The sequence below is a fragment of the Polaromonas sp. 39-63-25 genome, from assembly GCF_002278925.1.
Taxonomy (GTDB): domain Bacteria; phylum Pseudomonadota; class Gammaproteobacteria; order Burkholderiales; family Burkholderiaceae_C; genus Polaromonas.
Genome location: NZ_NCJH01000022.1, coordinates 1 through 52,567, shown reverse-complemented (window position 1 = coordinate 52,567; position 52,567 = coordinate 1). Strand labels below are relative to the sequence as shown.

The window sequence follows — 52,567 nt, the reverse complement described above, 5'->3', positions numbered from 1 at the left end:
ATCCTTGAGCGGCCGCAGGCCGCGCACCTCTTCGTGGGCCTGGTGCAGATCGCCCTGGGCGCGAGACAAATCGCCCAGCAGGCGCGCGTTGTCCTGAAGCGTGTGGACGGCCTCCTGCTGCTTGGTAGCCAAGGTCTCGTTCACGGCGCGCAACTCGGCCTGCAGGTACTGCACCTGCTGCTCATGCTTGCGCTGGTCCTGGTCGCGCTGCTCCTTGGTGGATTGCCGGAAATGCTCCAGCGCTTGGCGCGCATGCTGGTGTTTTTCTTCCAGGGACTGGCGATGGCGTTCTTCGGCCGCGATGCGCTCCTGCAGATCCGCCACCTGCTGAGCGAGCTGCGTGTTTTCCAGGGTTTTAGTGCTGAGCGCCTCGCTGGTTTTGCCGTGAGCGGTCTTTTCATCGGCCAGGGTGCGCTGGGTTTGCTCCAGCTGCCCGCGGATGGACTGTGCCTCGGTTTTCAGGGCCGCGGCGGCTTGCTGCTGCTGGCTGAGCTGCTCGGCGTGCCTGGCCTGCGCCGCGGTGACCCGCGCTTCCGCTTCCTCGTTGACGCGGGCCGCCAGGCGGCCCACCAGGTCCTGGATGGCCTCGCTGACGGCCACGCGGCTGCCGGTGGCCCCGCCTTCCTCTTCCTCGATCTCCTTCAGGTAACGATGGATGGTGGTTTTGGAGCCGCTGCCTAGCTCTTCGCGCACCGCATCGATGGACGGATTGCGCCCCGTGGCCCGCAATTTATCGCGGGCACGCAGCACTTCCGACTTGTAGATTCCGGCTCTGGCCATGGCTCACCTCTTTATTTCGTACCGTGGTATGTACCATGATATTACATACCATTTATGAGGTCAATAAGTTGAGCTTTTCGATAAAGCTAACGTTGGGTAATGCTGGATTATCGAATGTGAAGGCAAATTTTGGGCTGGTTGAGCCGGGGCGCTGGTATGGGGCGGACGTAATCACCCATTCGGCGCCATTGGCTTGCGTGATGCGCCCAGGCGGAAACAGCGGCCGCCAAAATTTGGTCCCCGCAAAGTTTGACGGGGTTATGCCTAAACAGGCATAATTTAGGCGATGTCGAAGCAAGCCCGCAAGCCCATCAAATGGGTCAGTTCCGCCAAGCGCGACCTCGATGGGATGCCGGAGGATGTCAAAGACGTTTTTGGACATGCCATCGACCTAGCCCAAGCCGGCGGCAAACACCAGGATGCCAAGGTCATGACGGGTTTCGGTTCGGCCGGCGTGCTGGAGGTGGTCGAGGACCACCAGGGCGATACCTACCGGGCCGTCTACACCGTCAAGTTCGCCGGCTGGGTCTATGTGCTGCACTGCTTTCAGAAGAAGTCCAAAAGCGGCATCGCCACGCCGAAGCCGGATCTGGACTTGATCAATACTCGCCTGAAAGCCGCGAAGCAGGATTTTGAGGTTTGGCAGGCACAGCAAGGAGCACGCAAATGAATGAGCACAGCGAAATCACCATCGAAGAAGGCAGCACCAACGTCTACGCCGACCTGGGTTACACCGACGCGGCCGAGATGCAGCGCAAGTCCCAGCTGGCCGGCGAGATAGCTCGTGCAATCAAGGCGCGCCGCCTGACGCAAGAGGATGCGGCGACGCTGCTGGGCATTGATCAGTCCAAAGTTTCGCGCATCACGCGCGGCCAGTTCCGCGGCGTCAGTGAAGCCAAGCTGCTGGAGCTGGTGGCCAGGCTGGGCCACGACGTGAAGATCGTGGTCGGCCCGATACGGCGCCGCGCCGGCAAGATTGAACTTCAGTTCGCCTGATCGGGTCCATCCTTGCGCTCCGGTTGCCCCTAATAGCCCTATCTATGGCTGTTGGGCATTGAATCGGGGAACTATCAAGTGTGCGGCCAGCATCAGTTGATGAAGCTCCTGCAGGTTCTTCAGCCCGAGTCGCCGCATGGCCTCGTCGCTGCTCAGGCGGTCCGTCGCGTAATGGTCCAAGATTTCGAGACGCTCACAGTCAGGGCTGCCAAATTCCCGGCCCACCGGAGCCACATCGAGCCAAGCCTGTTCCTCTCGCGATCTCCAGAGGGTTTTGGTGTGAGGCATCCGCAGGGATCGGGGTCAGGCCGATGGACGCTGGGACACCTTGGTTGGCCGCAGATTCACAATGAAGCCTCCAACGGCAATGATCAGAACAGCGAGTTGGGCAAACACAGTTTGCCAAGAAGGATAGATCCCAAGAAGTTCAACGCGTGGTATGGGAGCCGGATAGAAGCTCAGGAGGCCGGCTTCTTGGAGCCCGGCCACACCTTTGCCAGCCAGCACGATTGCCAATACTGCGATGAGCAAAGAACTTATCGCAAAGAACTTTCCAATTGGCAGGCGTGCACTGGTACGCAGAAGGACCACGGAGAGCAATGCCAGTAAAGCCGAACCGATCCCGAGTCCCGCCAACAGTGGCAGTCCGTTGTCCTCTGTCCATAACGCGGCGAAGAACAGCACGGTCTCGAAGACCTCGCGGTAGACCGCAATGAATGCTAGTGAAAAAAGGAACCACGCTGTTCGCTGGTTCAGCGCGTGCGACAGCTTTTCATTGAGGTAGATTTGCCAGCGCCCTGCAACGCTCTTCTGGTGCATCCAGATGCCGACGCCGAGCAGCACGACGGCGGCAAACAATGAAGAGAATCCCTCGGTGAGTTCACGGCTCGCGCCGCTTACGCTGACAAGGTAGGTTGCAGCGAACCAGGTGAGACCGCCAGCCGCGAGGGCCAGTGTCCAACCGGCGTGCACGTAGCGCAAGACATCGGGACGCTTGGCCTTTCGCAGGAATGCGATCATCGCGACCACGATAAGCAGTGCCTCTAGGCCCTCGCGCAGAAGAATCGTCAACGCCGCCAAAAAGGTCGTGAGCGCATCGTTGTCACTGGGCTGCAGGGCCGTCTCCGCTTGGTCCAGCAGCGACTGAAGCGATTGTTCGGCTTCCTCGCCCTTGGCTCGGTCCCCGGCGCCGAGGGCGTTCCGGTACGCCCCCATAGCGGTCTCGATCTGGGTCAACAAGGCTGCATCGCGAGCCCTGAGCGACGGTTCCAACGGTTCGAAGCCGTCCAGATACGCCGACAAGGCCAATTTACTTGCCCGTTGGCGATCACCCTGCGTGAAGGCTGCCAGGCTTTCTTGAAGCTTGGCCTTGGTCGCCGCCGTACCCTGCTGCGAAGCTGCGGCGTCCCCTGGATGGGCGCGCAGATGGGCGACGATCAACGGTGCGGTTCCCGGATCCAATTTGACAGCCAAGGAACTCTCAGAAAGCTGGGAGACCGCCTCCAGACCGGCCACGGCCTGTCTGGCACGCCGGTCGTTTTTCCACTGCGTCGCACCCGCCGAGCGATCGGCATCGGAGTAAGAAAGCCCACCCACGAAGAAGGCCAGGGCCCAACGATCGTCGTCGGACAAACTTTCCCTGAAGCTCGCCATGGCCGTACCTTGAACGCCTTGGGTCATGACTTGGTACAGCGCGAACGGCGATCGATTGCGGGCCCGATCCCGGTCCGTGAAGGCCGTAGGCGCTGGCTCGAGCCGTGCTCCAAGGGGACCATTGCCCGCGCCACGTTCGCCGTGGCATGCCGCGCAGTTGGACTGAAAAAGCATAGCGCCGCGCGTAAGATCCGGCGCCTTAGTGGGAGAAACCGGAAATGGATAAGCCTTTAGCAATGCCGCGGCCATCGCATGGGCGGCCTCTGCCACCGCTTTCGGGTCGGCCTTGCTCGCAATGAGCTCGATCAGCTTCGATGCTTGGCGCTGAAGCTCGGGAAGCATTGGCGTGCCTGGAAGCCCAGTGAGCTGCTGCGCTGCGGTCGCAGCGAATTCCTTCATCTCTTCGTATTCTGCGGCTTGCTCGACCTTGCCATCGCGCACTGCGTTTCCGTAGTCGACGGCAACATAGTCGAGTAACTGCCAAGTCTGCTTCGCTTTATCGCTTACAGGCGAGCCTGCGGCCCAAGCTGGCGATAACGACGCCATAACGAGCACCGTCGCGATCGCCAGGGATCTTCCACCGAGGAGAGTAAGCAATTTCATTTTTTTGTAGTGAGAATATGAATCATTATCATTTTAGCTACAGTCGGACTAATTAGTTTGTGTGCCAGCCTGACATCGGTCCTGCGACTAGCCTGCCAATACCTATCACTACCCAGAGCGACACAAAAATGTCCACACGCATGGTGAAGATCAGCGCCTGAATTCAATCCTCGGGAAAGGAAAGGAGGTGCGGTCCCCAGCTGTGGAATCAGTCATCTTGTTGACCAAGGCGGTCGATCTTTCGGTTGCATCGTTTCAAACAGCCGCTTTAACCTCCACGCCCTCAAGGAGAATCGTTCATGTGTTCCGGTTCTGCCCGTCCGGCCGTGCCCAAGAAGGCAGCGGTTATCAGCGCCAGGGCGCCGACACAAATAGCCACGTCGGCCAAGTTGAAGGCGGGCCAGTGCCAGTTACGCCAATGGAAATCCAGGAAATCAGTGACCACGCCATACATGATCCGATCTGCGGCATTACCGATCGCGCCACCCAGTACCAGGCTGTACGCTAGAGCCTCAATGCGAGTCAGTGCCGAACTGAGCATCCATACCAGCCAGGCAGAAATGACTACGGCAATAACGGTGAAGAAATACCGTTGCCATCCGCCAGCGCCCGCCAGTATGCTGAAAGCGGCGCCAGCATTGCTGGCATGCACCAGGTTGAAGAAACCAGTGAGCGGTATCTGATCCCCCTGTGGCATGGTCATGCGCACCAGTTGCTTGGTGGCGAAGTCCCCCAGCGCAATCGCCCCGCCCAGACACCACCAGATCCAGCCGGTGACCAAACGCTCCTTGAAGGTGTAGCGCGTTTTTGTAGCAGTCATGAGGTCTTCTCGAAGGTTGAAAATGTTTTTGTTCTGCCCGTGAATGCGGCGGCAACCGCGAAACAGAGCAGTCCCACCAGCCAGCCGCCCAGGACGTCGGCGGGGAAATGGGCTCCCATGGCAATACGTCCCCAACCCGCCCAGAGCAGCGCAGCGATCAGCACAGGCCGAGCGAATTTGTTCGAGATTGGCCAAAGAGCCGCCAGGACCAGTGCGGCATACACAGCATGGCCGCTGGGGAAACTGTGCCTCGGCTCGACGGGCGCTAAAACCCGAGCGACGGCTCCCAAATCGGTGGCTGGCCGAGCCCAATCAACCCCCCACTTCAGCAGGCTTGCGACTGCCAAGGCCAGAAGGCAAGCCCAGCCGAAGCGCTGCGCCTGGGCGGAGATCCGTTTGGCAAACACGTGCTGACCCTGGGTACCGGCCCACAGCGCCCAGACCACCAGGGCGGCGAACATCAGGGGCGCAGCCCAATAGCTGCCCAGCGCGCTGCCCATGTGCGCCAGAAACGCGGCTGATTCGGGCAGGCTGCCGTTGATCGCCTGGAACAAGTCGCGGTTCCAGCCATACCAGTCGTAGAGGGCGAGCTTCAGGTCCATGACCGACCGCAGCACGCAGAACTGAGTTCAATCACGCTGCATCTTTCTTTCCCAGCAAGCGCAAGCCGTTGAAGACGACCAGCAGACTCGCTCCCATGTCGGCAAATACCGCCATCCACATGGTGGCTTGACCAGTGAATGTCAACGCCACAAAGACCACCTTGATCCCCAGAGCCAAGACGATGTTCTGCGTGAGCACCTGCGCGGTCTTCTGCGAGAGCCGGATGAACGCGGGGATCTTGCGCAGGTCGTCATCCATCAGGGCGACGTCGGCCGTCTCGATGGCGGTGTCGGTGCCGGCGGCGCCCATGGCGAAACCGATGTCTGCGCGCGCCAGCGCCGGCGAATCGTTGATGCCGTCGCCGACCATGCCGACCTGGCCCTGGCCGCCCGCCAGGCCTTCAATGGTGCGCAGCTTGTCCTCGGGAAGCTGGTCACCCCGGGCCTCATCGATGCCGACCTGGGCGGCGATCGCGTTGGCTGTGTGCTGGTTGTCGCCGGTCAGCATCACGGTGCGCACGCCCATGGCGTGAAGGTCCGCGATAGCCTTCTTGCTGCTGTCCTTGACCGTGTCCGCCACGGCAAAAATCCCCAGCACCACCGACTCGTTCATCAGCATGACCGCTGTCTTGCCTTGGCGCTCCAATCCCTCCAGCGTCGACTGCAACGCTGGCGTGCTCAAGCCGCGCTCCTGGGTCAGTCGATGGTTGCCCAGGTGTAGCAAAGTGCCTGCGATCTGCCCGCTGACGCCCCGCCCGGGCAGCGCCTTGAAGTCTTGCACCTCCAGGGCCTGCGTTGCGGCTTGCTTGGCATGCCTGGCAATGGCCTGGGACACGGGATGGTCCGAGCGCGCGGCCAGGCTGGCCGCCCAGCGCTGCACCATTGGCTGGTCGCCGCTCAGCGTAACGAAATCGGTCTGCTCGGGCTTGCCGTGGGTCAGGGTTCCTGTCTTGTCCAGGGCCAACACCTTGAGCTTGCGCCCCCCCTCCAGGTAAACACCGCCCTTGATCAGGATGCCGCGCCGCGCTGCGGCGGCTAGGCCGCTGACGATGGTGACCGGGGTGGAAATGACCAGGGCGCAGGGACAGGCGATCACCAGCAGCACAAGCGCCTTGTAGATCCAGTCAAGCCAGAGTCCGTCCATGGCCAAGGGCGGGACCACCGCCACCAGCAGCGCCACCGCGAAAACGGCGGGTGTGTAGACCTTGGCGAATTGGTCGACGAAACGCTGGGTCGGCGCGCGGCTACCTTGGGCCGACTCGACGGCGTGGATGATGCGTGCCAGCGTCGAGTTATTGGCGGCAGCGGTAACCTTGTACTCGAAGGAGCCAGTCTCATTGATGGTGCCGGCAAAGACCTGGTCGCCCTCGGCTTTCTCGACTGGCAGGCTCTCACCAGTGATGGGGGCCTGGTTGATCGCGGAACTGCCCGAGGCGATGATGCCGTCCAAGGCAATGCGCTCTCCGGGCTTGACCCGTACCACAGCCTGCAGGGCAACCTCCTTGGCCGGCACTTCCAACCAGGCGCCGTCGGCCTGGCGGACGGTGGCGGTGGCCGGTGTCAGCTCCATGAGGCCGCGGATCGCATTGCGGGCGCGGTCCAGTGACTTGGCTTCGATCACCTCCGCCAGCGCGAACAGGAACATTACCATCGCTGCTTCGGGCCAGTGTCCGATTGCCATGGCGCCGGTCACCGCAATGGACATGAGCGCGTTCATGTTCAGGTTGAGATTTTTCAGCGCAATCCAGCCCTTTTTGTAGGTGCTGAGCCCGCCGGTGGCGATGGACACCAGAGCGAGCGCGACCACCACCCAGTGGTTGCCGCCGTTGGCCCAGTAGACGACTTCGGCCAGTACAGCCGCCACCCCAGAAAAAATCATCGGCAGCCAGTTGGTCTTCGGCGCCGGCGAGTACGCATCACGTGGTTCATCCGTGGTTTGCACCACCGTCTCATATCCCAGCGACTCGATGGCTTTGACGGCTTGGGCAATGGCCTCAGGTGAATGCTGGACCGTCAAGGTGCGCTGCATCAGATTGAACTGCAAGCCGGCGATCCCTGTCATGCCCTCCAACTTGCCTCGGATGAGTCCTTCTTCGGTCGGGCAATCCATCTTGGCGATCTGCAGTACTGTCGTGGTGCCGCCGGCCGCACCTTGGCGCTGCGCCTTCATGCCGATCGCGGCCAGAGCCTGCTCTATGGGTTCGGAGGAAGGGAGGGTGTGGTCAACAGTCAGCACGCGTTGCATCAGGTTGAACTCGAGCTTGGCAACGCCGCTGACCTTGCCCAGGCGATCACGAATCAAGGCCTCCTCGGTGGGGCAGTCCATGTTTTCGATACGGTAGCTGACTGTGACCCCATTGCCGGCCTTGGCGGCCTGGGCCACCGGCGCGCGGTCAGGCGCTACCGTCACAGCAGGGGCAACCTGTGCTTGCACGGACTCCGCCCGCTTGGCGCGCATGCCGATCGACGCCAAAGCGGCCTCCATCGACGCCGGTGCTGCAGCGTTCAAGGTCACGGCCAGCTTGCGTTCCGGGAGGTCAAATTCCAGTGTTTTTACGCCGTCCAGCTGCCCCAAACGCTCCCGGATCATGGCTTCTTCAGAGCGGGAATCCATGTTGTCAATCTGAAACACCACTCGGTCGTCAGAGGATGGAGCGCCGTCGGCCTGAGCCTTGGCCTTCATACCGATGGCAGCCAACACCGATTCCATTTTGGAGCGGGCTTGCTCATCATGGGTCACCACGAGCGTGCGTTGGTTGAGATCGAATTCGAGCGCTTCTATGCCGTCAAGTTTTCCGAGGTGGGAGCGAATCAAAGCCTCTTCGCTTGGGCAGTCCATGTTCTCGATGCTGTAGAGCGTCTTGGTCAGGCCAGCGGCTCGCCTCTGCGGTCGCATGCCGATGCTCCGCAAGGCATCTTCAACGGCGCTGAGAGAGGGCAAGGTGTGCGTAATCGCCAGCGTCCGTTGTTTAAGGTCGAATGCCAGGGCGCTCACACCGTCAAGCGCGCCCAGGCTCTTGCGGATCATCGCCTCCTCGTTTTTGCAGTCCATGTTGTCGATGTAATAAGTAGCCGTGTCGGACTTCGACGATGTACTGCATCCGCAGGATGAAGTTGCCGTTTGACTCATGGGGATTCCTGTTTGTGAGGCGGGGTTTCTAGTAGATTTGATATTAAGCAACCTAAAGTTGCTATAGAGTCAAGCTTTTTAGCGGGGATTCAAGATGCTGCGAATTGGAGAACTCGCAAAACGCGCCGACTGCCAAGTGCAGACCATCCGCTTTTACGAGGCAGAAGGCCTGCTTTTGGAACCTGCGCGCAGTGAAGGCAATTTCCGTCTTTACGACGAAAATCACCTGGAGCGCCTGCTTTTCATTCGCCGGTGCCGATCACGTGACATGACATTGGACGAGATCCGCAACTTGCTCATTTTCCGCGATCGACCCGAGCTGGACTGTGGCGAGGTCAACGAGCTGGTCGACGCCCATATTGTTCAGGTGAGGTCCAAGATTCGTGAGCTCAAGGCGCTGGAGCAACAGCTGATCGAGCTGCGTCACTCCTGCGATACCGTTCGTTCGGCCAGGGAATGCGGCATTCTCAATGGCTTGGCGCAGGCGCTTTAGCGTCATAAAGCCGGTGCACCTCTGCCGTTATGCCTACGGTGCAGCGGGTAACGCGCGCTTGTGCGCTGTGCGGCGGAAAGTTGTCGCGATCAGCTGAGAGGGCCCCAAGTCAACTGGCAGGCCTTCCAGAAAGTCATCGATGACCTCGTAACTGACTCCCAAGGCTGCTTCATCGGGACGTTGAGGTCGAAGGGTTTCCAAGTCCGCAGTGGGAATTTTCCCCGCAAGGCCTGCATCGGCGCCCAGAGCCGATGCAATGGCCCTGACCTGACGCTTGGTCAATCCGAATAGAGGCGCAATATCGTAGCCACCGTCGCCAAACTTGGTGAAGAAGCCCATCAAGGCTTCCGCGGCGTGGTCTGTCCCTACCACCAGGCCTCCGGTCGCCCCGGCCACAGCGTATTGGGCGATCATGCGCTGTCGGGCCTTAATGTTGCCCAATACGAAATCCTCTTGGAACGCATCCGTGTAGCGCAGTCCCCCCGCATGCAGCGCCGCCAGGGCAGCATCCGAAGCTGGCTTGACATCGACGCTTAAGTTCTCGTCCGGATCGATGAAGGTTATCGCGCGTTGCGCGTCCGCTTCATCGGCCTGGATACCATAGGGGAGCCGCATGGCGATGAAGCGCACCTGCAGACCCTCGCTGCGCAGCTGCTCGGCGGCCAGCTGGCACAGCCGGCCGGTCACCGTGGAATCGACGCCGCCGCTGATACCAAGCACCAGGGTGTGCGCTGCGGCGGATCGAACGTACCCTGCAACAAAGGCAGTGCGACGGGCGATTTCAGCGGCCGCGTCGAAATGGCGCGCCACGCCCAGCTCTGCGGCGATACGGACTTGGTCGACAGTGGCTGCCATGCACATCCTTATCTGTTTACATACGTTCTAGGGTTCCGCGATCCAGTTCCGGTGGCCAGCTGGTGCTATCGAGCAACCCATGCGGCCGGTGCCAGCGTTGGGGGGCGGTATGCGTCCCGTCAGGTGCGCCAGCGGCGTCAATCTTAGTCTCACGGCCTTTGCCAGCGACTCCAGCCAAGTCCCAGGCCGTAGGGCGGATAAGCTTTCCCACGAAGTCACTGCAAAGCCAAACTTGTCCATGAGCGCTGACGAACGACGCGCCCAGGAACGCTCGCGCGGATTCTGAACCGGATATGGCAGGCGGGGAATAGAAAGCCGTCGTCCATTTGTAGTCAATTGAAAACTCGGAGAATCCGACGAAGCTAAACAGCTGGTTGCGGATTTTCTCTTGGCGGCGGCTCATACGCGGTGAAGTTGCAGCCGTCCTCCGTATGAGCGCACCCCACAAGTTCGCACTGAAAAGTGGTGTGAAACACGTCAAAGCGCGTAGCAACGACGGTTTTTAACGCCTTAATTACCTTGCCGGCCGGAACTTCAGGAGAATGCACGATATGCGCTGTCAGGCTGTTTTTTCCACTGGTGAGAACCCATATGTGAATGTCATGCACACCGGTTACGCCGTTGACTGCAAGCATTGATCTCTTCAAGTCATCGAGATCCAGTCCTTTGGGCGTGCCTTCCAAAAGAATATTGAGACTCTCTTTGAGCAGTATCCAAGTTCGCGGCAACACCCACAAGCCGATTCCTACGGCAATCACGGTGTCAACCCATGCCCAGCCGGTGAAACGAATGATCAGAGCTGCGGCAATCACACCGATAGAGCCGAGCATGTCGCTCCAGACTTCCAAGTATGCGCCTTTGATATTCAGGCTGGAGTCCTTGCCCCCGCTAAGCATTTTTATACTAATGATGTTGATGATGAGTCCCAGTGTGGCTACCACAATCATTCCGGTGGTCTGAACATCCGTTGGGCTTCGAAAGCGCTGGTACGCTTCATAAAGAATATAGATGGCCACTGCAAAGAGCAGCAAGGCATTGAAGGTGGCAGCGAGAATTTCAAATCTGTAATAGCCAAAGCTGCGGCGTGCATCTGCGGGACGCCTCGCCACGCGCATGGCTACCAAGGCGATTCCCAATGCCGCAGCGTCCGTAAACATATGAGCGGCGTCGGCGAGAAGAGCCAAGCTGTTTAGCAAAACCCCGGCTACCGCCTCTGCGATTAAAAAAGTGGAAGTCAAACCAAAAGCTATCCACAATGTGGTTTCCTTTTTGTTCTCCGGGACGGCATGTGAATGACCTTCGCTCATATATAAGTCCTTCTAAAAACGGTCGTTAGCGAAACCTCAGCCAATGGCAATTTACGACTGTGGTTTTCCGCAGTTGGGGCAGAACTTTGCGCCCGCCGTAATGCTTGCGTTACATGTCATGCAGCTTCCTGGCATCATTGATTTGCCGCACTGACTGCAAAATCGTGCTCCAGGCACGTTGAGTCCTGAGCACGATGAACACGCTACGCCCCCACCTCCAGACGGTGGTGCCGGCACGGGCGGTGGCGGTGGATTGCGATACTCGTCCTCTCGGTATCCATGCCTGCCGCCTCCGTGACCGCCACGGTTCCCGCCATGATGGCTTCCGCTCATATTTGAGAATAATTTGCCAAGAAAGCTCATACGCTTCTCCTAAAAGTTAACTCAATCTGCTCAAAATTAGTCGTGGTCGCTGGGCGGGACTTGTCCATTACTCTCCCGCCCTGCACGCTTTTCTGTAAATTGCCCCGCAGCAGAGAACTGCCAATACATACATACCGAATGCGCTCGCCATTCCGACTGCTGCTGTAGCCCAAAGCGTTGCTGCAGTAGTGAGGCCAGGATTTCCTGTTTTCCCTTTGAAAATCACCCCGGCACCGATAAACCCAATGCCAGAGACGACCTGCGCCGCGATTCGGGGCGGATCGCCTCCGCCATGGGTCGATATGAGGCTGAAGGCACATGCACCAATAGAGGTCGCCATGTAAGTCCTTATGCCTGCATCACTATCACTTCGTTCGCGCTCCCAGCCGTTGATTCCCCCGAGCACGGCTGCCAGGAAGACCCGGAAGGCATAGAGAAGCTCGTTAGCAACGTCCATTTGCGTCATAGCCCATTGATTTTCTGGTGAACGCTCAGACGACGGGAACTGCTGACACCACGTCCATGACGTACACCCAACCAGAATTGGGGCGTCCTGTTCGAGCGGAAGCAACGATGATTTTTACCAACTCATCGACATGGTCTTCCGAACAATGAAGCTCAAGCTTGTATTCATTGATGACTTCATCTCCAAGCTCGACCGAGAAACGTCGTTCGCCCTCGTCTAGGGGAACCAACGAACCCTTGACCATATAAGCTGTCAAGTTGTGTTCGTCGTCTCCAACGCTCGTCCACGCAACTGAACTTTTGAGTGCGCTGATGACCTCGGCTACTCGATTGCTGTGTATGTATGCCTTGATTTCTTTCATGATGTGCCTTCCTCATTTTCGGATTGGTTTTGGCTACGACGCTCAGCGCGCAGTTCGGCCCACTCATAGAAGAGTGGCAGCAACAGTAAAGTCAATGCGGTCGAAGTAAAGAGGCCCCCTACCACTACGGTTGCAAGTGGCCGCTGAGTTTCTGCGCCGACGCCTGTAGACAGAAGCATTGGGACGAGACCCAAAATGGCCACGGAAGCGGTCATCAAGACTGGTCTCAAGCGTAGTTCTGCCCCCCGACGCACGGCATCCCTAATAGACAGACCTTGCCCGCGCTGATCATTTAGGAATGTCACCATCACAATGCCGTTGAGCATGGCCACCCCGAAGACAGCGATGAAGCCAATAGCAGAAGGAACCGACAGGTATTGCCCTGTGATAAACAGTCCGACTATCCCGCCAATGATGGCAAACGGAACGTTCGCAATGATGAGCGTCGCATGCCTTACGGAATTAAATGCCGTATACAGCAACATGAAGATCAGCCCGATGGTCAAAGGCACGATCACAGCCAGGCGAGCCATGGCGCGCTGCTGGTTCTCAAACGCACCGCCCCACTGGTAGTAGTAGCCTGTCGGCAATTTGACCTGCTCTGCAATCTTGGCGTCAGCCTCCTTCACAAAGCTGTCAACGTCACGGCCCTTGACGTCCATCTGAAGAACTGAATATCGCTGCAAAGACTCCCGGCGAACAAACGAATACCCCTCGTCCAGCTCAATCGCCGCTACCTGCGAGAACGGAACCAGTGCGCCGCCAGTGGTGCGGATAGGAATTGCCGCAATCGATGCCGGGTCAGCGCGGAAGCCATCAGAAAGCCGAACCGAAATATCAAACCGTTTGGTTCCATCAATCAGCGTGGAAACCGCTTCCCCCCCGATGCCTGCTTTGACAATCTCCAGAATTTCATCAGCATTGATGCCATAACGGGCGGCCGCTTCGCGATTGACTTTGATTACCAACTGAGGCTTTCCCTTATTGGCCTCGGCTGACAAATCGGCCACCCCGGACACTTCGCCCAGCACCCCTTGCAACTGCGCGGTAAGCCGATCCAGCGTCGCCAGGTCGGGGCCGTAAAGCTTAAGAGCGAGAGTCGCTCTGACACCTGATATCAATTCTTCAACACGCGACTGAATGGGCTGTGTCGCAGCGATAACAGCCGTGGGAATAACTTTTTCCAAGGCCTCCTGCATCTCATGGGCAAGCGTTGGGTACGAGATTTTTTCCGGCCACTCGGACTGATTCTTGGTCGCCACAAGTACCTCCATGGAATTCACGTCGGTGGTCTCGCCTCCCTCCGCGCGCCCAATCGTTGAGAGCACCGAGTCGACTTGCGGAAACTGTTTCTTCAGTTCAACGCTAATGACATTCGAGACCCTGATAGATTCATCGAGCGAAGCCGATGGAATGCCGGTCACGCGCAAAAGAATGGTTCCCTCCTGCAGTTGTGGCATGAATTCCTTGCCCAGAAATGGGAACAGTGCCAGAGATGCCACAAGCAGTGCCAACGCAATGGAGATAACGAGCTTCTTTCGTTCAAGCGCCCAGTCGAGCAAGGGCAGGTAGGACTTTTTGGCCCAACGTACGACGAACGTATCTTTCTCTTCCTTCGGCTTGAGAATCAGCGCGGCCAGGACAGGCACCAGCGTCATTGACAGCAACAAGGAGCCGGCCATCGCAAAAGTAATAGTGAAGGCCATGGGCTTGAAAAGTTTTCCCTCCAGGCCCGTTAGGGAAAAAAGAGGCATGAAGACGACAATGATGATCAGGATGGCGAATGCGATGGGGTTCATCACCTCTCGCGCCGCTTCCAAAATCAGATGCGTCTTTTTGATGGGCTTGCCAGACTCCTTGGCATGAGCCAATAGCCGGAATGCGTTTTCGACCATCACTATGGCGCCGTCAACCATCATTCCCGTGCCAATAGCCAATCCCGCCAGCGACATCAGGTTGGCCGTTACCCCAAACTGCTGCATGAGGATGAATGCAATCAGCATGGCCATCGGCAAGGTCACAATGACGACGATGGCCGAACGAAAATCTCCCAAAAACAAAAACAAAATAATGGCGACCAATATTGCGCCTTCCACCAGGGAGCTTTCAGCCGTCTTCAATGCTTTTTCGACCAGATCGGTACGGTCGTAGACGGGGACCAGCGACACACCTTTTGGCAACGCCGCCTGCGCAAGGGCCATCTTGGCCTTCACTGCGTCTACGACACTCTTCGCATTTTCATTGACTCGCGACAAGGCAATACCAAGAACGGCCTCCTTCCCGTCGCGGGTGACGGCACCGAAACGCGGGGTGGCGGCTTCCTTGACCTCCGCGACATCGCGAACAAAAATAGGCGCACCGTTTCGCTCAGCAACAACGATACTCGCAATGTCGGCCGACCCCGTCACGAGGCCCAGCCCTCTAACCAAATATTGTTCGGGGCCCAAGTTGATTGATTGCCCGCCTACCTGCTTATTGTTAGCAGCAAGTCGTTCCATGACCTGCTTGAAGGTCAGCCCATACTTGATCAACTTGTTTGGATCGATCTGCACCTGAAATTGTTTCTGATCTCCACCGAAAGAAATAACGTCGTCCACGCCGGGCGCAGTACGCATGATCAAGCGAACCGTCCAGTCGTGCAGCGTGCGCAAATCCATGATGCTCAGCTTTTTATCGGCCGATTCAATGGTGTACCAGAACACTTGCCCCAAGCCTGAGCTGTTGGGCCCCAGCACGGGCTCCCCATAGCCTTGCGGTAGGCGACCTTTGGCTTCCTGCAGCTTCTCACCCACAAGTCGGCGTGCAAAGTAAATGTCAACGTTGTCCTTAAAGTAGACACCAACGTAAGACAGACCAAACAACGAAATCGAGCGAACCTCTTCGACCCCAGGCAATCCCGCCATGGCCCCCTCAATAGGCGTGGTCAGCAGCCTTTCGACATCTTCGGCGGCAAGACCAGGCGATTCTGTGTATACGTTGACCTGAATGGGCGTGACGTCTGGAAAGGCATCTACCGGTACGGTGCGAAAGGCTTGAACACCCAGGCCGACAATTACGGCAAAAGCGACAAGAACCAGAACTTTGTAACGCAGCGAAGCATCGACAATGGCATTGAGCATGATGATGGTTCCTTGCCTTATCCACCGATTTGCGATTTCAACAGGCGAGCTTTGAGCGCATAGGCGCCAGTTGCCACCACCTGTTCTTTCGTCTTGAGGCCGGATGTGATCACCGTACGCCCCCCCAATTTTTCTCCTGTCTCTACTGCACGAGACTCAAAGCTACCCTGCTCATTTACGAAAACAGTCGGTTGACCTTGAAGCAAAACTATTGCGGTGTCCGGGACCGAGATGGCTTCTAGTTGCCCTCCGGTTGCAATGCTGGCGCTGGCGAACATTTCAGGCTTGAGCCGACCGTCCTTGTTAGGCACTTCGATGCGTGCTGCTATGGTGCGGCTATCCTTGTCCAGTACGTTGGCAATATAAGCAACCCGGCCGTTAAAGTGCTCGCCAGGATAGGCCCCCACCGTCACTATCGCCGCCGCACCTGTCTTGACTTTCGAGACCAACTGGTCGGTGAGATTTGCCTCAATCCAAACCTTGGATAAATCTGCGATGGTAAAAATGGCATCCGAAGGGGATCCCAGTTCACCGATCGTGGCCTTTTTCTGGATGACTGTGCCGGCAAACGGCGACGTTAACGCAAAGGTGGATTGTGCGTGTCCGCTAGCACTGGCGGATCCTCCAAGCAGGCGCAATCGGTCACGCGCCGCCCGTGATTCCGCACTGGCCCGTTCCAGTTCACCACGCGCCCTGAGCAACTCCTTCTGTGGAATGATTTCCTCTGCGCTAAGTGACTCGGCACGCTTGAAGTCAGCCTGTGCAACACGTTCGGAAGACTGCGCACGCAGCAGAGTCGATTGCGCTTCGCCAATTGCCAGACTGTCCATAACAGCCAGGGCCTGCCCCGCGCGAACCGTGTCACCCAGATTGGCGGACACGCTAACGATCCGGCCCTCCACCCGGGGTGAAATCTTGGCAATTCGATCTTGATTGGGGCGAATGGTCGCTGTGACGCTTACCGAGTCTTCGAAAGTACGTGAGCTCACTTCTTCAAGCTTGATCCCAGCCCGTTCCTGTTCCTCTGCCGTTAGTTTCAGGCCTTTTTCTTCTTTGCCGGATTCTGCCTTGGCCTCCTGCTTGGCTGGTTCCACACCCTTTGCAGACTTGTCTCCACAACCACCCAGCATAAGCAATATCGCAAGAACGGATGAAATACCGACGACACGGCGTGACGTGGAAAATTTGAATTTTGTGTTGTTCATGATGAATCTCTCATTCTTTGGACCAACCCGCTTCGAACTCAATCGCGGCACGGGTACTGTGGTATTCGGTAAGGGCCTCGATCAAGTCACGGCGCGCATCGAGTGCTTGGCGGTTGACGACGATTAGTTCAAGCAAACCGATCTGCCCCGCCTGGCGGGATTTGACAGAAAGACTTAGGTTGTCGGTCAGCGCCGGCAAGACGACGTCCTGAAGCCGACGCACGCGTTGCTCTTGGCTTGTCAGCCTTGTCCAAAGCGACAAGATATTGGCTTTGATGTCGCGCTGCGCGGCCTCCCTATCAATTTGCGCTTGGGTTGCAGCGGTAGACGCTTGACCAATGCCAGTGGCATTGCGTTTAAAAAGCGGCAATGGGATCGAAACGGAAATAGTGGTGAGCCTTTCGCGTGCGCTGCCTGGACCTTCACGGCCTACATTCAATCCCACCGTCACGTCGGGACTTACACTTGCACGTTCCAGGCGGTATCTTGCGTTTGCGCTTTTTTCACGGGCTGAAAAAGCAAGAAGACGCGGCTGTGCGTCGAGACTGCCAAGCAGATCGTTCAATACAAACCCAATAGGCGCTGGCATCAGTTCGCCCTGAGCCAGCGGCAGCGCCGGGCCCACAAGCTGCAGGCGCGCCGCCAAATCGTTACGCTCTTCGTTAAGCTGTTCCCGCGCCAGAGCAAGCTGATTACGCGCGCGCTCGGCCTCCACGAGCGCAACATTGGCATCAAGCTTGGTGTCCTCGCCCGCGGTACGTCGCTTTTGTACAGCGGCGGCGGCATCATCGAATAATTTGAGCGCCTGGCTTTCCAGCTCAACACGTTGCTGAAGTGCCAGCACCCTGTAAAAGCGCGTGGAGATATCACTTCGAATTTGCCGCTGCGCATCGACAATCTCGTAACGCAACGCATCCAGCGCAGACGAGGCGGTCTCGCGCCTGAAGCCTCCCTGACCCCCCGTTTCAAAAGTCTGGGAGACTCCGCCAGTCCACTCGTTGCGACGTTCAGGATTCATGCCCGCTTGGGGCACGAGCCGTCGCGTCTTGTCAATGGCGAGCTGAGGGTTGTTGAATAGCAGTGATCTCGCATCGCTATTGAAACCTTCTGCTGCCGCGAGCTCCGCCTGCTTTGCCCGCAATGCGGGATTGGCCTGGGCAGCCCGTACTAAGGCCTCCTGCAGTGTCAGCGGCGCGAGCTTGGGCGTACTAACCTCTGCAGGGCTGGGTGCCTGCGCAAAGGCAGGTACCGATAAAAAAAACAGTGTGCAGGCAAGCGCCAGCGTTTTCGGTCGCATCGAATTCTCCTAGTTGCGAAAACCAAGGGGGGAGAATCCGGCGAGAAGCCAGCTACCGAAGGGCAGCTAAAAAGAAAAGGAGCGTTCTCGCCGGACTAAGCGGCGAGGGTCCAATTAGGTCGTTCGATGACGTCCGGCACCCTGAACTGGGTCGGCAAGGGATCGGGTGGTTCGAAAACCGCTGGCGACGCAACAGGAACACTCAAGGCATTCCCGGGAAGCGGCTGAGCGCATCCTATGTGGCAGTAGTTGCAATCCGGGTCGTCCGTCCCGCCCAACGCACCCGTCAAGGCACTCTCGGGTATTGAAACCGTATGCACGTGTGCGTGATGACCAAAATGGCTCGTCTTGTCGATATTTTCGTGCACGCAATACCTTGCCGCAGCGCCCCAGGCGAACTGGAGCGGCAGAAATACGATGAAGAAAATGATCAGATAACGGCGCACGATGAGAGTGTACAAGGCAAATGTTTCAGGGACTTGCAGGTGTGGTCATTACGGTATAGTTTTCTGGAAAAAGCCGCTCAATCAACTCCAGCGGGCTGCGACATCTCTTGGCTCGTTAATGCAATCACGGTCAGACTTCGTTCCATAGCCGCGACGGCAGCACTAACGACATTGGTGCATTTGCCGCTTGTGCTAATAGCCAGCTATCAGTCTCCCGGTCGGTCGTGTGCATCCAGGTATCTTGAGAAAACGTGTTCACACCCAAAGTCATTTGCGGCGCAGGTCAAGCGACCAACGTCGCTAATTTGAGGGTGGCCAGAATAGTTTCACGCATGGCTGGAATGGTGGGCTGGTTCATCCTGTAGATTTATGTTTTGGGAGTGGTGGCGGAATTTTTCGCACCGCGCAGCAAACGAAGGCCATTGCCGACAACCAGCAGGCTTGCACCCATATCGGCAAAGACCGCCATCCACATGGTCGCGGATCCACAGTCGCATTGCGCACAGCCATGCGCATTTTCCTGATGCCCACCATGAGGGTTGACAGGTAGCCTGATCCAATCAGCAAAGTTCAACGAGAGTTCCCCATAGGGACGGATCGAGTTGGTAAAAAATGGCTGGCGGAAAACCTGGGTCTATGAGTGGTCAACCTCAGCAAGGTGGTCAACGAATAACGGCGACAAGCTCGGATCCATCGATGACCTTACGATCGAAAAACGTTCCGGCCAACCTTGGCCACCACGCAGCGGGAATCTGTCACAACCCGTAAAACCCTCTCCGGTGGTCAGTGCCGGTCCAGGTTCCACAATTTGACTCTCCCCAGCGCTTCACCTGGCGTGACCGAGAGGTCGATGGCACGGGTGATCACTGCATCACGGCGGAATTGCTCGCGCACTGCTCGGTAGCGGTGGAGGATGGTGGAGCGGTCAACTGTCACGAAAAGCTCCGCGTCGGCCTCCAGGGCCGCCTCCATGTGCTCAACGTCGAATTCCCTCTTGCGTGCTAGCAGCTCAAATAAATGCAGGTCTGGGCTCAGGGTTGCCTTCGCCTGGGCCAGCCGATCGTCGTGCTGATACCTACAGGGGCAACATCCAGCCAAGCTTGTTCCTCGACGGATCACCACAAGAGCCTTCCGTGAAAACGGCGATCAAACAATGTGGAAATGCGGCGCTTATTGGTTCGGGTACGCATGGAAACTTCCCACTGGCAGGACTGCCCGGTCAGGCACATCATTGCAGGCTCAATGGTAGACATGGGTAAGTCTTGGCACACATGGTAGCCGCTCCCGATTTGGCTTTAGGCGAACGTGCATTTACCGCTGTCGCTGCCGGTAAGCGCGCCGGGCGCCGTCTCAAGCATCCACCTCGCGACCGCTGAGCCGTGACACCTCCCCTGACCTCGATGCATCAATTCAGCGCCGAATTGGCGTGTGCCCTTGAGACTGGACCTCATTCAAAACATGGATATTTCAATACTTCAACAATAGTTGTACTATTGATCTATGGAAGAGCTAGACGCAATCAATTCCCTGGCCGCCCTGGCCCAGACCCAACGTGTGCGGACATTCCGCGCCTTGGTGGTGGCCGGACCTGCAGGGCTAACCCCAGGAGCCATTGCCGAACAACTTAACGTGCCAGGCAATGCGCTCTCGTTCCACCTCAAGGAACTGTCGCATGCCGACTTGGTGAGCGTTGAGCAACGTGGCCGCAATCTGATTTATCGGGCGAACTTCGCCCAAATGAATGCCCTCCTGGGCTACCTGACCGAGCATTGCTGCCAAGGCGCGGCTTGTGAGGTTGTTGACTCCGCCTCTTGTGTTAACTGTTGAAAGGAACCAGCATGAAACGCTTTCATGTCCACGTTCACGTGGATGACCTCCCGAGAAACATCGCCTTCTATTCGGCGATGTTCGATCAGCAACCGGCACGCACCGAGACCGACTATGCGAAATGGATGCTGACCGATCCTCCGGTGAATTTCGCGATTTCGACGCGAGGCAATGCTGCAGGTGTTGATCACCTGGGTATCCAGGTGGACAACACGGACGACCTGAAGGTTTTGCGCAGCTGTGCCGCTAAGGCCGACATGGGGATTCTTGACGAAGGCGCTACCAGCTGCTGCTATGCGCGAAGCGAGAAATACTGGGTGACGGATCCCCAGGGCATTGCGTGGGAGCAGTTCCATACGCTGGACTCGATTCCTGTCTATGGCGAGAGCCGGGCAACGGACGATGCTGCAGCCGGAGCCTGCTGCGTGGGTGAGCTCACTGCAGCGCCCGTCCCGTTTGTCAACGCACGCCCCGGCGTTGGCGCCGGCAAGTCCTGCGGCTAATTGGATGCGCCCTATGAGCACTGTGAAATCTATCAACGTTTTGTTTCTCTGCACGCACAATTCGGCGCGCAGCATTCTTGCTGAGGCGACGTTGAACCACCTGGGGAAAGGCCGCTTCAAGGCCTTTTCTGCAGGCAGCAACCCGCGTGAAAATCAGCAACCGAATCCTCTGGCGCTAAAGATTCTTGAGAAGGCCGGTATTTCGACCGAAGGTCTTCGCAGCAAGAGCTGGGACGAGTTCGGCAAGCTGGATGCACCGCACATGGACCTGGTCATCACGGTCTGCGACAACGCTGCCGGCGAGGTGTGCCCCTATTGGCCTGGCCAACCGGCGACGGCGCACTGGGGCTACGCTGATCCGTCCGAGACGTCGGGCACGGATGACCAGAAGCTGGAAGCTTTTCGGCAGACTCTGCACGCTATTCGTCGGCGCCTGGACCTGCTAGTGAACTTGCCAGCTGCGGGTGTGGACAAGCTGATGCTGCAAACCAAGGCCAGGGATATCGCCAAGTCCTGAAGAGTTGACGAACGAGCGTCTGGGAATTATTTCACTGTCGTCATGACGTAATCGTCGCCTTCTTTGACGAACCCAAAGTCAACCTTCTTGTCCACGGCCAATTTGGCGAGCAGATCCTTGTCCTTGACCTTAAAACTCATGGTCATCGGCGGCCAGTTCAGGCTGTTCACTGGCCCATGGACGATCAGGACGTAGCCTGTCTTGGCATTGATCTTCCTGATCGTCCCGTTGGCCTCATGCGTGGTCTGGGCGTTGGCAGCGGGTTTCTTGGCCATGTCCATGCTCTTCATATCGCCCATTTTCGACTGAGCGAACGCGGCGGATGCGGCGACTTAAACGAGAGAAGCGATTGCGATTTTTTTCATGAAAAACTCCTCTTGCAAGAGGTGTAATGGTTAAATCCGGTTGTCCGGCGAGATAAATCCGTCATGGGCTGCATCTTCGTGCAGTGCATGACGGAAGGAGCGTGACCAATCCCATCTCAAAAGTTACGTGGTACTGGTTTCTTTGGCGGCATCTTTGCAGGCCTTGACTTCGGCCTCATAACGCTCTTTGCGCAGTTTGTTCAAATATGGCGTTGTCTGCGCGCGCGGGCCATGGTCGAGTTGCAATACGAGTTTTTTTGGCGGACAGACCTTGACCTGGTCTGGGGCAGCACTGGCAGGCAAACTGATGCCAAGTGTCGCGGCGCTAACAAGGGCGATAAGTAGGGATTTCATGATGGTCTCCTTGGATAAGGAAAGGAACTGGATGGGTAATTGAGCGGGACGCACGGCTGGTGACTAATTGCGCCAGCAACAGTACGCGACGCGCAAAGGCAGGCCCCCCTCTCGCTTTGGCAGATCCAGGAGGTTTTTCGTTGACGCAGAAGACTGCGCCAGCAACTGCCATACAGCTTGTTTGGGCTCCTCTTGCTCGCCAGTGAACCCATGCACGGCTGGTGCGGGGGCCTTGTAGCAGCTCGCGCAAGGCAAGCCGTTCATTGCACCTGACATCGGATTCTTTTGTGCGCCAGCTTGTGTCACCTCCGGCACGGCTTTCATGGTCAAGCTCGCGGCCTGGACTGGGTTCGCAAGCCCAGCCGCAAACAGCACAAGCGCCGCCATGAGGAGCGCGCGTCGCAGCGCTTGATCGAGGTGATGCTGGCGTTCAGGCCGCTTCACGATGCCTTCTCCAAAAGAACCACTGTCGGGTATGGCTCGTGCGCGGCCGGCGTATCAGCAGATACACCGCTGGAATCACGAACATCGACAACAGCGGCGCGGTGATCATGCCGCCCACCATGGGCGCGGCGATGCGCTGCATCACCTCGGAGCCCGTCCCTGTGCCCCACATGATGGGAAACAGGCCGGCCAGAATGACCGCCACCGTCATGGCCTTGGGCCGAACGCGCAATACCGCACCTTCGCGAATGGCGTCCAACAAGTCAGAGTTACTGGTTTTCCCTTGTTCCAGCCGATCGTCCCAGGCAGACTTCAGGTAGAGCAGCATGATCACGCCGAATTCCGCCGAGACACCGGCCAGCGCAATAAATCCAACCGCGCCCGCGACCGACAGGTTGTAGCTCAGCAGGTAGAGCAGCCAGATCCCCCCCACCAGCGCAAAGGGCAGCGTGGCCAAGATCAGCAGGGCCTCGTCGAAGCGCTTGAAGGTCAGGTACAGCAGGACAAAGATGATCAGCAGCGTGAACGGCACCACAACCTTGAGCTTGGCCGTGGCACGCTCCAGGAATTCGAACTGACCCGACCAGGAGATCGAATAGCCCGGCGGCAGCTTGACCTTGTCCGCCACGGCCTTTTGCATGTCCTGCACGGCCGAGCGCAGATCACGTCCGCGGATGTCCACGTAGACCCAGCCCGAGAGGCGAGCGTTTTCGCTGCGCAGCATGGGTGGGCCGTCGGTGATGCGGATATCAGCCACGTCCGACAGCACCAGGCGCTGGCCGCGTTCCGTCACAAAGGGCAGGCTGCGCACTTTCTCCACAGAATCACGCAACTCTCTGGGGTAACGCATGTTGATGGGGAAGCGCTGCAGGCCCTCGACCGTCTCGCCGATGTTCTCGCCGCCCACGGCCGAACTAATGATCGACTGCACGTCGGCAATGTTCAGGCCATAACGGGATGCTGCATCGCGCTTGATATTGACGTCCACATAACGCCCACCGGTCAAGCGCTCGGCCAAGGCGCTCGACACGCCGGGAACATCTTTGAGCGCACGTTCGATCTCGCCGGTCAGCCGGTCTATCGTGATCAAGTCGGTACCGGCTACCTTGACGCCTACCGGGCTCTTGATGCCGGTAGCCAGCATGTCGATGCGGTTGCGGATGGGCGGCACCCAGATATTGGACAGACCGGGAACCTTGACGATGCGATCCAGTTCATCGACCAGCTTGTCCTGCGTCATTCCCGGACGCCACTGGTCCATTGGCTTGAACTGGATGGTGGTTTCAAACATCTCCATGGGCGCCGGGTCGGTCGCCGTTTCGGCGCGGCCGGCCTTGCCGTACACGCTGGCGACTTCGGGCACGGTCTTGATCAGCCGGTCAGTCTGCTGCAGCAATTCACTGGCCTTGCCGGCTGACAAGCCTGGTAACGCGGAGGGCATGTAGAGCAAATCACCTTCGTCCATCCTCGGCATGAACTCCCCGCCGATATGCTGCAGCGGCCAGAGGCTGATCACCAGAATGATGCCGGCAACCAGTAATGTGAGCTTGGGCGCGCGCAGCACCACTTCCAGCATCGGCCGGTAGATGGCGATCAGCAAGCGGTTCAGGGGGTTGGACTTCTCATCGGGAATCCGGCCACGGATCAGGTAGCCCATGAGCACGGGAATCAAGGTCACCGACAGTCCGGCCGCCGCTGCCATGGCATAGGTCTTGGTAAACGCCAACGGAGAGAACAAGCGGCCCTCCTGCGCCTCCAGCGTAAACACCGGGATAAACGACAAGGTGATGATCAGCAGCGAGAAGAACAGGGCCGGCCCGACTTCGGCGGCCGCGTCGCCGATGACCCGCCAGCGCGTCTCGCCTTGCAGCGTTTCACCAGGATGATCGTGTCCCCAATGCTCCAGATGCTTGTGGGCGTTCTCTATCATGACCACGGCGGCATCCACCATGGCACCGATCGCAATCGCGATGCCGCCCAGCGACATGATGTTCGCGTTCACCCCCTGGTAGTGCATCACGATGAAGGCGACCAGAATGCCCAGCGGCAACGAAATGATGGCGACGAAAGCCGAGCGCAGGTGAAACAGGAAGATGAAACACACGACCGCGACGACCAGGAATTCCTCCATCAGCTTGTACGTGAGGTTGTCCACGGCCCGTTCGATCAGTCCCGAGCGGTCGTAAGTCGGCACGATCTCCACCCCCTTGGGTAGGCTGGCCTGCAAGGTCTGAAGCTTGGCCTTGACGGCGGCGATGGTTTCCAGGGCATTCTTGCCGGAACGCATGATGATCACGCCGCCGGCAGCTTCCCCTTCTCCGTCGAGCTCACCAATGCCGCGGCGCATTTCAGGGCCAATCTGGATGCGTGCCACGTCACCCAGGCGCACCGAAACGCCGCCAGGCGTCGTTATTAGCGGTACAGCACGAAAATCGTCCAGGCTTTGCAGATAGCCCGAGGCCCGCACCATGTATTCGGCCTCGCCAAGCTCCAGCACCGAACCGCCGGCTTCCTGGTTGGCCTTCTGGATGGCTTCGACCACCTTGGTATGCGGAATCGCATAGGCGGCCAGCTTGTCTGGGTCGAGCACGATCTGATATTGCCGAACCATGCCGCCTATGGATGCGACCTCGGCCACATTGGGCACGGTTTTGAGTTCGTACTTGAGAAACCAGTCCTGCAAGGCGCGTAGTTGCCCGGCGTCCTGGGTGCCGCTGCGGTCTATCAGGGCGTACTGGTAAATCCAGCCCACACCGGTGGCGTCCGGCCCCAGCGAGGCTTTGGCTGCCGCCGGCAGACGCGACTGGACCTGATTCAGGTACTCCAGCACGCGGGAGCGAGCCCAATAGAGGTCCGTACCGTCTTCAAACAGGACGTAGACAAATGAGTCACCGAAGAATGAATACCCGCGTACGGTTTTGGCCCCGGGCACCGACAGCATGGTCGTGGTCAGCGGGTAGGTGACCTGGTTTTCGACGATGCGCGGCGCCTGACCGGGATAGGTGGTGCGGATGATGACCTGCACATCGGACAGGTCAGGTAGCGCGTCCAGCGGCGTCCGCATGACCGAGTACACGCCCCAGGCGCTGATCATGAGGGTGGCCAACAGCACCAAAAAGCGGTTGGCGATGGACCAGCGTATCAGCCGGGCGATCACTTTTTACTCCCTGTGGCCGCCGGTGTGGCAGCAGACGGTGCACTTGAGGGCGAGATCCGGGTTAACTGCGGTAGTCCCTCCGCGTCCATGTAGAACTCAAAACTCACCTGGTCGCCGGCTGCCAGGTTGCGCGGCAGGTCTTTGGCGGGCGGCGATTTGAACTCCATGGTCATGGCTCCCCACTTGAGCGAGGGAATCGGCCCATGTGATAGCGTGATCGCGTCCTTGCCGATGGCTTCGATCTTGGCTTCGCCTTCATGACGCGTCGCGGTATTGGCTGCGACTGGCTTGGGCGCCTCATTGAGTCGCGCTTCAATCCCTTTGAGGCTGGCTTCCGAGTCGATCAGAAACTGCGATGACACCACCACACGCTGCCCCGCTTGCAGGCCACGTTTGATTTCAGTCTGGCCACCGCTTTCAATGCCGGCTTCAACATCGACGGGCCGGAATCGGCCGTTCTCCTCGGCCAGCATCACCACCGTGCGTTTGCCCGTCTGGATCACGGCTTCGGTGGGGATCAGCAAGGCCTTCTCGGCCCGCATGTCCATGAACTGCATGGACACAAACATCCCTGGCACCAGGTGTGAGCCTGGGTTGGCCAGCTCCAGCCGCGCCTTGAGCGTGCGCGTCGCCGGGTTGACCTCAGGCAGGATGGACTGGACCTTGCCGTCAAAGGTGGTGCCAGGCGCTGCCGGGCTGCGCGCCTGCACTTTCGCCCCTGGTCGCAGCAAGGCCGCCTGACTCTCCGGTACTTCTGCGTTGGCCCACACAGTGGACAAACCGTTGATGCGGAACATGGTGGCGCCGGGCATCACGGTCATGCCTTCGCGTGCCAGCAACTCGACCACCACCCCGCCAATCGGTGCTGTCAGTGTGATGCGGGCTTGCGTCTTGCCACTGGCCTCAACCCGGCCAATCTGTTCGTCGCTCATGCCTGCCTGGCGCATGCGCTGCCGGGCACCGTCAACCAGCGAGGCCAGATCATTGCCCTTCATACGCTTGATGGCGAGAAACTCCTCCTGCGCTGCAACCCAGTCTGGAACGTACAGGTCCACCAGCGGTTGTCCCTTGGAGACGCGGTCCAGTGTGGCACGCACGTACAGGCGCTCGACATAGCCGGTCGCTCTGGCCTGGACAATGGCTTGGTCGCGTTCGTTAAATGCGATGCTGCCGACCGCAGAGACTTGAGGCGACAGCGTGCCCTCAGTGACGGCTGCGGTACGCACGCCCAGGTTCTGCTGGACGCGCGGGCTGACAGTGACCTTGCCCTGGTCGGAATCGCCATCGGCATAGACCGGCACCAGCATCATGTCCATAAAAGGCGACTTACCCGGTTTGTCGAACTTGTTCCCCGGCACCATGGGGTCCTGGTAGTACAGGATCTTGCGGCCGCTGACCGGATCGGTATCGCCGGCCTTGAGGCCAGCGCTGATGTGGCGGCGGGTGGCGTCTTCGCCTTCGGCGATGCTTTGGGGTCCGGCTGTGGACGCGGCCGCTGGACTCGACGGTGCGCCACCCGGTGGGGCGGCTGCAGCCATGCTGCTGCCGTTTTTCATGCCCAGGGCGTACAGGCCATAACCTGCGGCGCCGAGAACGCCGGCGGTGATCAGCGCGGTTATAAGGTATTTCTTGTTCATGGCTGTTCCTTGGCTGGTGCCGGCATGTTGTGTTCGGGGACGAGGAAGTTAAGCTGGGCCCAGGACCGCGCGGTTTCCAGTTCTAGCGTCAGGGCTTGCATTCGGGTGTCAATCTCATCACGGCGTGCGGCCAATGCCACAGCCAGGTCGCTCTTGCCGGTGCGATAGGCCGTGAGCGTGGCCTCGGTCCGCTGCCGTGCGGTGGGAATCAGCTCACTGCGGTAACGGGCTACCCGGTCCTTACCCGTTTGCCAGTCGTTCAGCCAGCCACGCACCTCGGCTTCATGGCTGCGCAGCATGTCCTCGTAGCGCGCTTTGGCTTCGTCAACCATGGCCAGCTTCGCGGCCAGTTCACGGTTTTGGCGGTTCTTCTGGTCCCACTGGAGGGGGATGGAGACCCCGATGGAAACCATGTTGGAGTAAGCCGAACCCCGCTGAGCGTAGCTGGCCTCGACGCTCCAGTCGGCTTGTTTGTTGGCTTGTGCCAGCTTGGCATCGGTTTCCACGGCATCGACTTCTGCGCTCAGGGCCAGCAGATCCGGATGCTGCTTGAGGTGCTCGCTCGACACTTTTCCCTGCAGCGGTGTGGTTTGCCAGGGCGGTGAACCTGAAAACGGTCGCTCTGCGTCTGGAGCACCTATCCAGCGGGCGAGCGCAATGCCAGCACCGCGCGCCTGCCGGTCGATTTGGCTGAGGCGGTCTTCCAGTCCGATGACAGCGGCGCGGGCGGCAAACACATCCGCCTGGCTGCCCCGGCCGGTACGAAAGGCGCTATCGGCCGCTTGTACCTGCAGCCGGGTTTCCTCGATTTGCTGGAGCAACAGTTCACGCTGGGCTTGGGTGTAGTAACGGTCCAGCCAGGCCAGCGCCGTGTCGCGCTGTAGGTTCGCCAGTGTCAGTTGCCGCTGCGCCTGCACCCGCTGTGCGTCGCGTTCAAAGCGTTCCGACCGCAGTTGGCGTTTCTCGGAGCGGGTGATTTCCTGCGAAAGACCAATGCGGCGCTGCGTCATGAAGTCGCGCGTCAGGCTGCCGCGGTCCGGACCATTGGCCGGCAGGTTGTCGATGCCGAATTTGAGCACCGGGTCCGGCAACTGGTCGGCCGCCACGGCCTGTTCACGAGCGGCGGTGGTCAGCGCGCCTTGGGCGACCAATTGCTGAGACCGGCCGACGGCGATGCGCTGCGCCTCAATCAGGGTCAAAGGGTCAATGGCCCATGACGCGGACGCCATGGCCACCACCAAGGCGGCAGCGGCAGTCCGATAAATCGGAAAGGGAATAAACATAAAACCTCCAGAGCACAAAGAATGACCTGTCGATGCACGAAAAATGCATCAGGCAGGAGCTAAGTGGTCTGGGAGGTCAGAGGCGGAAGCAGCAGTTCCGGATGGCTACAGGGGGCGCCGTGGTGCGCTGTAAATGGGGCGCCTGCAGCGGCGCTTCCAAAAATGGCGGAATGACGATTTGTAGACTGAAATCTGCAGGCAATGCATCAATGGCTACCGGCGACGGCAATTGATATTTGTCGGCAGACTGCTGTCCCGCCTGGCAGTGCGCGTGGCACAGACCAGGCTGCTCGTCGTCCATGTTTAGTGCCATGGATTCGGCGCAGGGCATGCCCGCCTCGGCCATGGCAGCGACTTCGGCGACCTTTGTCCCGCTGCCTGGACAGGCGTAGCCAGCCACCGCCAGCTGCATAAACAGCAGGCTGACCAGTGCAAAAAGCACAGTGATCAGGCGGGTGCGGCGGTTCCGGGTCATGGCTTGAGTGTAATGAATCTGTGATCTCAAGCGCTGAAAAAAGTTCTCAGGCGCAACAGCCGGACCCAAGGCCTTTATCCTGGATGGAGGGACATGGCATCGTTCCGTAGGAACAAAACACGCAGCAATCCCCCTGTTTCGGACGCAGCACCGTGTGGCATTGCTCGCACTCGTAAAACCATTGGCACGCGTCTTCAGGCATTCTTTCTGTTTTCTTGTGGCCACAACTCGGGCATGTCAGGGTCGAATCCAGGATGACCTGTTTCATGGTGCCACCCCGACCACATGCGAGGGATAGCCGGCGTCTGCGGTGACCCGGGTGAGCGCCGCAGAGTTTGTTTTTGCATCATCGAAAAAGACGGTTGCCTGCCGTTTTTCGTAACTGACATCAGCTTTCGAGACGCCAGGAATTTTAGTCAACGCCACCTTCACTGTGATCGGGCAGGCGGCACAAGTCATGCCGGGGACCGACAAAGTCACCATCTTGGGCGCAGCCCATGCAGGGAGGACAAAGGCAGCGGCCAATGCGAATAGCGGCGGGATACGGCGCTTCATGGGTAGTTCCTTTTCAGTAGAACAAGGGCAAGACGTAGGGGAACGCAAGCGCGACCAGCGCCAAAGCCGCAGCTGTCCAAAAAGTGACTTTGTAGAGAATGCGAACTCGCGGTAAAGCACAGACTTCACCCGAGGTGCAGGCCTTCGTGGCTCGATACAGGCGCCGTCCGGCCAGACACAAAGCCAGTAAAGCAATTCCGATAAAGAAGGGGCGATAAGGCTCCAGGAGAGCCAAATTGCTGATCCAGGCGCCACTAAAACCCAGCAGAATCAGCACCAATGGGCCGAGGCAGCAGGCGGATGCGAGAAAGGCGGCAAGACCGCCGACAACCAGCGTGCTGGTGCCGCTCTGTTGTGCGGGGGGGTGCTGGTTTATAGCAAGGCTGGATTTCATGGCGTAAGATTACTTCCGTACTCAAGTACGGAGTCAAGGACATGAAAGACGTCGTGAGCTATCTGACAATTGGCGAGTTTGCCGCTTCCGCGGGCGTCAATGTCGAGACCATCCGGTTCTACCAGCGCAAAGGATTGCTGACTGAACCGGAGCGCCCCTACGGCAGTATTCGGCGTTATGGGGACGCGGAGGTAAGCCGTGTCAGGTTTGTGAAATCTGCCCAGCGCCTTGGCTTTAGTCTGGACGAAATTGCGGAGCTGCTGAGGCTGGAGGATGGCACGCATTGTCAAGAAGCCAGAGGCTTGGCCGAACACAAACTGGTGGACGTTCGCGAAAAGCTGGGGGATCTGCGCCGCATAGAGTCGGTTCTGAGCACTCTGGTGGAGAACTGCCGCGCGGCAAGGGGAAGCATTTCCTGCCCCTTGATTTCGGCACTCCATGATGCTCACTGAGCGGCGCAGTACGGCATCGTGCTGCCACGATATCTGACGATCATGAAATATTTACACCGCGACCGGGAGGCGCTTCATGGAAGCTAAATCGCATTGGGAAAAGATCTACAAGACCAAATCGTCCGAAACCATGAGCTGGTACCAGCCTCATGCCACTTTGTCGCTGGACCTGATTCGCCGCGTGGCGCCGGAGACATCGGCGCGTATTGTGGATGTCGGCGGCGGAGCCGCCAGCCTGGTAGACAACCTGCTGGCTGACGGCATGACGAATGTGAGTGTGCTGGATATCTCCGGCGCAGCGCTCAATGTGGCGCGCCACAGGTTGGGTGACCAGGCGAGGCGCGTGCGCTGGATCGAAGGTGACATCACCACCGTCGGCCTGGAAAAATCCAGTATTGACGTCTGGCATGACCGGGCCGTTTTTCACTTCCTCACCAGTGCGGTCGACCGCGCGGCCTATGTGGCCCAGGTGCGCCACGCAGTACGCCCCGGTGGCCAGGTCATCGTGGCTGCCTTTGGGCCGAATGGCCCGCTTCAATGCAGCGGCTTGCCCGTTGTGCGTTATGCACCTGACGCGCTGCATGCAGAGTTTGGCGGCGCGTTTGAACTGCTGGAGCATGTGACGGAGGACCATTACACGCCTTCAGGGCTTGTCCAGCACTTTGTGTATTGCCATTGCGTGCTGCATTAGAGGACCTCAACCTGGACAACCGGGAGGCCTGCTCTTGAAATCGCTCACACAGCCCGGTGTGCTGGCCACTTTGGTGGCCGCTACTTTGTTCGGTGCCGGTACCCCGCTGGCCAAGTTGTTATTGGCGCAAACCAGTCCCTGGCTGTTGGCCGCCTTGTTGTACCTCGGCTCGGGCATAGGCCTGTTCGTTTTGCGTCTGCTGCGCAAAGCGCCATCCGTTCAATTACCTCCTGGCGAGTGGAAATGGCTGGCCGGTGCCGTATTGGCCGGTGGCGTGGTCGGCCCTGTGTTGTTGATGGTGGGCCTGTCCGGCATGCCGGCTTCCGGCGCTTCGTTATTGCTCAATGCCGAAGGCGTGCTCACTGCATTGATTGCGTGGTTTGTGTTCCGGGAAAACTTTGACAGGCGCATTGCCCTGGGCATGCTGGCCATTGTGGCGGGCGGTGTGGTGTTGTCCTGGCCGGGGGAGGCGCGGTTTGGCGAGCTGTGGCCAGCCTTGGCCGTGGTCGGCGCATGCCTGGCCTGGGGCGTGGACAACAACCTGACGCGCAAGGTTTCGCTGTCGGACGCATCGTTCATCGCCATGGTCAAGGGCCTGGCCGCCGGCGCGACCAACCTGCTGCTTGCGTTGACGCTGGGTGCGGCCTGGCCGGGTGTTCCCGTTGTGCTGGCGGCCGCCGTGCTGGGTTTTGCAAGTTATGGGGCCAGCCTGGCGCTGTTTGTCCTTGGCTTGCGTCACCTGGGGACTGCGCGCACGGGTGCGTATTTTTCCATCGCGCCGTTTGTGGGCGCCGCGCTGGCCATCGTCATCCTGGGGGAGCCAATCTCCCCGCCGCTGCTTATTGCGGGCGGGCTGATGGCATGGGGTGTCTGGCTGCACCTGACCGAAAGCCACCAGCATGCGCATACCCATGAGCCGCTTGAACACAACCATGAGCATGAACACGGCTCCGGTGACGAGCATCACGATCACGGTCATGACGAAGTGGTTGTGGAGGGAACACGCCACACCCACTCACACCGGCACAGTCCTATTGCGCACAGCCATGCGCACTTTCCCGATGCCCACCATCGCCATTCGCATTGAATGGCGGCACAGGCACAACACGACACATCTTCATGAAAGTTTTGCAACTCCTCCTCGATTGGGCCAAACGGCTAAAGCGGGACGCGATAACCCTGTGGTTTGCCTGCAAGCACCCGGAAACGCCCTGGTATGCCAAGGCCATCGGTGTATTTGTAGTGGCCTATGCGCTCAGCCCCATCGACCTGATTCCCGATTTCATTCCGGTGCTGGGCTATGTTGACGACCTGTTGCTATTGCCTGGTTTGATCTGGCTGGCAATCCGGCTTACGCCGGCGAACGTGTTGGACCGGTGCCGGCAGCAAGGTGATGAATGGATGAGGCAATCCGGCGCCAGGCCGCGCAGCCTGTGGGGCGCTGTCATGATCCTGGCCATCTGGATCGCGGTTGGCTGGGGGTTGTGGTTTTGGTGGATCGAGGTCCACTAGTTACGATTTAGGGTTCCCGTATCTTCACGGGACTTCAAATAATCGATAGAATCGAACTCCGATGTCGCGTTTTCGCCACTTTTTGCTTTGCTTGATGATGCTGGCTTTGCCCCTGCAGGGCTTTGCTGCGGCCTCCATGCTGTATTGCGGCATGGGGCCAGACCACGGTGAGCAGGTATCTGTAGCGGCGAGCTACCATCACATGGATGGCTTAGGCGAGGTGCAGCACGAGCATTCATCCATGGGGAAAACGGAACCGCTTGCAAAGCAGTCCCCGGATGGTCAAAAGCAGCTTCCCAATACCTTCCATAAGTGCGGCGTTTGTGCTTCTTGCTGCAGTGTCCTGGCGATTTCTGATTTTCCCCGGACCGTCAAGGTTCAATCTTCTCCCCATGCTGATCTGGCCGAGCTTAGCGTCCTGATTCACGCCGTACCGCCGGGTCTCCCCGAAAAACCTCCTCACGTCTGACGTGCGCCCGATTGCTGCGGCCGTTCGTGCCGCAGCGACTGGCGTTCTTTTCATTACTCGCCATGAAAGTATCCCTCCAGGGATGACTTTTCTGTCGCCGTCTCATGAAAACGCGAGGAATCCATGTTTAAAAACTCACCCGCCATTTGGCTGGCCCCGATATTTTTCCTGTCGGGGATAGCTGTCGCACAAACGTCAGCGCCAGCATCCCCAATCCAGGAGGCGCCCCAAGCCACGCCCCCCGTCTACCGTTCGGCCTTTGAGGGTTACAAGCCCTATACCGACGACAAGCTCCTCAACTGGAAGGAGGCCAACGACAACACCGGCCGCATTGGTGGCTGGCGTACGTATGCAAAAGAGTCCAGACAACCCGACGACAAGGCGCCCGCTCACGACATGAGCAAGATGCCCGAACCGAAAACCGGAGGCGGCAAGCCATGAAAGCGCCATCCGTGAAAACCATTTTCAAGTCTGGTGCAGTGGCTGCTGCGGTTCTGGTGCTGGCGGGATGTGCCTCTGTAAACATTGATCAAACGGTCAAAGACACCAATGACACAACCGGGGCCTTTACCCAGGGCAAGCTGGAACTCAGCCGCACTGACCAGCAACTGCAAGCCCGCAAGAAACTAAGCGAGGAGCTGCTGGCCAAGCCCTTAGGCATGGACGAGGCGGTCCAGCTTGCTTTGGCGAATAGCCCGGCAGTCCAGACTCTTTTGGCCCAAAGCTGGTCCGTGATGGCGCAGGCCAACCAGGCGGGACGCATTGCCAATCCAATCTTTTCGTTCGAACGGATTCGTTTCGGCAGTGAGTTGGAGATCGGTCGCCTGCTGTCCTTTGGTTTGCTTGATGTCTTGACCCTGCCGCAACGCCAGGGGATTTCCCGCGGACTGATCGCACAGGCCAGGGTTCAACTCAGCGCCAGCGTGATCGATCAAGTCACCCAAGTGCGGCAAGACTGGGTGCGAGCCGTCGCTGCGCAGCAGACGCTGCAATATGCAGAACAGGTCAACAGCAGCGCCAAGGCCAGCGCAGAACTGGCTCAACGGATGCAGCAAGTTGGCAACTTCACCAAACTGCAGCGCGCACGCCAGCAGGTGTTTTACGCGGATAGCGTGGCACAGCTGGCCTCTGCCCGCCATGCCGCAACCGCTGCGCGCGAGGAGCTGACTCGGCAGCTTGGCCTGACAGACGCCCAGGCGGGGCAATTGCAGCTCCCGGAGCGTCTTCCGGATTTGCCGAAAGAGCCACGCGCAGCTGACGCCGTCTCGGCGAAGGCCACGGAGCAACGCCTGGATGTACAAATGGCGCGCAGCCAGCTGGACACCGCCGGCAGAGCCCAGGGCTTGAATTTGCTGACCAGTCTGGTCGATGTGGAGTTCGGGATACGGCGCGATACCGTGTTTGACAACCACGACGGAACTAAAACGCCACGCAAAGGCTATGAGCTTGACATCCGATTGCCAATTTTCGACTGGGGAACCGCTCAACGGGATGCCATGAACGCGCAATCCCTGGCTGCAGCCAATCGCTACGAGGGCACGATCCGAAACGCAGCATCACAACTGCGCGAGAGCTATTCAGCGTACAGGACGGCTTACGACGTGGCCAAGCACTATCGGGACGAGATCGTTCCGCTGCGCAGGGCCATGGCTGAAGAAAACGGGCTGCGCTACAACGGCATGCTGATTGGTGTGTTTGAACTGCTGGCCGAAAGCCGCGACCAGATCGCCAGCGTCACCGCGGCCATCAATTCGTACCAGCAGTTCTGGCTGTCAGACGCCGCGCTCGCAGCGTCCGTGACTGGCAGGCCGACCTCCATGATGATGGCCGCGCCCGCGGCCGGTGGTGCCAGCGCCGCCGCTGGTCATTGACCGTAGCCCAATTTACCCAACGGATTACATATGAATAACAGAAGAAATTTTCTGACTGGTGCTGGTGCGTTGACCACTGCGGTTGCCGCCGCTGCCGTCAGCAAAGTCGCCATGGCCGCGCTGCCCGAGCCGGTCATTCAGACCAAACCCGACACCATGGCCCCGCTGGTGCCGAATACCGGCCGGCCGTACAACCCCGTCGTCACCCTCAACGGCTGGACGCTGCCTTGGCGCATGAACAATGGCGTCAAGGAGTTTCACCTGGTGGCCGAACCCGTGGTGCGTGAAATGTCGCCCGGCTTCAAGGCCCACCTGTGGGGTTATAACGGCCAGTCGCCAGGGCCAACCATCGAAGTGGTCGAAGGCGACAGAGTCCGCATCTTCGTGACCAACAAACTGCCCGAGCACACCAGTGTCCACTGGCATGGTCAGCGTTTGCCCAACGGGATGGACGGCGTCGCGGGCTTGAACCAACCTGCGATTCCGGCAGGCAAGACCTTTGTCTATGAATTTGTGGCAAGGCGTCCCGGCACGTTCATGTATCACCCGCATGCCGACGAGATGACACAGATGGCCATGGGCATGATGGGTTTCTGGATCACGCATCCGAAAGCCGCGCACCCCCTGATCGACGAGGTGAACCGCGACTTTGTATTTCTGCTCAATGCCTATGACATCGACCCGGGCCTGTACACGCCAAAAATCATGACCATGCTCGACTTCAACCTCTGGAGCTGGAACAGTCGGGTCTTCCCGGGCATTGATCCGCTGGTGGTTCGCAAAAACGACAAGGTGCGCATCCGTATCGGCAACCTGACCATGACCAACCATCCGATGCATTTGCATGGGCATGAGTTTTTGGTGACCGGGACGGACGGCGGGCCAACACCCAAATCGACGCGCTGGCCTGAAGTGACAACCGACGTGGCAGTCGGGCAGATGCGGCAAATTGAGTTCCTGGCCGACGAAGAAGGTGATTGGGCTTTCCACTGCCACAAGAGCCATCACACCATGAACGCCATGGGCCACGATGTACCGACCATGATTGGCGTCGATCATCGGAAAGTTGCCAGTGAGATCACCAAATTGGTGCCGGACTACATGGTCATGGGCGAACGCGGCATGGCTGACATGGCGGAAATGGACATGCCTCTGCCTGACAACACGGAGCGAATGATGACCGGTGCAGGTCCATTCGGCTCGGTCGAAATGGGCGGGATGTTCAGCATGGTCAAAGTGCGAAAAGACCAGAAACCGGGTGACTACAAGGACCCCGGTTGGTACAAGCATCCGGCGGGCACGGTGGCCTACGAATGGACGGGCACCCCGCAGGCGGCCGAAAGGTCGACGACTGGCGGCGGCCAGTCGATGAAAGCCCAAAACATGCCGGCCAAAGAAGTCGAAGTTCAGATCCGCAAGCCCTCCATGGGCAATATGAAGCATTGATTAATTTTTTAACCACACCCTAGAAAGGTATTTCATGAAAACTCGTAACCTCCTGATCGCACTTCCATCCCTCCTGCTGGCCATGACCGCCATGGCATCCGGTACCCATGGCGGAGGGCATGACGATGAAGCCATCGGCAAGCCCGGTGTCGCGGCCAAAGTCACGCGGACCATCACGGTAGACATGACCGACGCGATGCGGTTTAACAGCGCAAACATCACTGCGAAGCAAGGCGAAACCATCCGCTTTGTCGTTAAAAATTCCGGCAAGATCAAGCACGAAATGGTGTTCGGCACCCAAAAAGATCTCAAGGAACACTATGAAGTCATGAAAAAGAACCCGGAGATGGAACACGCCGATGCCAATATGGTCACTGTCGCGCCTGGTAAAACGGGCGAGATCATCTGGCAGTTCACCAAAGCGGGAAAAATTGACTTTGCCTGCCTGCAGCCAGGACACTATGACGCAGGCATGAAGGGCGTGGTCACCGTTGCGGGCGGCAAGTCGGCACCAAAGGCCGATGCCCATAGCGGTCACAAACACTAAGCATATTTCTCCTCGGTAGGCCCTGCAGCAACTCGCCTGCCTGGCCTTCCTGTTATTCGCTTCGCTTAACAATCCTGAAAGAAATCACCATGAAAACCCTGAAAACCCTCCTGATTCTTGCGACCATGCTAGGCAGCAGCGCCTATGCACAATCCAGCATGGCGCCAAGCGGCGCGGCCATGGGCGCCGATACAAAAAAAATGGCTGAAGCTCCAGCCACCGACATGACAGACGCCGAAGTGCGCAAGGTTGATCTCGACAACAAGAAAATCACACTCAAGCACGGTGAGATCAAGAATCTGGACATGCCTGGCATGACCATGGTGTTTCAGGTCAAAGACCCCGCCATGCTGGACAAGGTCAAGGCAGGCGACAAAGTCCGCTTCAAAGTAGAGAAGATCAACGGCGCGATGGTTGTGACCGACCTTCAGCCGGCGAAGTAAATTCATGCATGCAATGATCGAGATCAGGACTTCCTGGTCTCGATCGTCTGGCGCCGATACTGACACGAAGATGCGTTGAGTCTGGACGGACTATTGATGCCTCATGAATTTCGTAATTTACTTCGAGCATCGCATGAGACCCTGGGTACGGCGCTGCTGGCTGGAGGCGCCGCCGCCATAGTGCTTTTGATCATCATTGGGTACTTCCTGTGGCGCGGCAGGAAGCCGAAGAAGACTGAACGGCGGCCTAAAAAACCAGCGCACGGAAATCGCAAGAAGCGACGACGATGATTTAAGATGACACGTCTTGCTCATTTACTGAAAGGTGCCTGCTATGGAAAATCACGATCACCACTCGCATAACCACGGGAATCCTGCCGGCGCGGCACCCTCACAGGCCCACAACCCGGCCGGTCAGGCCGCGTCGCCAGATGGGCTCAAGGACCCGGTGTGCGGCATGAACGTGACAAAGCAGACGCCGCATCAACATGAGCATGCGGGGAAACCCTATTACTTTTGCAGCGCTGGCTGCAAGACAAAGTTCATCGCTGAGCCGCAGCGTTATCTGCAGCCGGCACCAATGGCGGTGAACGTACCCGAGACCCCAGAAGTAGCCGCGGGCACCATTTACACATGCCCCATGCATCCGGAGATACGGCAGGACCATCCAGGCCACTGCCCCAAATGCGGTATGAGCCTGGAGCCGGTCATGCCAAGCCTGGATGACGATGAAAACCCGGAACTCAAGGATTTTTCGCGGCGATTCTGGTGGACGCTGCCGCTGACGGTGGTCGTTACCGCGCTGGCCATGTTCGGGCATCAGCTCGGGTTGTTCGCGATGGCGACACAAAGCTGGGTGGAATTGGTGCTATCACTGCCCATCGTTCTCTGGGCGGGTTGGCCGTTCTTCGTGCGAGGCTGGCAGTCCGTCGTCAATCGAAGTCCGAACATGTGGACCTTGATCGGCTTGGGCACGTCTGCGGCATTTATTTACAGCGTCGTTGCCACGGTCGCGCCAGAGGTTTTTCCCTCCTCGTTTGTGGCCATGGGGCGTGTGGCTGTCTATTTCGAGGCTGCGGCCGTCATTATTTCGCTGACCTTGCTGGGTCAATTGCTGGAACTTAAGGCGCGTTCCCAAACATCGGCTGCGATCAAGTCTTTGTTAGGCCTTTCCCCCAAAACCGCACGGCGCATACAGGCTAACGGCGCCGAAGAGGACGTGCCGCTGACGCATGTCCACGAAGGCGATCTACTGCGGGTCCGCCCTGGAGAGAAGGTGCCCGTCGATGGTGTGGTCACCGAAGGCAGTAGTTCGGTCGATGAGTCCATGCTCACCGGTGAATCGTTGCCAGTGACCAAGCGTGAAGGCGACAAGTTGATCGGCGCCACCATCAACACATCAGGCGCCCTGGTGATGCAGGCGGAACGTGTGGGCGCGGCGACGGTGCTGGCGCAAATCGTCCAGATGGTGGCACAGGCGCAACGCTCCAGGGCCCCCATGCAACGCATGGCCGATCACGTCGCAGGCTACTTTGTCATGGCCGTTGTGGCGGTAGCCCTGTTAACCCTCTTTGTCTGGGGATGGTTGGGGCCACAACCCAGCTGGGTTTACGGGCTGATCAATGCCGTGTCTGTGTTGATCATCGCCTGCCCCTGTGCGCTGGGCCTGGCGACACCCATGTCCATCATGGTGGCCACGGGGCGTGGTGCCACAAAAGGGATCCTGTTTCGCGATGCGGCTGCGATTGAGAATTTCCGCAAGGTGGATGTCCTGATCGTCGACAAAACCGGCACCCTGACGGAGGGACGGCCCGCGTTCAACCAGGTCGCCGCAGCCACGGGTTACACCGACGACGAGGTATTAAGCCTGGCCGCCAGTTTGGACCAAGGCAGCGAACACCCCTTGGCCGAGACCATTGTGCGTGCCGCCAGAGAACGCGGCATGGTTCTGGCCAAGGTCGATGCTTTCGAGTCAGGTACCGGCATTGGTGTTCGAGGCGTGGTAGAAGGTAAGCGTTTGGCACTTGGAAATGCGGCGCTGATGGCTCAGGAGGGCGTGACAATCGGCAGTGCCATGCAAGCCAGGGCGGAAGCTTTACGCCTTGAAGGTGCGAGTGTCATGTCACTGGCCGTGGATGGCAAGTTCGCGGGTCTGTTAGCGGTTTCCGATCCTGTCAAGGCGAACACACCTTCAGCGCTCCAATCACTGCGCGACGCTGGTATTCGTATTGTCATGGCTACGGGCGACGGCCTCACCACGGCCAAGGCCGTTGGTCAGCGCCTGGGCATCGACGAAATCTATGGTGAAGTCAAACCAGCCGACAAACTGGCCCTGGTCGAACGTTTCCAGGCCGAAGGACGGGTGGTGGCCATGGCCGGCGACGGCATCAATGACGCACCGGCCCTGGCCAAAGCCGATGTAGGCATTGCCATGGGAACCGGCACGGATGTCGCGATGAACAGCGCACAGGTCACACTGGTCAAAGGGGATTTACGCGGTATCGCCACAGCCCGCGCCTTGTCCCAAGCGACCATTGCCAACATGAAGCAAAACTTGGGCTTCGCGTTTGTTTACAACTCTCTGGGGGTACCGTTGGCGGCCGGCCTGCTGTTCCCCTTTACCGGATGGCTGCTGTCGCCCATGATTGCGGCTTTGGCAATGAGCCTCAGCTCGGCTTCAGTCATCACCAATGCGCTGCGATTGCGCAGGTCAGATTAATGCACCGGGAGGAAGCGAGACCGCCTAACAGGCTGGAGCCAGCAGCCTGGCGCGGCTCCAGCTGTCGATTGCCTTATTTGGCTTGCTCGAGTTTCACGACCGTAAAACTTCCGTCGAGCTTTTCAGCACGGAACATGATTTTGTCGCCTTGCTTGATGTCCTTGAGGAGCTTGTCGTCCAGCACCTTGAACACCATGGTCATACCCGGCATGCCCAGATTGTCGAGCGCTTCATGCTTGATGGTCAGCTTGCGTTGTTCGGTGTCGACCTTGCGCACCTCGCCGACGGTCAGTTCGGCGGTTGCTGGAGTGGCTGCTCCCACCACGTTGGTTGGGGCGCCGCCCTGGGTGTCGGCCGCAGCCATGACGAGCCCGGAACCGCTCACCGACAAAATGGCAGTTATCAGTACAACGTTGATCCTGGATTTCATGAAAAGTTCCTTAGAGGTCGTGATTGCAAGAGGTCGGGTGGATGTCACCCGACCCCGCCTGGTTCAGGGCTTAGGAGCCGTACCGTTCCGTGAACAGGTTCTGCTGGGTGGCAGGCATGACCCGGCTCGGCTTGGGCGTGTCGTGCGCAATGTTGTCCGTGTGGACCAGCTTGCCGCCCTGGAAGGCATAGCTGTGTTGCGGGAAGGTGTTGCTGCTGGCGTCGGCGCCCACCCAGGTGCTGGGGTCATTGGCCACCGGATTCTTGAGAGAAGCAGCTAACTCTTTTTTCACATCCGAACGGTTCGCAGAGTTTCCGGAATTACTCTGCGCATAGAGGTGGTCACCACCATCGGCGCCCGACCAAGTGGTGCCGCTATTGGCGAATGCGGCGGGAAGGGCTGCACCAGCCAAGGCCAGGACAAATACGGTTTTACGAAACAACATGATCAATCTCCTTTAACATCGTTTGCACGGTGTCATCCCAACACCTGGGACAACTGCGATGCAACCTTTGCATCACGGTTCCTACTGTAGAAACATGGGGGCAACAAGACGCTGTCCCGCAGATTACAAATTTGTTATGTAGGAGCGAGAGCATTTGTGAAAATTCTGCTGATCGAAGATGAACCCAAGGCAGCGGAGTATCTGCGCCAGGGATTGGCGGAAAGCGGCTACGTCATCGAGATGGCGCATAACGGCACGGATGGGCTGCACGCCGCCGTTTACGGCGATCACCAACTGGTGATTCTGGATGTCATGCTGCCGGGCATTGACGGGTTTGCCGTGCTATCGGCGCTGCGTACCGCCAAGCAGGTGCCGGTCTTGATGCTCACTGCCCGGGGGCAAACCGAAGACAAGGTGCGGGGTTTTGGCCTGGGCGCCGACGACTACCTGGTCAAACCGTTTCAGTTCCCGGAGTTGTTGGCGCGAGTTCGAGCCCTGTTACGGCGTGGCCAGCCCATACCTGTGGATCCCATGCTGCGTGCAGCGGACCTGGCGATCGACCCTGTCCGTCACCGGGCAACTCGGGCTGGTCAACGCATAGACCTGTCTGCCAAGGAGTTCGCCCTGCTAACGCTTCTGGCCCAGAAAACGGGCGAAGTGCTTTCCAGAACCCAGATCGCGTCACTGGTGTGGGACATCCATTTCGATTCAGACACCAACGTGATTGAAGTGGCGATACGCCGGCTACGCGCCAAGATCGATGATCCTTTCGAGGAGAAGCTGATTCACACGGTGCGTGGCGTGGGTTATGTGCTGGAAAGCCGGCTGACCCCATGACACGACACCGCTTGCTTTCCTCCTGGTTTCAGGACTCGCTGGCGGTGCGCATCGCGTTCGCCAGCGCATTGTTTGGGCTCGTGGTGGTCAGCGGCGCCATTGCCGTCGGTTTCTGGGCGTTGTCGCAACAGCTTGATGCACGAGCCTTGACCGAGCTCCAGAGCAAACGCGACTTGCTCATGCATGTATTGTCGGAAATCCCCTCGCCACAGGCGATTAGTCAAAGCCGCCATCGTTTTAATGACCTACTGATAGGCCACGATGATTTGCATTTGGCGCTGGTCGATCCCGCCAGCGGTGAGACCGTGGCGAGCTTTTCTGACGTGGCTCAGCAGTCGGTCGCGGTGTTGGCGGCTGCGCCTGACAGTTTGATGTCCAGCCCGACCTGGGCGGCACCTGGCGGTGAACGATTCATTGCTGTTCGTGGCACAACGTCCATGGCCAGCGGACAGCCGGTGCGGTTTTACTTATCGCTAGACCGTCGCCGGGACTTACGCCTGTTATCAGGCTTCATCAAGGCAACTCTTGTGAGTTTGCCCGTGTTGCTGCTCGTCGTGGCGCTAGGCGCCTGGCTGATTGCGCGCACGGCTTTGTCACCGCTGCGGCACTTTAACCGGCTGGCCGCTTCGATTGGCACCCAGTCGCTGAGTCATAGAGTGTCTCTGGCGGAGCTGCCCACAGAACTGGCCGAACTTGCCCGGGAGTTTAACGGCATGCTCGAGCGTATCGATGATGGCTACCGGCGACTGCAGGTATTTTCGGGGGATTTGGCGCATGAAATGCGCACCCCTGTCGCCACCTTGCTGGGGCGCACGCAGGTTGCGCTGTCGCAGACTCGCAGTGTGGCCGATTTGCAGGAGGTGCTGGAGGGGAACGTCGAAGAGCTTGAGCGCCTGGCACGCTTGATTTCCGACATGCTTTTTATCGCGCAATCCGATCACAAGGAAAACCCGCTTCAGTTTGAACCGATAGAGCTGGCTCTGGAAACACAGCGGGTGGTCGACTACTTGTCGTTGATCGCCGAGGAGCGGGGCCTACGTCTGGAGGTTTCGGGGACGGCGACTATCAGCGCCGACCATTTGCTGGTGCAACGCGCAATCACCAACCTGGTATCGAACGCAATCCGTCATGCCTATTCAAATTCGACGGTATCCGTGATGATTGCGGTGAACGGTGAAAACGCCACATTGGAGGTGAGCAACCAAGGTGATGGCATTGCTTCAGCTCACCTCGATCGCATTTTCGATCGTTTTTACCGTATTGATTCCGGTCGCGCGCGCCTGGACGGTGGCACCGGGCTAGGCTTGGCGATTGTGCGCTCCATCATGTCGGTCCATGGCGGGCAGGTGACGGTTCGCAGCCTGCAAGGTAAAGAAACGACGTTTACGCTCATTTTCCCGACCGCGGGCGTGGCCCAACAGACCGAGTCAAGGCATTTATAGCCGCTGTGTGCCTCTCAAGTGGCACTAGGACTTACGACAGCCTTTTGGCGTGTAGCGTTTGCGTACGATCTGCGGGTAATAACTCGTTCTCCCTGTTGGTGAAATCAGGCCAAAACGCATCGTCTTGATCGGCTCGCGCCGTTATCCGCCGGGGTGGGGTATGTCTGTCAGAATTGATGGGATTTCGTCCAACCTCAACGCCCGTGTACCGCTATCAATCATCCCTGTGTTGAGAAACGGCAATTAGTCAAAAATCGTCCCTTACGACCTTGAAATGAGCCGTCTTGCCCAGTATCTTGAGGCTGCCGAGCGCGACAACACGCGCCGAAGCTACGCTTCTGCCATCCGTCATTTTGAAATCGAATGGAAAGGCCTGCTGCCGTCGACGGCTGACGCCATTTCCCGCTACCTGGCCGACCACGCGGCGACCCTGACCATCAACACCTTGCGCCAGCGGCTGGCGGCGCTGTCTCGCTGGCATACCGACCAAGGCTTTCCCGATCCCACCAAGGCAGCCTTGGTGCGCCAGGTCCTAAAAGGTATTCGCTCCGTTCACGCCGTGCCAGAAAAGCGCGCACGACCGCTGGAGGTGGCGGTCCTTCAGCAGGTCGATCAATGGCTCGATGCCGCCATCAGCAATGCCCGGCGCTCCGGCGACCAGCCGGCCTTGCTGCGCCACACGCGCGACCGCAGCCTGATGCTCCTGGGGTTTTGGCGCGGCTTCCGCTCCGACGAACTGGTCAACCTGCGCGTTGAGAACACCGAGGTCACCCCCGGCCAAGGCATGGCCTGCTATCTGGGCCGCAGCAAAGGCGACAGGCAGTTGCAGGGCCGGGTCTTCAAATGCCCGGCTCTGTCTCGTCTGTGTCCCGTGACGGCCTTCAATGCCTGGGTCGACCTGGCTAGTTTGAGCGAGGGCCCGGTGTTCCGAAAAATCGATCGCTGGGGCCATGTCGCAGACGAAAGCCTGCACGCCAACAGCCTGATCCCCTTGCTGCGCAGCCTGTTCGCCGAAGCCGGCGTCGAGTCGCCCGAGGAATACAGCAGCCACTCCATGCGCCGCGGCTTTGCCGGCTGGGCCCGCGCCAGCGGCTGGGACATCAAGGAACTGATGGAATACGTCGGCTGGAAGGATGTCAAATCGGCCATGCGCTACCTGGATGTTTCAGGCGCGACGCTTCAGGCCCGGTTCGAGCAGGGACTGCTGGACCAGGCACCAGCGGGGCAGGAGTCGCCACCACCGTTGCTTTTACTGGCGAAGTAGGCCGCCCCTACCTCCGAGCCGGGAGGCCAATACCCGTGGGCTGGCCCGCAGTCACCGTCTGATCGAGCAGTGGATGGCGTTTGTCAGCCAAAGCCTGCACTCAGGACTGCTTCTCAATTGCAGACCTTCAAGCTTTCTTCCTGTCCAGCGGCGAGTCAGCTTGTAACGGTGACCGACGCAAACTGCAGGTGATGCATGAACTCGCGAAGTATTAAAAGTGTTGCAGCGAATGCGGCATTGGCTGGAATTCCCGCGCTGGACGCGGGCCTTCCGAGCGCGAGAGCCGCCAGCAGGTCAAAGGTCCGTTCCACAGCGTCAAGAGTAAGAATCAGCTCTGGCTGCCCGGGACCCCCCGCGACAAGCGCGATCGCCCGGATTGCTGCGTCTGAGGTAACAAGCCTTGACGCGGTGGCCGTTATCTGACGCAAGCGGGTCACCTCATCCTCAACCACCATGATGGCGTGTTCCAGTTCGCCAGGCGTGGGCGGCGTGTGTTTGAAGAAATCTGCGGCGGTTTTTTTTGACCCGATGGCAAGCAACAGCACCACATTCGGTTCGGAGGAGTTTCCAGTGGCAACAGCGGTTTGCTCTTCGCCGATATGCAGTACCGTGATGGCTGTGCCCTCATGAATGCCAGTTCTTGCTCTGCCATACCGCAGGCGGATGTCGTTTTCCATATAGGGGTGATCGTACTTTCGGTGCAAAAAGGTGCGCCTTGACCAGAAAAGTTCTTTGGTATCAAGGACTTTCGAGAGATCGAGTTATCCAATAGATTCCTTTCTGCAAGTTGTTGATTTTTCGACGGATTTCCGCAGTAACCGTATCAATCCGCACCGAAAATACGATCCCCCCTTATTGACGGTGCTTTTTCAGCACTACCTACTGCGCACAACCGGTTTTTTGACGACGGCGGCTCTACGAAAACATGCTCACACTGATGACGAAGATGCATCATTGCATTGCCAATTCCTGCGGTGGCGAAAATCCAAACCGCGACGATTTACATCATTCCAAACCGTCCACAAAATATGGCATAAGCGTAAGTCATTGATTTATATAGATTCAAAAATCCAAACCGCGACGATTTACACCAATCCAAATTCCGCCTGAATTCTGGGTAGATCACCTCTTCAAGCGCCTTGTTGCTGTTTGCGCATCGGTTGGGCTGTTTGCAGCAGGGCATCTGCATAGCCCTTGATTTCGAAGTCGAGCATGCCCCTGAAGTTGATGTTGCCGAAGTGGACAGGCCCCATGCGGCGGATCCACGACTCTTCGATGGGGTACTTTTCCTTGTTCCATCGATCAACGACGGATTGCATGTGCAGTGTGTTCCAGGCAATCACTATGTTCGTCAGCAGAACATGAGACCCTGAGATGGCTCGGATCTCATCTCGGCGACGTCCCCGCTCGGGCATGACGCGCCCGTGGAATACAGCCCGCTGGAGTTGGTGCACTGACTCGCCCCGGTTGAGCAGCGTGTGGATCTCCCGTCGAAACTCGGTGTTGCTGAAGTAGTCACACAGGTAGAGCGTGCGCAGCAGTCGGCCCAGCTGGTCGGCCGCCTTGTGCATGAGGTCGCCCTGCGCCGCGCTGCCCAGCTTTTCCAGAGCGAACTTGGCTGACACCCGCCCCTGGCGGATGGAAGCGACGAGCCGCAGAACCTCATCCCACCCTTTGACGATAGCGGACTCAGAAATGTTGCAGACGGATGCCAGATCCAGTGCATCGGGAACTTCAAAGCCACGCGGCAAGAAAAGCCGTTGCTCAGAGAGGTTTCGCAATCGCGGGCACAGATCAAATCCAAGCAGCTTGGCAACGCTCATCGCGACGTTCGTGTAGCCATGGGTATCAACCGCCAGCAGCGAAAGTTTGATTTCGTCTTCAGCCCTACTGGCGTTGTATGTCTCGACCCCATGCACGGCAATCGAGTGCTGGCGCTCGTTCAGCACGATGGCTTCATCGTGGAAGACGCCATAGGAGCCCAATACGTGCGTGTAGATGCCCACAGCGTGGGTGCGCCGCCGTGGATCGACCCGGGCATTGAAGATGTGTCTGGAGGCATCCAGCGACATCATGTCCGACGATGCTTTGTCCCCCTTGTCCCACAGGGTTGCGATAGGAAAACGTTTCTGAAGCGTCAGTACGCGCTCATTGGCGCCTTTCAGACGCCCATGCGCCTCCAGGGCCCGCATCGCCGTGGTGACATGGGCGACCTCGATGCCAGGGATCATCGCCGCGACGCCTTTTGCATCGTTCTCAGTTCCATGGGCGAGCAAGGCACCGTAGCAGCCGAGCAGTTCCGGCTCTGACTTCGCACGGCGACCCAGGAGTACCTCGCTGAAGCAGCAGTGCGCATCCACCTCCACGATGACGTCGCTGAACTGGGACTGTCCGATCACGTTGAACATTGCATCCCGAGTGCGACGCACCGCTTCGTCCACATCCATGGGAGCCAGAGCCGGGATGTGGATGAGGCCTTTGTCATCGATTTCGACAGTTCCCGCCTGTACAGCTTCGGAGAGCGCTTGCAGGCCAACCTTGAGATGCATTTTTAGACGTTCAAGGAAGCGCTTCGGATCCGTGGGAAGGCTCATCGCGCTGGTGATGATGCTGCGCTCTTTTCGCCACTGGTCCAGAGGGATAAACAACTCCTCCCGGTTGCGATGCTCCTGGCTGTAGTTGATCCATAGTCGTCCGCCTCTCAAGCCCTTGCGAATCGACGTCAGGGCACATGCTTTCAGAGCAGCCATGGCCTTGGACCTGTCTGGAGTCATCAGCAACTCCTGCCAGACCGGCTCCACCATCGTGATGTCGAAATCCTTGGGCAGCTCCTTGACCCCTTGTTCGTGGAACCGACGAAGTGCCTCCATCTGGCGCATCGCAGGCAAATGGTCTTTGCCGTTGATATCCAGGCCCATCATTCCCGTAAGCAAGGCATTGACCCGATTGCTGTCATCAGTCAAAGACTGGCGCACCAGTGCGGCATGGCTGTACTGCCTGGTGTCCTCGTCTTGGGGAAGCAGGGCTTTCAAGGCTGCGACTATTTCTTTATCGGTTTGGTCGGAGGTGTAGAGGATCGTGCGCATTTCCTCCTGGCGCGTGCGGTAGTGCGCAGCACCACGGGCCTGCTTTTTAAGCACTGTGGCCGAGGCATGTCTGACCAGATCACACACGCGCCTGCCCGCCATGAAGAGCGCTACGTCGGTGAACTCCTGGAGCATCATTCGCAAGAAGCATGCGACTTCCAGTTGCTGTGTTTCGATCTTCAATAGCCGGGACTGAGAGGGTGGCCGGTTTACCAGCGACTGGCCATACGCCCGAAGTCGCACGCTGGATATCTCCTGCAGGTCCCACTCGTGCACACCAAAGGACTTGAGAAAAGCGATCTTCTCCATGACCTCGTTGATGTTGGAGGGACTGTGGCGTCCCGTCGACACTTTGAGCCATTCCAACACGGTACCGCCGACGCGCCCACGCCGCTTGGCGTGAACCGCCTCCAGGACCCGTCGCATCACCGGTGCCGGAATCTGGGCAACAACAATTGCAGCAGCAGCGTCATCCACGCTTTTGAAGGTTTCGCGTGCGATGTCGCGAAGAGTCCGGTCACCTGGCAGTGAATAGGTGTGGTCAAAAAGCCAAATCTCTGCTGTCTTTACAAGCTCATCAGGAGATGCTGCAGTACCAACCAGTTCGGCAAGCGCCACTCGAATCTTGGCAAACACAGCCTCGTCAGGCGCTGAGAATCCACTGGTCTCACTCGCCCATTGCTGGTGCGCAAACAAGGTTGCGCGACGTTCGTACAGAGATTTGAGCGTTGCAATCGAAACCTCGCCTAAGCCAAGGGCCGTTGAGAGATAGCGGAGCAGGGATCTGGGGATGGACGTTACTCGGCTGAGCGGTCTGCCGGTAGTCCGTATCAGGACGAGTTGAAGAGCGGCCCCGAGTCGGCCAGCCGTGTTGAATTTCTTTCGGATGGCGTCGATTTCTTCGGAGGTGAGCCGAAAGGATTGCTCGACGTCAAAGTCCGACAAGGACTTCGGAAGCTCGGTCGCACCGACAAAACGCTGGCGAAAGGCGGTCACAGAAGTCCCCCAGAGCAGTTTGGTCAGGGCACTATACCGAGAGCTGCAGGCCTGCGAAGGTCTATGTGCACAGAATGCGGGTTTACCCTTTATTTAAACCGCGACGGTCTGCAAGAAAACTTAGATCACCCCAAGAATCAGGTTTTTTCAAATCGCACCCCCGCAAGTCAGCGCCAGGAAAAAATCGGCGCAAGGACGAGATCAGTTCACCCTTCCCGCAAGGAATATCTAGCATAGCGCTGGTGGATAAGTCTTTTCCGGGTTTGAGAAGGTATTCGATGATCGCTCTGTGTACTCCTCGGCAGGTCATTCCTCGCGGGATTGAATTTAGAATTTGCTTAGAAGGCATAGGATTAACACGAAGGAAAGACGCGGTCAAAACCCGGCGTAGGCGCCAAGCCCAACCGCGACTTGGTGATCTTTGAGGTATGCGGACACGCCTGGACTTACATAGTCTGACCCGCAACAGAAGAATTCTCTAGGTAGAGTGGAGTGTTGGTAGGTTTGTGTACTTTTAGGACAGCCGCTTTCATGACTCGCGGAGGCAATGCCAATTTGACGCAATCTGAAATTGTTGCGACTCTATGGCGGCTTCTTCTTTCGTCCTCGACGCGGGCGCCCACGCACTGCCGTTGGAGTTTTCAGTTTTTTTCGATCACGCCAGAGCAGATAAACGAGTATTACGAGCATCACCAGCGCGGACACTGCGCCAGCTACCAGTGCGATCGTCAGCCCTTCGTGAGATGCATTCGGCAAATTCCTTAATCCGTGTGGCATCAGAACATCCCATTGGATTCGCCAGCGCTCCCACCCGTCACATTCTTTGGCATTGACTTCATCGCTGAATGTCGGTCACAACAATGACGCGGCCAGCCCTCTCTGCTAAGAACTCGCCTTGTTGCTTGCTTTGAGCTTGGCGCGGCTCTAATACTGTCCTGCAGTTGGTGACGTTGATGTAAACCAAACTTCCGGCAGTCCAGGTTGATCCAGGTGAAATGGGCACAACCGCTTTTTGCAAATTTGAGCGCAGTTCTTTCCTCGGGGCTTAAAGCGGGGCGGCAATCGCGAAATGGCGTTTGGAGGACGTGATCAGCGGAACCAACAGAGAGCACCCCCGATGGCCAGGTCAAATTCCCCCACCCTTGGCCACCCCAAATTCCCCCAGGCAGGACGACCAGATTATGACGACTCGGGTGTGATGGCGATGCGTGCGGCAGCCTCCTTGAGGCGGTAGCTCTTGCCCTCGAACTCCAGCATTGCGCAGCGGTGCATGAGGCGGTCCAGGATGGTGGTGGCCATGGTGGCGTCGCCCAGATATTTGCCCCAGTCCTGCACCACGCGGTTGGATGTGATGACGATGGAGCGGCGCAGCTTGTAGCGCTGGTGCACGATGGCCTGCAGCACCTCGGCTGCGTGCTCGCTGATGCGTCTGGCCAGGAACAGGTCATCGAGGATGATCAGGTCCGGTGAGACCCAGTCCTTGAGCAGCTCGGTGCGCTCTGAGTCGCTGGCCAACGCGTAGCGAGCAAACTCGGTGTCGGCTTCCAGGTAACGCGCGTCGTATCCCTGCAGCGTGGCCTGGTAGGCCACGGCCTTGGCCACATGGCTCTTGCCGGTACCGGGCTTGCCGATGATCAGCGCATTGGCGCCCTCGCCGATGAACTTCAGGGTATGCAACTCGAAGCAGGCGCTGCGCGGCAGCTTCGGGTTGAAACGCCAGTCGAAGTCAGCCAGCGAGGGCCGCTCATCCAGGCCCGAGCGCTTGAAGCGGCGCTCGGTCAGACGCGAGCGCCGGCGGTCCAGTTCGTCTTGCAGCATGGCCCCAAAGGTCTCCAGGAAGGGCTCCTGCGCGGCCTGGGCCTGCATCACGCGGGTGGACAGGGTCTCGGCAATGCCGGACAGACGCAGCTCGCGCAGCGCGCGTTCGATCTCGATCATGTTCATGGCTGAATTCCAGGTGCGTTGTTGGTGTTGTTGGTGGTGGTGTTCGCCGTGGCGGACTCGAGCGTGCTCGTGGCTGTGACGGCCGCAGCGTGCGCGAACAGATCGGCGTACTCATCGGCGTCGCGGATGAGCTCGTGCTGCTGGGTCAGCGTGCGCCCGCCGCCGGCGGGCGCACCGCTGGACTGGGTCTCGATGGCGTTGAGCGCCTGGGCAAAGATGGCCTCGGTCAAAGCCAGCACGCGCTTGTAGCTGTAAATCCCCTGCTCCAGGGCCTGTGCGCAGGCGGTGTCGACGCAGTGCGCTGGGTATCGCCTGGCCAGGCTGACGATGCCCCAGAGCTTGCGCTGGCCCACCCGACCCTCGATGGCAAAGAGCAGCTCACACAGCCGTTTGGCGTGCTCACCGATCTCGCCAGCCTGACGCAGGATCAGACGGGTCTCGCGCGAAGGATTGAATACCCGCTCCTCCATGGGCAGCACCACCGTGCCGGGCCGCTCGGCCTTGGCGTGGGTGCGCAGCAAGGCGCCGGTTTGCAGATCGCGGATCTCGATGCGCTGGGCATAGATGCGCACCAGCACCTTGGAGCCGATGTTCGCCGGGCGAGCGGCGTAGCTGCTGTGATCCACCCGCACGCAGCTGTCGTCGCAGACGGTGCGCACCGCCTCCTCGAAATACTGCATGCCCAGGAGCGGCAGAGGTTTGAGGTGGCTGCGCTCCTCCTCGAACATGGCCTGCACCTGGCGCCGCTCGGTGCCGTGGATGCGCTTGGCTGCCCAGCTCTTCTCCCAGTGCGCCAGGAACTCGTTCTGGGCCTCGATGGACTCAAAGCGCCGGCCCTTCAAGGCCGTGGCCTGGGTGTGGCCAATGGCATGCTCCACCGTGCCCTTGCGGTTGGGGTCTCGCACCCGCGCCGGGTCGGCCACCACGCCATAGTGCGCCAGGGTGGCGGCGTAGACTTTGTTGAGTTCGGGCTCGTACAGGTCGGGCTTGAAGACGCCTTCCTTCAGATTGTCCAGAACCACGTACTGCGGGCAGCCACCGAAGTACCGCAGAGCCTGCTCGTGCAACTCGGCCCAGATTTGCTGGCTGGACTTCCAGACCACGCAGCGGAAACTGGCGCGCGAGTAGCGCAGCGTGGCCACGAACAGGCGGGGCTTGCGGTACCGCTCGCTGCCCGGCACGCGGGTGGGCGCGCCCTCGCCGTAGTCCACCTGCATCTCCTCCCCAGGCAGAAAGGACAGGCGGTCGAACTGCTCGGGCTCCTTGTGGCGCAGCTTTGCACAGAAGCGTTTGACCGAGTTGTACTGACCAGTAAATCCGTGCTGGTCGACCAGGTCCTGGAAGATGGCCATGGCGTTGCGCTTCAGACGCAACTGGGCTTCGATGAACTCGCGCCAGGGTTCGCACAGGGAGGTGGCCACCGGCACAGCAGCCGGTGGCCAGGGTGGGGGAATTTGCTGGGCCGAGCCGGTGGCCACCCCGGGGGAATTTGACTGCAGTTGCTCCAGCCAGCGTTGGTGATAGCTCCTGACCGTCTTGCGGTCGATGCCCGTGATGCGGGCGATCTCGCGTTGCGATGTATTGCGCTCCAGCAGTGTCTCTATGGTGGCGCGTTGGTTGGACTTCAAGACATTCACTCCTTGGCCTTCCCTCGAGGAAGACCGGATCAATGTCCTGCCAACAGGTGCCGACGGCGCCGGCGTTTAACCCCTATCCCCGATCAGTTCAGGTGGGGGAGTTTGAGGTGGCCATAGGCGGGGGAATTTGGGTGGCCATCGGGGAGCACCGTGCCAGGGCGCCAACCCGCGTCCCATTCATACTTACTTTCGTAGATGGTCTGACAACCGGCGAGGATGAGCAAGGCCACTGCCAAGAGCAATCTACATGACCTTTGTGAAATCGTTTTATTAGTCATGTTCCAGGCCCCAAACGAAATGCGCGTCGATTAGCAAACCGTAGTAAGCCT

51 protein-coding genes and 1 pseudogene are annotated in these 52,567 nt (G+C 58.7%); 20 read left to right on the top strand and 32 right to left on the bottom strand.

Translation table 11 applies throughout. The features are described 5' to 3' along the window. Nucleotides 1-780 (bottom strand): DNA-binding protein (locus B7X65_RS20040; RefSeq protein WP_293596054.1); only part of this gene is annotated, 780 nt, incomplete at its 3' end. A gap of 286 nt (nt 781-1,066) precedes the next feature. Between B7X65_RS20040 and B7X65_RS20035 the strand changes: the two genes are divergently transcribed. Together B7X65_RS20035 and B7X65_RS20030 are read left to right on the top strand one after the other, a co-directional pair. Beyond that, entirely contained in the window at nt 1,067-1,450 is a 384-nt protein-coding gene (locus B7X65_RS20035; RefSeq protein WP_293596053.1) for a type II toxin-antitoxin system RelE/ParE family toxin, read from the top strand. Then, complete coding sequence (locus B7X65_RS20030) at nt 1,447-1,776, top strand: helix-turn-helix domain-containing protein (protein ID WP_293596052.1); 330 nt, start codon at nt 1,447-1,449, stop codon at nt 1,774-1,776. The genes B7X65_RS20035 and B7X65_RS20030 overlap by 4 nt, the downstream gene beginning before the upstream one ends. Before the next feature lie 303 nt (nt 1,777-2,079). Here B7X65_RS20030 and B7X65_RS20025 read toward each other — a convergent pair whose 3' ends face one another. From B7X65_RS20025 to B7X65_RS20005, 5 genes and pseudogenes are all read right to left on the bottom strand, one after another. Next, entirely contained in the window at nt 2,080-4,032 is a 1,953-nt protein-coding gene (locus B7X65_RS20025) for an FTR1 family protein (RefSeq protein WP_293596051.1), read from the bottom strand. Between the two features lie 283 nt (nt 4,033-4,315). Continuing rightward, nucleotides 4,316-4,852, bottom strand: a complete 537-nt coding sequence (gene lspA, locus B7X65_RS20020; RefSeq protein ID WP_293596050.1) for a signal peptidase II — start codon at nt 4,850-4,852, stop codon at nt 4,316-4,318. Then, nucleotides 4,849-5,454 carry a phosphatase PAP2 family protein gene (locus tag B7X65_RS20015; RefSeq protein WP_293596049.1) on the bottom strand — a complete coding sequence of 202 codons (606 nt, stop codon included), beginning with the start codon at nt 5,452-5,454 and terminating at the stop codon, nt 4,849-4,851. The genes lspA and B7X65_RS20015 overlap by 4 nt, the downstream gene beginning before the upstream one ends. A gap of 31 nt (nt 5,455-5,485) precedes the next feature. Next, complete coding sequence (locus B7X65_RS20010) at nt 5,486-8,350, bottom strand: heavy metal translocating P-type ATPase (RefSeq protein ID WP_293596055.1); 2,865 nt, start codon at nt 8,348-8,350, stop codon at nt 5,486-5,488. A 12-nt stretch (nt 8,351-8,362) separates the two neighbouring features. Then, nucleotides 8,363-8,584 (bottom strand): annotated as a pseudogene (locus B7X65_RS20005) (heavy-metal-associated domain-containing protein); the annotation flags it as partial. 94 nt (nt 8,585-8,678) lie between these two features. Here B7X65_RS20005 and cadR point away from each other — a divergent pair. Further along, on the top strand, nt 8,679-9,077 hold the full coding sequence (gene cadR / locus B7X65_RS20000) for a Cd(II)/Pb(II)-responsive transcriptional regulator (protein ID WP_293596048.1): 399 nt from the start codon (nt 8,679-8,681) through the stop codon (nt 9,075-9,077). Between the two features lie 33 nt (nt 9,078-9,110). Here the strand turns inward: cadR and nadE are convergent, their stop codons facing one another. From nadE to B7X65_RS19955, 10 genes are all read right to left on the bottom strand, one after another. Further along, complete coding sequence (gene nadE, locus B7X65_RS19995) at nt 9,111-9,932, bottom strand: ammonia-dependent NAD(+) synthetase (RefSeq protein ID WP_293596047.1); 822 nt, start codon at nt 9,930-9,932, stop codon at nt 9,111-9,113. Between the two features lie 362 nt (nt 9,933-10,294). Then, nucleotides 10,295-11,239 carry a cation diffusion facilitator family transporter gene (locus B7X65_RS19990; protein ID WP_293596046.1) on the bottom strand — a complete coding sequence of 315 codons (945 nt, stop codon included), beginning with the start codon at nt 11,237-11,239 and terminating at the stop codon, nt 10,295-10,297. Nucleotides 11,240-11,290: 51 nt separating this feature from the next. Then, nucleotides 11,291-11,572, bottom strand: a complete 282-nt coding sequence (locus B7X65_RS23930) for a zinc ribbon domain-containing protein (RefSeq protein WP_366557376.1) — start codon at nt 11,570-11,572, stop codon at nt 11,291-11,293. A gap of 97 nt (nt 11,573-11,669) precedes the next feature. Continuing rightward, on the bottom strand, nt 11,670-12,068 hold the full coding sequence (locus B7X65_RS19985) for an MgtC/SapB family protein (protein WP_293596045.1): 399 nt from the start codon (nt 12,066-12,068) through the stop codon (nt 11,670-11,672). Nucleotides 12,069-12,093: 25 nt separating this feature from the next. Continuing rightward, nucleotides 12,094-12,429: a P-II family nitrogen regulator gene (locus B7X65_RS19980; RefSeq protein WP_293596044.1), complete on the bottom strand. Its 336-nt coding sequence runs from the start codon at nt 12,427-12,429 to the stop codon at nt 12,094-12,096. Continuing rightward, nucleotides 12,426-15,548 (bottom strand): CusA/CzcA family heavy metal efflux RND transporter, encoded by a 3,123-nt coding sequence (locus B7X65_RS19975; RefSeq protein WP_293596043.1) that lies wholly within the window; start codon nt 15,546-15,548, stop codon nt 12,426-12,428. Before B7X65_RS19975 ends, B7X65_RS19980 begins: the two co-directional genes overlap by 4 nt. Before the next feature lie 17 nt (nt 15,549-15,565). Next, nucleotides 15,566-16,753, bottom strand: coding sequence for an efflux RND transporter periplasmic adaptor subunit (locus tag B7X65_RS19970; protein WP_293596042.1), 1,188 nt, complete (start codon nt 16,751-16,753; stop codon nt 15,566-15,568). Nucleotides 16,754-16,763: 10 nt separating this feature from the next. Then, nucleotides 16,764-18,050, bottom strand: a complete 1,287-nt coding sequence (locus B7X65_RS19965) for a TolC family protein (RefSeq protein ID WP_293596041.1) — start codon at nt 18,048-18,050, stop codon at nt 16,764-16,766. A 95-nt stretch (nt 18,051-18,145) separates the two neighbouring features. Continuing rightward, the gene (locus B7X65_RS19960; protein WP_293596040.1) at nt 18,146-18,511 is read right to left on the bottom strand and encodes a hypothetical protein; all 366 of its coding nucleotides are present in this window, start codon (nt 18,509-18,511) and stop codon (nt 18,146-18,148) included. A 768-nt stretch (nt 18,512-19,279) separates the two neighbouring features. Next, nucleotides 19,280-19,615, bottom strand: a complete 336-nt coding sequence (locus B7X65_RS19955; RefSeq protein ID WP_293596039.1) for a hypothetical protein — start codon at nt 19,613-19,615, stop codon at nt 19,280-19,282. 381 nt (nt 19,616-19,996) lie between these two features. Here B7X65_RS19955 and B7X65_RS19950 point away from each other — a divergent pair, with 381 nt between their 5' ends. The 3 genes from B7X65_RS19950 to B7X65_RS19940 are packed head-to-tail and all read left to right on the top strand — an operon-like array spanning nt 19,997 to nt 21,343. Further along, a complete protein-coding gene (locus B7X65_RS19950; protein WP_293596038.1) occupies nt 19,997-20,323 on the top strand; it encodes a helix-turn-helix domain-containing protein in 327 nt (108 codons plus the stop codon). An 11-nt stretch (nt 20,324-20,334) separates the two neighbouring features. Further along, a complete protein-coding gene (locus B7X65_RS19945) occupies nt 20,335-20,826 on the top strand; it encodes an ArsI/CadI family heavy metal resistance metalloenzyme (RefSeq protein ID WP_293596037.1) in 492 nt (163 codons plus the stop codon). Nucleotides 20,827-20,839: 13 nt separating this feature from the next. Then, nucleotides 20,840-21,343, top strand: a complete 504-nt coding sequence (locus B7X65_RS19940) for an arsenate reductase ArsC (RefSeq protein ID WP_293596036.1) — start codon at nt 20,840-20,842, stop codon at nt 21,341-21,343. A 26-nt stretch (nt 21,344-21,369) separates the two neighbouring features. On the opposite strand, the gene B7X65_RS19935 is transcribed toward B7X65_RS19940, so the two are convergent. The 10 genes from B7X65_RS19935 to merT form a co-directional block, all read right to left on the bottom strand. Then, a complete protein-coding gene (locus B7X65_RS19935) occupies nt 21,370-21,618 on the bottom strand; it encodes a copper-binding protein (RefSeq protein ID WP_293596035.1) in 249 nt (82 codons plus the stop codon). A gap of 213 nt (nt 21,619-21,831) precedes the next feature. Continuing rightward, nucleotides 21,832-22,062 (bottom strand): hypothetical protein, encoded by a 231-nt coding sequence (locus B7X65_RS19930; RefSeq protein WP_293596034.1) that lies wholly within the window; start codon nt 22,060-22,062, stop codon nt 21,832-21,834. A gap of 63 nt (nt 22,063-22,125) precedes the next feature. Further along, the gene (locus B7X65_RS19925) at nt 22,126-22,506 is read right to left on the bottom strand and encodes a hypothetical protein (protein ID WP_293596033.1); all 381 of its coding nucleotides are present in this window, start codon (nt 22,504-22,506) and stop codon (nt 22,126-22,128) included. Then, nucleotides 22,493-25,663 carry an efflux RND transporter permease subunit gene (locus B7X65_RS19920; RefSeq protein ID WP_293596032.1) on the bottom strand — a complete coding sequence of 1,057 codons (3,171 nt, stop codon included), beginning with the start codon at nt 25,661-25,663 and terminating at the stop codon, nt 22,493-22,495. Before B7X65_RS19920 ends, B7X65_RS19925 begins: the two co-directional genes overlap by 14 nt. Then, complete coding sequence (locus B7X65_RS19915; RefSeq protein WP_293596031.1) at nt 25,660-27,300, bottom strand: efflux RND transporter periplasmic adaptor subunit; 1,641 nt, start codon at nt 27,298-27,300, stop codon at nt 25,660-25,662. Before B7X65_RS19915 ends, B7X65_RS19920 begins: the two co-directional genes overlap by 4 nt. After that, nucleotides 27,297-28,583: a TolC family protein gene (locus B7X65_RS19910; RefSeq protein ID WP_293596030.1), complete on the bottom strand. Its 1,287-nt coding sequence runs from the start codon at nt 28,581-28,583 to the stop codon at nt 27,297-27,299. Before B7X65_RS19910 ends, B7X65_RS19915 begins: the two co-directional genes overlap by 4 nt. 76 nt (nt 28,584-28,659) lie before the next feature. Then, nucleotides 28,660-29,058 carry a hypothetical protein gene (locus B7X65_RS19905; RefSeq protein ID WP_293596029.1) on the bottom strand — a complete coding sequence of 133 codons (399 nt, stop codon included), beginning with the start codon at nt 29,056-29,058 and terminating at the stop codon, nt 28,660-28,662. A gap of 46 nt (nt 29,059-29,104) precedes the next feature. After that, nucleotides 29,105-29,326 carry a GDCCVxC domain-containing (seleno)protein gene (locus B7X65_RS19900; protein WP_293596028.1) on the bottom strand — a complete coding sequence of 74 codons (222 nt, stop codon included), beginning with the start codon at nt 29,324-29,326 and terminating at the stop codon, nt 29,105-29,107. Then, nucleotides 29,323-29,613 (bottom strand): mercury resistance system periplasmic binding protein MerP, encoded by a 291-nt coding sequence (gene merP / locus B7X65_RS19895; RefSeq protein ID WP_293596027.1) that lies wholly within the window; start codon nt 29,611-29,613, stop codon nt 29,323-29,325. Before merP ends, B7X65_RS19900 begins: the two co-directional genes overlap by 4 nt. Before the next feature lie 13 nt (nt 29,614-29,626). Next, nucleotides 29,627-30,007 (bottom strand): mercuric ion transporter MerT, encoded by a 381-nt coding sequence (merT, locus tag B7X65_RS19890; protein ID WP_293596026.1) that lies wholly within the window; start codon nt 30,005-30,007, stop codon nt 29,627-29,629. 41 nt (nt 30,008-30,048) lie between these two features. On the opposite strand from merT, the gene merR reads away from it, so the two are divergent. The 11 genes from merR (at nt 30,049) to B7X65_RS19835 (ending at nt 40,157) form a co-directional block, all read left to right on the top strand. After that, nucleotides 30,049-30,459 carry an Hg(II)-responsive transcriptional regulator gene (merR, locus tag B7X65_RS19885; protein WP_293596025.1) on the top strand — a complete coding sequence of 137 codons (411 nt, stop codon included), beginning with the start codon at nt 30,049-30,051 and terminating at the stop codon, nt 30,457-30,459. Between the two features lie 76 nt (nt 30,460-30,535). Next, the gene (locus tag B7X65_RS19880) at nt 30,536-31,150 is read left to right on the top strand and encodes a class I SAM-dependent methyltransferase (RefSeq protein ID WP_293596024.1); all 615 of its coding nucleotides are present in this window, start codon (nt 30,536-30,538) and stop codon (nt 31,148-31,150) included. A 34-nt stretch (nt 31,151-31,184) separates the two neighbouring features. Beyond that, nucleotides 31,185-32,237 (top strand): DMT family transporter, encoded by a 1,053-nt coding sequence (locus B7X65_RS19875; protein ID WP_293596023.1) that lies wholly within the window; start codon nt 31,185-31,187, stop codon nt 32,235-32,237. Between the two features lie 32 nt (nt 32,238-32,269). Continuing rightward, entirely contained in the window at nt 32,270-32,662 is a 393-nt protein-coding gene (locus B7X65_RS19870; RefSeq protein ID WP_293596022.1) for a YkvA family protein, read from the top strand. Between the two features lie 61 nt (nt 32,663-32,723). Beyond that, on the top strand, nt 32,724-33,131 hold the full coding sequence (locus B7X65_RS19865; RefSeq protein ID WP_293596021.1) for a hypothetical protein: 408 nt from the start codon (nt 32,724-32,726) through the stop codon (nt 33,129-33,131). A gap of 123 nt (nt 33,132-33,254) precedes the next feature. Then, entirely contained in the window at nt 33,255-33,572 is a 318-nt protein-coding gene (locus tag B7X65_RS19860) for a hypothetical protein (RefSeq protein ID WP_293596020.1), read from the top strand. Continuing rightward, a complete protein-coding gene (locus B7X65_RS19855) occupies nt 33,569-35,002 on the top strand; it encodes a TolC family protein (protein ID WP_293596019.1) in 1,434 nt (477 codons plus the stop codon). The genes B7X65_RS19860 and B7X65_RS19855 overlap by 4 nt, the downstream gene beginning before the upstream one ends. A 30-nt stretch (nt 35,003-35,032) precedes the next feature. Continuing rightward, nucleotides 35,033-36,448: a copper oxidase gene (locus tag B7X65_RS19850; protein ID WP_293596018.1), complete on the top strand. Its 1,416-nt coding sequence runs from the start codon at nt 35,033-35,035 to the stop codon at nt 36,446-36,448. A gap of 34 nt (nt 36,449-36,482) precedes the next feature. After that, nucleotides 36,483-36,995 (top strand): cupredoxin family protein, encoded by a 513-nt coding sequence (locus B7X65_RS19845; RefSeq protein WP_293596017.1) that lies wholly within the window; start codon nt 36,483-36,485, stop codon nt 36,993-36,995. Between the two features lie 89 nt (nt 36,996-37,084). Then, nucleotides 37,085-37,438 carry a copper-binding protein gene (locus tag B7X65_RS19840; RefSeq protein ID WP_293596016.1) on the top strand — a complete coding sequence of 118 codons (354 nt, stop codon included), beginning with the start codon at nt 37,085-37,087 and terminating at the stop codon, nt 37,436-37,438. Nucleotides 37,439-37,772: 334 nt separating this feature from the next. Further along, nucleotides 37,773-40,157, top strand: coding sequence for a heavy metal translocating P-type ATPase (locus tag B7X65_RS19835; RefSeq protein WP_293596015.1), 2,385 nt, complete (start codon nt 37,773-37,775; stop codon nt 40,155-40,157). A gap of 73 nt (nt 40,158-40,230) precedes the next feature. Here B7X65_RS19835 and B7X65_RS19830 read toward each other — a convergent pair whose 3' ends face one another. Together B7X65_RS19830 and B7X65_RS19825 are read right to left on the bottom strand one after the other, a co-directional pair. Further along, complete coding sequence (locus tag B7X65_RS19830; RefSeq protein WP_293596014.1) at nt 40,231-40,587, bottom strand: copper-binding protein; 357 nt, start codon at nt 40,585-40,587, stop codon at nt 40,231-40,233. A gap of 70 nt (nt 40,588-40,657) precedes the next feature. Beyond that, entirely contained in the window at nt 40,658-41,032 is a 375-nt protein-coding gene (locus tag B7X65_RS19825; RefSeq protein ID WP_293596013.1) for a DUF4148 domain-containing protein, read from the bottom strand. A gap of 156 nt (nt 41,033-41,188) precedes the next feature. Between B7X65_RS19825 and B7X65_RS19820 the strand changes: the two genes are divergently transcribed. From B7X65_RS19820 to B7X65_RS19810, 3 genes are all read left to right on the top strand, one after another. Beyond that, nucleotides 41,189-41,869, top strand: coding sequence for a heavy metal response regulator transcription factor (locus B7X65_RS19820; RefSeq protein WP_293596012.1), 681 nt, complete (start codon nt 41,189-41,191; stop codon nt 41,867-41,869). Then, the gene (locus B7X65_RS19815; RefSeq protein ID WP_293596011.1) at nt 41,866-43,311 is read left to right on the top strand and encodes a heavy metal sensor histidine kinase; all 1,446 of its coding nucleotides are present in this window, start codon (nt 41,866-41,868) and stop codon (nt 43,309-43,311) included. The genes B7X65_RS19820 and B7X65_RS19815 overlap by 4 nt, the downstream gene beginning before the upstream one ends. A 274-nt stretch (nt 43,312-43,585) precedes the next feature. Further along, nucleotides 43,586-44,575 carry a site-specific integrase gene (locus tag B7X65_RS19810; RefSeq protein ID WP_293596010.1) on the top strand — a complete coding sequence of 330 codons (990 nt, stop codon included), beginning with the start codon at nt 43,586-43,588 and terminating at the stop codon, nt 44,573-44,575. Between the two features lie 155 nt (nt 44,576-44,730). Here B7X65_RS19810 and B7X65_RS19805 read toward each other — a convergent pair whose 3' ends face one another. The 4 genes from B7X65_RS19805 to istA all read right to left on the bottom strand — a co-directional run bounded on the left by B7X65_RS19805 (nt 44,731) and on the right by istA (nt 52,271). Continuing rightward, nucleotides 44,731-45,252, bottom strand: a complete 522-nt coding sequence (locus B7X65_RS19805; RefSeq protein WP_293596009.1) for a hypothetical protein — start codon at nt 45,250-45,252, stop codon at nt 44,731-44,733. 453 nt (nt 45,253-45,705) lie between these two features. Further along, nucleotides 45,706-48,657, bottom strand: coding sequence for a Tn3 family transposase (locus B7X65_RS19800; protein ID WP_293596008.1), 2,952 nt, complete (start codon nt 48,655-48,657; stop codon nt 45,706-45,708). A 1,179-nt stretch (nt 48,658-49,836) separates the two neighbouring features. Then, nucleotides 49,837-50,601 (bottom strand): IS21-like element helper ATPase IstB, encoded by a 765-nt coding sequence (gene istB, locus B7X65_RS19795; protein WP_060983853.1) that lies wholly within the window; start codon nt 50,599-50,601, stop codon nt 49,837-49,839. Further along, the gene (gene istA / locus B7X65_RS19790) at nt 50,598-52,271 is read right to left on the bottom strand and encodes an IS21 family transposase (RefSeq protein WP_308810301.1); all 1,674 of its coding nucleotides are present in this window, start codon (nt 52,269-52,271) and stop codon (nt 50,598-50,600) included. The genes istB and istA overlap by 4 nt, the downstream gene beginning before the upstream one ends. Nucleotides 52,272-52,567: the final 296 nt, after the last annotated feature.

What these genes read in the sequence shown, in the direction of transcription:
- B7X65_RS19910 (WP_293596030.1), bottom strand. Translation starts at nt 28,583, where the DNA reads ATGTTTATTCCCTTTCCGATTTATCGGACTGCCGCTGCCGCCTTGGTG.
- B7X65_RS19935 (WP_293596035.1), bottom strand. Translation starts at nt 21,618, where the DNA reads ATGGCCAAGAAACCCGCTGCCAACGCCCAGACCACGCATGAGGCCAAC.
- B7X65_RS20015 (WP_293596049.1), bottom strand. Translation starts at nt 5,454, where the DNA reads ATGGACCTGAAGCTCGCCCTCTACGACTGGTATGGCTGGAACCGCGAC.
- B7X65_RS19830 (WP_293596014.1), bottom strand. Translation starts at nt 40,587, where the DNA reads ATGAAATCCAGGATCAACGTTGTACTGATAACTGCCATTTTGTCGGTG.
- B7X65_RS19835 (WP_293596015.1), top strand. Translation starts at nt 37,773, where the DNA reads ATGGAAAATCACGATCACCACTCGCATAACCACGGGAATCCTGCCGGC.
- B7X65_RS19815 (WP_293596011.1), top strand. Translation starts at nt 41,866, where the DNA reads ATGACACGACACCGCTTGCTTTCCTCCTGGTTTCAGGACTCGCTGGCG.
- merP (WP_293596027.1), bottom strand. Translation starts at nt 29,613, where the DNA reads ATGAAGCGCCGTATCCCGCCGCTATTCGCATTGGCCGCTGCCTTTGTC.
- B7X65_RS19865 (WP_293596021.1), top strand. Translation starts at nt 32,724, where the DNA reads ATGTCGCGTTTTCGCCACTTTTTGCTTTGCTTGATGATGCTGGCTTTG.
- nadE (WP_293596047.1), bottom strand. Translation starts at nt 9,932, where the DNA reads ATGGCAGCCACTGTCGACCAAGTCCGTATCGCCGCAGAGCTGGGCGTG.
- B7X65_RS19905 (WP_293596029.1), bottom strand. Translation starts at nt 29,058, where the DNA reads ATGACCCGGAACCGCCGCACCCGCCTGATCACTGTGCTTTTTGCACTG.
- B7X65_RS19940 (WP_293596036.1), top strand. Translation starts at nt 20,840, where the DNA reads ATGAGCACTGTGAAATCTATCAACGTTTTGTTTCTCTGCACGCACAAT.
- B7X65_RS19970 (WP_293596042.1), bottom strand. Translation starts at nt 16,753, where the DNA reads ATGAACAACACAAAATTCAAATTTTCCACGTCACGCCGTGTCGTCGGT.
- B7X65_RS19900 (WP_293596028.1), bottom strand. Translation starts at nt 29,326, where the DNA reads ATGAAACAGGTCATCCTGGATTCGACCCTGACATGCCCGAGTTGTGGC.
- B7X65_RS19980 (WP_293596044.1), bottom strand. Translation starts at nt 12,429, where the DNA reads ATGAAAGAAATCAAGGCATACATACACAGCAATCGAGTAGCCGAGGTC.
- lspA (WP_293596050.1), bottom strand. Translation starts at nt 4,852, where the DNA reads ATGACTGCTACAAAAACGCGCTACACCTTCAAGGAGCGTTTGGTCACC.
- B7X65_RS19810 (WP_293596010.1), top strand. Translation starts at nt 43,586, where the DNA reads ATGAGCCGTCTTGCCCAGTATCTTGAGGCTGCCGAGCGCGACAACACG.
- B7X65_RS20010 (WP_293596055.1), bottom strand. Translation starts at nt 8,350, where the DNA reads ATGCGACCGCAGAGGCGAGCCGCTGGCCTGACCAAGACGCTCTACAGC.
- B7X65_RS19965 (WP_293596041.1), bottom strand. Translation starts at nt 18,050, where the DNA reads ATGCGACCGAAAACGCTGGCGCTTGCCTGCACACTGTTTTTTTTATCG.
- B7X65_RS20025 (WP_293596051.1), bottom strand. Translation starts at nt 4,032, where the DNA reads ATGAAATTGCTTACTCTCCTCGGTGGAAGATCCCTGGCGATCGCGACG.
- B7X65_RS19825 (WP_293596013.1), bottom strand. Translation starts at nt 41,032, where the DNA reads ATGTTGTTTCGTAAAACCGTATTTGTCCTGGCCTTGGCTGGTGCAGCC.
- B7X65_RS20030 (WP_293596052.1), top strand. Translation starts at nt 1,447, where the DNA reads ATGAATGAGCACAGCGAAATCACCATCGAAGAAGGCAGCACCAACGTC.
- B7X65_RS19990 (WP_293596046.1), bottom strand. Translation starts at nt 11,239, where the DNA reads ATGAGCGAAGGTCATTCACATGCCGTCCCGGAGAACAAAAAGGAAACC.
- B7X65_RS23930 (WP_366557376.1), bottom strand. Translation starts at nt 11,572, where the DNA reads ATGAGCGGAAGCCATCATGGCGGGAACCGTGGCGGTCACGGAGGCGGC.
- B7X65_RS19950 (WP_293596038.1), top strand. Translation starts at nt 19,997, where the DNA reads ATGGAAGAGCTAGACGCAATCAATTCCCTGGCCGCCCTGGCCCAGACC.
- B7X65_RS19840 (WP_293596016.1), top strand. Translation starts at nt 37,085, where the DNA reads ATGAAAACCCTGAAAACCCTCCTGATTCTTGCGACCATGCTAGGCAGC.
- istB (WP_060983853.1), bottom strand. Translation starts at nt 50,601, where the DNA reads ATGAACATGATCGAGATCGAACGCGCGCTGCGCGAGCTGCGTCTGTCC.
- merR (WP_293596025.1), top strand. Translation starts at nt 30,049, where the DNA reads ATGAAAGACGTCGTGAGCTATCTGACAATTGGCGAGTTTGCCGCTTCC.
- B7X65_RS19855 (WP_293596019.1), top strand. Translation starts at nt 33,569, where the DNA reads ATGAAAGCGCCATCCGTGAAAACCATTTTCAAGTCTGGTGCAGTGGCT.
- merT (WP_293596026.1), bottom strand. Translation starts at nt 30,007, where the DNA reads ATGAAATCCAGCCTTGCTATAAACCAGCACCCCCCCGCACAACAGAGC.
- B7X65_RS19805 (WP_293596009.1), bottom strand. Translation starts at nt 45,252, where the DNA reads ATGGAAAACGACATCCGCCTGCGGTATGGCAGAGCAAGAACTGGCATT.
- B7X65_RS19845 (WP_293596017.1), top strand. Translation starts at nt 36,483, where the DNA reads ATGAAAACTCGTAACCTCCTGATCGCACTTCCATCCCTCCTGCTGGCC.
- B7X65_RS19985 (WP_293596045.1), bottom strand. Translation starts at nt 12,068, where the DNA reads ATGACGCAAATGGACGTTGCTAACGAGCTTCTCTATGCCTTCCGGGTC.
- cadR (WP_293596048.1), top strand. Translation starts at nt 8,679, where the DNA reads ATGCTGCGAATTGGAGAACTCGCAAAACGCGCCGACTGCCAAGTGCAG.
- B7X65_RS19870 (WP_293596022.1), top strand. Translation starts at nt 32,270, where the DNA reads ATGAAAGTTTTGCAACTCCTCCTCGATTGGGCCAAACGGCTAAAGCGG.
- B7X65_RS20035 (WP_293596053.1), top strand. Translation starts at nt 1,067, where the DNA reads ATGTCGAAGCAAGCCCGCAAGCCCATCAAATGGGTCAGTTCCGCCAAG.
- B7X65_RS19975 (WP_293596043.1), bottom strand. Translation starts at nt 15,548, where the DNA reads ATGCTCAATGCCATTGTCGATGCTTCGCTGCGTTACAAAGTTCTGGTT.
- B7X65_RS19945 (WP_293596037.1), top strand. Translation starts at nt 20,335, where the DNA reads ATGAAACGCTTTCATGTCCACGTTCACGTGGATGACCTCCCGAGAAAC.
- B7X65_RS19850 (WP_293596018.1), top strand. Translation starts at nt 35,033, where the DNA reads ATGAATAACAGAAGAAATTTTCTGACTGGTGCTGGTGCGTTGACCACT.
- B7X65_RS19880 (WP_293596024.1), top strand. Translation starts at nt 30,536, where the DNA reads ATGGAAGCTAAATCGCATTGGGAAAAGATCTACAAGACCAAATCGTCC.
- B7X65_RS19930 (WP_293596034.1), bottom strand. Translation starts at nt 22,062, where the DNA reads ATGAAATCCCTACTTATCGCCCTTGTTAGCGCCGCGACACTTGGCATC.
- B7X65_RS19915 (WP_293596031.1), bottom strand. Translation starts at nt 27,300, where the DNA reads ATGAACAAGAAATACCTTATAACCGCGCTGATCACCGCCGGCGTTCTC.
- B7X65_RS19860 (WP_293596020.1), top strand. Translation starts at nt 33,255, where the DNA reads ATGTTTAAAAACTCACCCGCCATTTGGCTGGCCCCGATATTTTTCCTG.